Genomic DNA, 46,295 nt, shown 5'->3' with positions numbered 1-46,295 from the left:
TTGCGTATAACTTGAGGCGGATGTTCAGCCTGAAACAAGTGAATGAAGAGCAGTGGTTGGAACTGGTCTTGTTGGCGACTTATCTGTGGCACTATTGGGCTGATCTGAGGCCAAGAGTGAGAAAAATCATAAGGACAAGTTGAAAATGTAATGCGCCGGAGAGGGTTTTATAAGTTCTCTCCGGAATAGTCAGAGTCTGAAATTACTTGAACTGCGTTTATGGGTTCAAGTCCGACAGGCTGCTAGGGGTACACTTTAGAATGGGCGCAAGCGCCCAGTCCATTCTTGATCAGGACAGGGAGTCCAGATATTTCTCAGCATCCAGAGCGGCCATGCAGCCGGTTCCGGCAGAAGTGATGGCCTGACGGTAAACGTGATCCATAACGTCACCGGCAGCAAACACGCCTTCTTTGGAAGTCAGGGTGGCATTGCCTTCCAGACCGCTGTTGACCTTGATGTAGCCGTCTTTCATTTCCAGCTGACCGTCGAAGATACCGGTATTAGGCGTATGACCAATGGCAATGAAGCAGCCTTCAGCCTGAATGTCACGGGTTTCGCCAGTGTTTACATCTTTGATGCGTACGCCGGTTACCCCCATGTCGTCACCCAGAACTTCGTCCAGGGTAGCGTCCAGTGCCAGTTTCATATTGCCGTTTTCAACACGATCCATCAGCTTGTCCTGCAGGATCTTCTCTGCACGGAAACCCTGACGGCGATGAATCAGTGTTACGGTTTTGGCAATGTTGGACAGATACAGCGCTTCTTCAACAGCAGTGTTACCACCACCCACAACCACTACATCTTTGTTTCTGTAAAAGAAACCGTCACAGGTAGCACAGGCAGAAACCCCTTTGCCCTTGTAGGCTTCTTCACTGTCCAGACCCAGGTAGCGGGCGCTGGCACCGGTGCTGATGATCAGAGAGTCACAGGTGTAGGTTTCGCTGCCTTTCAGAACATAAGGCTTTTTGCTGAGGTCTACTTCTTCAATATGATCAAAGATGATCTCGGTGCCAAAGCGCTCAGCATGTATACGCATGTCTTCCATCAGCCCTGGCCCTTGCAGACCTTCGGGGCCTCCTGGCCAGTTGTCAACGTCGGTGGTGGTAGTCAACTGCCCGCCCTGTTGCATGCCAGTGATCATTACTGGTTTCAGGTTGGCCCGGGCAGCGTACACTGCAGCAGTGTAACCTGCAGGACCTGAGCCCAGAATCAGCAGCTGGACGTGCTTGGCTTCGCTCACTTTTTGCTCCTTGATCAGGAATGGCTTGCCAGAGTTTGATAATCTCTGGTATCCGAGGATTCATAAATTGTTAAACTGGGTGAATAATAACGGCTTGCGTTGATGAGAACCAGAACCTCTTCAGCGAATGACCTATTTTATCACTGAGTCTGTCCCTTCGTGCCCATACAGACTCTGGTACTTTAAAAAGGAACTGTGTTATGCCAGCACCTGCTCCGGGGAGTGGTCCCGGGTATTTTTTCAGAGGTTTATCCTATCTGCCTGATCCAGCCCTTCGCTGGTTTGTGCTGATTCCCCTGACGGTTAACATTCTGGTGTTCGGCTTTCTGATCTATTTCGGACTCCAGCAAATGAACGGTCTGATGGAACAGATGGTGAACTGGTTGCCCAGTTGGTTATCCTTTCTTGAATTTCTGCTCTGGCCTTTGTTGTTTCTGGCCATGCTGGGGGTCGTTTTCTTCACCTTTACCATTGTCGGTAACTTTATTGCAGCGCCATTTAACGGGCTTCTGGCTGAAAAGGTTCAGAACCTTCATGGCAAAACCGATCTGCCTGAGTATGAGCTGAAAGACTGGCTGACCCTCTTACCCAGAACCATTGGCCGTGAAGTGAGAAAGTTAACCTACTACTTACCCAAGGCTGTGATTCTCCTGATCCTGTCTTTTATTCCGGTCGTGAACCTGATCACTCCGGTGCTCTGGTTTCTGTTCAACAGCTGGATGATGTCGATCCAATACTGTGACTATGCTGCAGATAACCGTGGAGTGACGTTTAATGACATGCTGGATCGATTAAAGCAGGACCGAAACTATGTCTGGGGCTTTGGCGCGACTGTAACGCTGATAATGCTGATTCCCTTTGTCAACCTGCTGATTATGCCTGCGGCTGTGGTGGGTTCTACTCTACTCTGGGAAGACCGGATCGAGCCCTGAGATATTCCTGGCAGGGTTGACTGATTATCCTTTCCGCTACGGCAGACCGTCCTTGGTCTGAGTCGCCAGCAGGCCTTCCTGGCCTTTGAAAGGATAACCAGTCAGCCAATATAGAAATCAATTTAGCAGCACGGGCTCCTAGACTCCGTAAGGGTTATCAATAGCGTACTGCCAGGCATCTCCGGTTTTTTGCAGAACCTCCAGGGCATTAAACTGTTTTTCTTCGCCCTGTTCTGTGGTCATTTTCCAAACCAGTTTAATCAGCGCCATATTGCCTTTCTCAATAATGGTCCGGTCTACCGGTTTCATGGTGGCAGCCACCGGAATAAACACTTCCAGCTCTTTAGTGATCTGCCTTCTGCCCTGAACCGGGGCTTTGTTATGGCCTGGGTGGAAAACGGCATCTTCTGTATAAAGGTTGGCTAATGCTTCCAGATCCTGGGCGATCAGAGCGTTGGCGAATGCCTGGTGGATGTCTTCGGGTTTCATGAATTATTTTTGCGTAGTGATCGTTCGTTCGATTTTGTTCGATAAGATTATTTATAACAAGTTTTTTATAGACTACTACTCAACCTTTCGGGCTAAGGCATCCAGTGTTAGGCTAGGCTCAGCTTTTCGACTTAAAGGCCTGGAGGTAAATCAATGAGCTGTCTTTTCTGCAAGATAGTGGAAGGTGAGATTCCCGTCGATAAGGTGTATGAAGACGACGATGTTATGGCGTTTAGGGATATCAATCCCCAGGGGCCGGTACATGTTCAGGTGATTCCCAAGAAGCATATCGCAACCTTGAACGATGCGACTCCGGAAGATCAGGCCGTATTAGGAAAAATGGCGCTGGTGGCCAGTCAGATAGCTAAAGAAGAAGGCTTTGCTGAAGACGGTTACCGGACCGTTATGAACTGCAACAGTCATGGCTGCCAGTCTGTCTACCATATTCACCTGCACCTGATCGGTGGTCGTCAGATGAGCTGGCCTCCAGGCTGAGTTTTGGTTCTGTCTAAAAGCGGGGTGGATGGCCACCCCGTCTTTTCAAAGCCTGTTCAGGCTTCAATAATTTCGTAGCTGTGGGTGATTTCCACACCACCTTTGCCCAGCATCATAGCTACAGAACAATATTTGTCTGCAGACAGCTCTACGGCACGCTTCACATGAGCTTCTTTCACTGCAGTGCCTTTTACGACAAAGTTCAGGTGAATCTTGGTAAACACAGCAGGAACTGCGTCGGCACGTTCAGCCTGGATGTCTACGTGGCAGTCAACTACTTTCTGGCGAGCCTTTTCCAGAATACCGATGACATCAACGGATGAACAACCACCAAGACCCATCAGAATCAGTTCCATCGGGCTTGGAGCAGACTTCACGCTTTTGTCAGCGTCCATAACTACCGAGTTGTTGCTGTCAGTCAGTCCCAGAAAACGTTCCTGATCCACCCATTTGACTTGTGCTTTCATACAGCATGTTTCCTTTCTTGAAGAGGGCTCTCATAGCAATACCTGCAAACTGCCGAAGACGGGATGATCGCTTGTTATGAGAGTAGCCAGATAGATAAAGCCGCTATCTTACCTCAGCAACAGGAGGCTAGGCTAACCCGCATATTGCATGAAGCCGCTACAAAAATGCCCTCACGTCCTTGCAAGTAAAGGACTTCAGATAAAAAGCAGCAAAATATAAACTGTCATATAACCACTCGCCGGCTTCTCGCTAGCTCTTTTTCCGCCGTGACAGCATTTTGTCGACAAATCCATGCAATAAGCATGAATGTGTCGACAAAATGTGTCAGCCGAAAAAATAGCAGAGCGAGAAACTCGGCTCTTCATGCAATATGCGGGCTAACCGTGATGCCCTTATGGCTATCTTGGTAAAAGAGACTGAAAGTGATCAACACCGTCATGCAGTATATGAATCGGGTTGCTTTGGGCCGCTGGTTGAATCAGTCCCTGTTCTTGCAACCACTGATTCAGAAGAGGTGTTTGGGACCAGGAGTGAGCACCAAAAGGATGGTTGATGATCTCACCGCTCTGCAGGTCATGGGTATGGACATGAACAGGCTGTTGCAGGATCAATGTCATGAAGGGAGTAAAAGCAATATCCCCCCAGTGGTGAGCATGCCCCCCCAGAATAAACTGCTCATTGGCAAGAAAGTGATCCAGGTGCTGAATGATGGTTTGCTGATGGCCTGTGCCCAGAATAATGACTAACTCGTCAGCCAGGGCTGAGTTCTGTTGAATGGCAGACCTCAGTTTCTTCATCAGAGTCCAAAGCTTCCGGCGCAGTTCCTGTTGACTCATCTTATTTTCAGCATTGACCAGCAGGGCTTCAAAATAACAGTTATGGTCCAGCTCGACTTCTATCAGCCAGTAGCCAAGGTGGTTCAGCTTTTCCTTGAGCCGTATTAGCTGAGATTCGCTGATGCAGGGGCGCTCGATGAAATACTCTCTTTTTTCCCCAGTCACTGAGTTCCTGATCTTTATGCTTACTCGGCAATATTTCTCAGGGCAGCGAGTCATTTTCAATTTGGCTTTGTGTCCATGGGTTTGAGGATGGCGGAATGCCATGGAAATTTCAGGGCCGGTTGTGATTCTTATATCCCTTTCGGTTGTCGGTGGTTTGAAAGGGACTTCAGAGAACACCAGTGTAGAAAGAGCCATTAAAAGGTCATTGGGGGTCAGGCCGTGATCGAACCGCTGGGATTGAAACTGGCTTTCCAGCCAGGTTAAGAAAGAGCTTTCCGTTGAGAAAGTTTTTTTGAATTGCTCACCGGTTGCGATGTCATAAAAAGCGATGGATATTTCACCCTCCGATTGAGTAATGACTGCTTCAGCAATCATTCTCGGATCGTCTCCACCTGACAGGATGAAAAAGGAAGAGGGCAGGGCGTTCAAATCGAACAATGGAGCGGGAAGGAGTGGACTGAACAGCAGGGCGAGCGTCAAAATGAACCACCCTGGTATCTGGATTTTCATGACTCATGCAACAGCCTGATTGCTATGAAAACAGTCATCATTGAGTGTAATCCAAATGACAATTCCCATTTATTTTTTGATCAGCCTTTGACCGTAGCTGTGGATTAGCTCTCAAAAATGCCAACTCAGTCCTGTATTAACGAATTGAAACTAAAGAGCATAGTGTTTACCGTTCGTCGATCTGTTATCGTTGAGGCAGATTGCTATTTTGGAACCCACTGACGTAGAAAAAAGTCAGTATTTCCAATGACATCCGTAGTTCGTTCCTTCCATTCGAGGGATGGCATCACGGTGGATGAACAGGTCGAAGAGTATTAGAAAAAGGACACTTCGGTCACTGTCTGGGACTGAGCAGGCTCTACACGGCTATGAGCAATGGGGAATGGATCATCGGCTTTAAGATGAGACATTTTTCAGCATAATAACAACAGTAAGTATTTGACCCGATGTTTCGTCAATCTTATGAGAGCACGATGGGGTCGATATTTATGGACAGACAGGAAAAATCAGCCGGGGAGTAGTAGTGACAATGCTGACGATAACCACACCAAAACCAAAAACCAGTTTGGACCGATTGCTGTCAGTAGCCAGGCGCAGAACCTATCGGGCAAAAAGCACCATTCTCTGTGCCGGAGACACATCAGAATCTCTTTATTACATCGTCAAGGGTACCGTTGCTATTGTCATTGAAGACGACGAAGGTCGTGAAATGATCGTAACGTATCTGAATACCGGCGAATATTTTGGCGAAATGGGTCTGTTTGAGGGCGATCAATCCGAGCGCAGTGCCTGGGTGAAAGCCAAGGGACCCTGTGAAGTAGCTGAAATCAGCTATGATCAGTTCCGCAGCCTGATCAGGGAAGAACCTGAACTGCTTCTCTCTCTGTCCGGACAACTGGTCAGCCGTCTGAAAGATACCACCCGCAAGGTGGGTGATCTGGCGTTTCTGGACGTCACCGGCAGGGTGGCCAGAACATTGCTGGATCTGTCAAAACAGCCTGATGCCATGACCCATCCGGATGGCATGCAAATCAAGATCACACGACAGGAAATTGGCCGTATTGTGGGCTGTTCCCGCGAGATGGTCGGGCGAGTTCTGAAAAACCTTGAAGCCCAGGGGCTGGTCTCGGTCAAGGGTAAAACCATGGTGGTGTTTGGTACCCGTTGAACAGATCAGTAGACAGTTAACAGTAGTCAGTTTGAACGCTGCTTACTGTTAACTGTAAGCTTATATCTACAGGCCTCACTTTCATAAGCCTGTCATGGATTCCTCTCTAATTCCTTAAAACGAATACTCCTTTGTATTTTCGTTGCCTATGCTGTCCCTTCGTTCAGTAAAATCATCACGGATATGTTGGTCACAACAAGGGTCACTAAAAGCAATCTAATCCTTTTTCTTCTGCTTTCTATGCTGTTTGCAAATCGTGTTGCAGCCTATGAAGTATGCCCGCATTGCAAAATACCGATGATGCCAACCGGGTTAAATGCATATGAATGCCGTAACCGTCATTGCCCGGGCCCTGATGGACATGTTCAACCCCCTGTCCAACCTTTGACAGAGGAGGCACATCCACAATGCAGTGATTGCTCGATGCCAACCCTTTCCGGCGTGTGTCACTACAGTGGATGTCCTGGAAGAGTTGTCTCAAAGAGTGCTGGGGGAAAAAGCAGGAGTCCAGTCCCGGACACTGAGATAGCCCAACAAGACACTCCCGAAGGTGGCACAGATGATATTCCAGTGAGGGAAAGCTCTCTGGTTAAACTGAGCTTTTCTGATTTTATGATGATTCTTCCGCCTGAAGACCGACAAAAGTTCGATCCATTTAATCAGGTCAGTAGTAGAGAATTCCTGGCTGCTCTTAGACAAGTGGCTATTCAACTGGGGTTCACACTGCCTGTTGCTGCACTGACTGCCATGATCTATGCGGTCAGTAAGGAAGCAGGTCTCTTGCAGTTGTCTTTCTCTATGGTCAGTGCCAGATCTTCAGTCTTGGATGGATCCAGAAAGACGTATTTTCGAGCGTTGGTGAAGGATTTTGCCGAATACTGCCAAAGCTCATCTGGAGGGAGTGTACAGGCATTTGCTCAAGACCATGCCAGTGATTACCACCTGGGTGCCTGCTTGTCAGAAAGCAGCGAATCTGATTTGGCCATGGCGGATTCCCTGGAGATACAGTTGCATGAGGGAAACACGGTTTTTCTTATTTTAGATCTCCCTGACTCCAATCTTTATCTTCTTTTGACCCCTCAGTTTGATGAGGTAGGTCTTGAGAATGTTATTGTAACCTCCCAGTTTGTTGAAGAAATGAATGTTGATGGCTGGCAGGTTAGCAGCTTTATAAGCTTCCTTTGGGAGCAGCTCACTAATGGCGTATCCGGCAGTCGCATGCTCGCCATTCTGAGTTCGAGACATATTGAAACCGCTGACGCAGATACGAAAAGGCGATAACTGTGTAGTCAAATAAGCATCAGGCAATCTGGGCAATATCGTTCAGGTAATCTTTGATTGTCATTAATGCCTGTTGTCTGTCTTGTAATAGAGAGTCCAGCTCTTTCAGGTAGGCTTCATGGTTTATTGCTTGAGCCAGCTGAGGTTTGGTGCAAGCAAAGGCCAGTCCTGCATCACTGAGGTAGGGTTGATAACCCGCAAACTTCAAACCAATTAATTCCCTTAACAGTACAGCTGGAAAAGGCTGTTCAGCTGGCCACAACCAATCGGGGTTTTCATCCAGGTAAGTGGTTATGTCCTTGCCGTTCTCACTGCTTGTGAAAGGCAGGGCGAGTTCGAACTGGCTGTCACCATGAATGCCTCCGAGAATGAATGCATCATTCAGCATGGGGGACCAGCCTTTATCACAGAGAATGCTACCGGGTCCCAGGGTTTCGTTATGGAGTTCATCCGGATGCTGGCGAGTTGTACGACGACGCTGTGTACCTTCCCAGGCCAGTTGTTCGGTACGGCTGCTTTCCGTCCATGGACGGATGTATAGCCAAAATTCGTGACCATATCGGGATCGCTTCTGATGTCACCCTTGCCTAATACCAGCAGGCCTAAATGGTTATCTCTGGCCGCCTGATACATCAACCAGGCTTTATCACTCTCTTTATTCGAACTTTCCGGTTGATACCATGCAGGGGTGTGAGTGGTTCTGTATTGAGTCAGTGACTGATACAGCTCAGCCTGATAATTATCCTTTGAACAATCAAGGTGCAACTTTCGGTCTTCCACTTTTATGGGGGGAGGCTTGATGCCAAGTCGAATAACCAGTGAAAGCTTTTGCCATCGAGTCAGTGGTAAGGGACGAACCGCAGCCGCTCGGCGCTGGCGCAAGGGGTGAGACCTGGGGCTGGATGCTCTATCTGCTGGTGCTGAAGAGACGATTCCCTGACTGCTGGCCGGTTCTTCGCCTGCCTTGGCCGATTCAATAGGTTGTACGGGCTGTGATTGGCCTGGATTAAAGTGAACAGGCATAGACATTCCTTGTCATGGATACTTAGCAGTATAGTGGCCGAAGTCAGTCAGGGGGCTATCTAAGGAGTCCTCTCGGGCTCCTTAATGAGTTTGTACTGGCGAAATCCCTGAGTTCCTTTTCATTCAAGATGAGATGTCCAAGGCGATAGCTCACGGGGTTATCCTTACTCTTGGTAATACTTCGCAGAGACAAGGGAATATGAAGCTCATCATTCAGCCATTCAGTACCGCCAAAGTCGAGGTATTGAATGTCTCCCAGCTGTTCTTTATCCGAAAGAAAGGCTTTTACGGTGTAAGAACTGGCTACCCTGATGGTTTTTTTACGGAAGTCAGGCACCAGCAAGTCATTGCCTAAGCCCAGGCCCATGGCGCCCAGGCACTGGTTTCCCCAAAGCTGGGCAACGGCAGTACCTATGGCTGAGTAGTTCCAGGGTGTTTTGGTGGTTTTAAATTCGAGCTCGCCATTGCGATAAACCGTCAGAAGTTTCTTTGAGAATACGAACTCTATTCCATCCTTACCGTCAAGGCAGCTCAGAGTGTACTGTCCTTTGTCTCGGGAGATGGCATTTCCGCTGAGGAAGTATTCATAGGTATCGGTCTGATCCGGGTTTGGGAAGTAGTTGTCATCGGGGCAATAGCCAACATTGATCCAGAAGCGGTCGGGTGTCTGGTAATTTCTGGCAATCCCCCTGTCCCAGGCTTCATGCCCTTGGCTTTCGTCAAATGTTATCGTTAACGGAGATTTTCCGGGCGACCAGACTGACAATTGGTAATCCGTTCGAATATAGGATGACATGTTATAGGGCAGGATCACCTGGCTGGATAAAAGGAAGAGTGGAATGCTGGTATTCGAGGGCATGCTGTTCACAGCCATAGAATAATGAGTGTCGCCCTGGGGAGGGTATTGCCAGCTGTTGCTGTTGACATCAAAAATGGCTGAACGTGTACTTTCAATTTTACTCTTGCCGTCCCAGTTATAAGTCATTCCACTGATGAACCCATACTCGTCGACATAAAGTGCCCTGATGTGAGGGTTCTTCATATTCTTCTGTTTCAGGGTGTCCAGAATGGTGTTTTGAGCATCAGGGTCTTTAAGATTCAGGGGATGCATGTAATCAAGAAGGAAAAAAGAAGACTCCGGTTTTTCAACATTAACCAGTAAGGGAATGACCGTCATACCGTCTTCGGCTTTACCCAAACCTACATTGACAACCAGGTATCGCTGATTCGTTGATTTCTGGCTGATAAAGCCAGGAATAGCGAAGTAGCGATTGGTGCCTGGATAGCTGGGGTTACCTTCGTAGACATCAAGCCCCTGAGGTAACTCAAAATATTGGAAAGAGTAAGGGTAGGCAATGGTTCCACAGAGTGTGGACAACGTCAGCAATAGCCCTTTGCAAAATAGCTTCACTGGTACAATCTCGTGTTAGCAACTTTGAAAGTAACTATTGCAGAGGACTGCCGGATCGCCATTAATTTAAGAAAAATTAGTTTGAGTGAGAAATTATATTTTGCTCTGCAATGGCAAAGTCAGGCGACAATCTCATAAAGCACGCTTCCGTCACTTTTCACTCGCCACCCCATAATGCCATTGTTGTGGTATCTCAAAGAGCCAATGCCTCTGGCATGAATCAGCTCGCTGGCGGTGGGCTGCACATAACCATTTTCATCAGTGGCTCTACTCAACAGCAAGGTCTCTTTGCCGTTCCATTGCCATGGAATATTGAATCGTGTGTGAGCCATGCTCAACACAGGTTCTTGTAATCGGGCGGGTTGCCAGTGACCACCGCCATCGGTACTGACTTCAACCCTTTTTATTTTTCCCCGGCCACTCCAGGCCAGACCGCGGATTTCATGCCAACCCTTTTCCAATTGGCTGGGAAAGGTTGGGGTGGTAATGACTGAGCGGGTATCCATGATAAAGCTGAATTGACGAATGGTGCCGTCTTTTAAAGGGTCTGTGTATTTCGCTGTTTCTTCCCGAGTCATCCAGGGCTGGTCACCCACTTCAAGACGACGAATCCACTTCACACAACTGCTGCCTTCCCAACCAGGCAGTAACAGTCTCAACGGGTAACCCTGCTCTGGACGTATGGCTTCTCCATTCTGGGCATAGGCAATAATGGCGTCGTCCATGGCCTTATCTACAGGGATGCTTCGGGTCACCAGAGCTGCATCTCCACCTTCAGCCAGAAGCCATTTAGCATTCTTTCTCAGGCCTGTTTCCCTCAGCAGGGTAGCCAGTTTTACGCCTGTCCATTCGCTCTGACTGGTCATACCGGCTATCTGTTGAAGAGGTGTCTGGGGACCTTTTTTGAAATAGTCCTGGCAATTACCGGCACATTCGATAAAGCAGGTTCTGGATACCGATGGAAACCGTTTTAAATCCTGCAGGGATAGCTTGAGTGGCTTATTTACAAGGCCGTGAATATAAAGATGGTGTTGCTCAGGACTTATATCCGGAATACCTGAATGATGGCGTTCAAAGTGTAATTCGGATGGGGTAATGATGCCGTGCAGATCCTGAAGCGGTGTCAGTGCATGGGTCTGCATCTGGCCATAAAGGGTCTTCTCCAGTTGTTCATGGATGGAGCGGGTACCCATGGTTCTGGCAGGTGGTCCCAGGTAGCGAATGTCCCCATGACTCTGAGTGGCCAGAAGCGTAGTGGATCCCAGAGCGGTCATGCTTTTCAGAAAGTGTCTGCGTTTCATCTTGTCTTCTCGCTACAGAATCTTGTCGGTTTGGGTTCTGTTATCGTTTTTAAAACGGTGCTGGGCGGGCATGGTGATTTCAGGAAGGGATTGGGCGTTGAGTACTTTGTCTTGAGGGATGAGTTTATTCAGATAGAGCAGGTAGGCAGTGAGGCTATAGGTTTCATCATTGGTCAAACTGCCCGGAAGGGTATAGGGCATGGTTCTGCGAATGTAATCAAACAGGGTGGTGGCATAAGGCCAATAGTTACCGATGGTTTTTTTGGGAGCGCCCTTTTCGGCAAAGGGAAAATCACCTTCGGGCAATGTACCGACCAATTTATCATTTATGCCGCCTTCGCCTTTTGGTCCATGACATTGCTGACATTTGCTTTCGTAAATAGATTGGCCCTCCTTGGCTGAGCCCTGACCATCCGGCAGGCCTTTGCCATCTGGACGAATCGCTGTATCCATAGCGGCAAGCTCGCTATTCGATGGGCTTGTCCCCAGCCCAAAAGATTCTGGATGCTCATGAGCTTGTCTCTCATTCTGAGCAAGTGTTTGAGCAGGACAGAGGAGAGCATTCATGAGGATGAACAGCCCTGAAGTTTGTCTGACCGTTCGAAACAGTTTGGCAGGCATACCGGAATTCCAGAAAACAAATCTCAAAGAATAGACTTGTTTTTGGTAAAGCTCTGTCCAGTAATGCCAAAGGGAAGGAGTTTCAAAAAACAGGCATAAAATAGAGTTGATATTTATATTTTGGATTCGTAGTGCTATCTCGAATCAGAAAAATTTATCTGCAAAATTAATATTGAAATCCTCACCTCATGATCCATTCTTCAGAGGTATTTTTTAACCCTTTGGTAAAAAAATGTTATTGAAGTTCTCCAGAATTTTTCTATCTACATTACTAATGTCGTTTATCATGATTCATTGTCAGCTACTGAATGCGGATGACAGTGAGAGGGCTGATCAGCCGTTCCTGGATGGCAATCAATACACCATGAACGGTATCAAGCGGTACGAGCAAATTTTTGGTGAAGGTTTTATCAGTACCGGTGGTCTGGAAACGACAAAGCAATTGACTGCGACCTTATCGCTGAAAAAAGGTCAGAAAGTTCTGGATATAGGCAGTGGTATCGGTGGCAGCGCTTTTTATATGGCTCGAACTTACGATGTCGCCGTCACCGGAATTGATCTGTCAAAGAATATGATCGAGCTGGCGAACGACAGTAAAGACCTGAAAGCCCTCAAAGTTAATTTCATACATGGCGATATTATGGAGCTGGAGTTTGATCCAGGCTCATTCGATGTCATCTACAGCCGTGACACTTTACTGCATATCAAAGATAAAGAAGCTGTATTCAAAAGAATGTACTCCTGGTTGAAGCCCGGGGGGCATTTTCTGATCAGTGATTACTGTGTAGGTGACAAGGAACTGTCAGAGGCCACAAAACAGTATATTGAGCAGAGAAATTATTATTTAACGACAGTTTCATCCTATCGACAGCAGCTGGAAAAAGCGGGTTTCCACGGTGTGAAAGGGGAGTCTAGAAACAAGCTGTTCCTGGACATTCTCAACCGCGAGTTATCCGCATTTAAAAGCAATAAAGAGCACTTTCTGAAAAAATTCTCCCAGGAGGATTATCAGGATCTGGTGAATGGCTGGACCAGCAAGATCCAGCGAGTTGAGTCCGGTGAGCAGATATGGGCAGTCTTTACGGGAGAAAAACCGGCTTCCTGACTTCTGCATAAAACTTTTCTAATCCGGTAAATTTCAGTGATGTCTTCCCCTCAAGGCTTTGGGCTGTTCAGTGCAGTCATGTTGGTTATTGCCAATGTTATAGGTGCCGGCACCTTTACCTTAACTGGATTGATGCTGGCGGAGGCCGGTCATCCTCTCCTTGTTATTTCAGTCTGGATGATAGGCGGGATTGTTATGCTCTCAGGGGCTGTCTGTTATGGGGCCATGGCCAGAGCGATACCCGAATCCGGTGGTGAATACCTGTTTCTCTCCAGAACCCTTCATCCATTCTTCGGTTGTCTGGCTGGCTGGGTTTCTCTGATGGTGGGCTTTACCGCTCCCATCGCTCTTTGTGCCTATGGCCTGGGCCTGACCTTCAGTGCCTGGACAGGGATTTCTACTGAATGGATAGGCACCTTGATGATTCTGCTGTTTATGGGGGCGCACTGCTTTCATATGCCCACGGGACTCAAGCTTCAGAACTTTGTCATTGTGATCAAAATTGTCCTTATCCTGGCTTTTGTTGCGGTGGCCAGCTTTGAGATCCATTTCGATAATTTGAAGGTTGATCCAGGTGTGGTCAGTCAATTCAATATGGATGCTCTGCCGCTGTGCTTGATCTGGACGTTCTTTGGTTACTCGGGCTGGAATGCCATTATCTATGTGGCGGGAGAGATTCGCGCTCCGCAAAAAAATGTGATGAAGGCAACGCTGATAGGTTCCTTGTGCGTCTTTCTGATTTATATGGCGCTAAATCTGGTTATTGTGAGCAGTCAGGATCTCTCTCTTTTATCAGGGAAGATTGATGTAGTGGTGAGAGCAGCAGAGCAACTGTCGAATCCATTAGGCCTCAAGATAGCCCTGCTGGTAATCAATCTGTCTTTGATCACTTCATTGTCAGCCATGATCATGATGGGACCAAGAATCTACAGCAAAATGGCAGACGATGGTTACTTGCCGGCTTTTCTATCCAGTAAAGATGGCCGCTTTTCAAATGCCACATTGTTTCAGGCGGCCCTGGCGATCGCGTTTTTATGGCTGGGTTCCTGCGAATGGCTGATGACATGTGTCGGCTATATGCTGGGGTTGAGTTCAGCTCTGTGTATTACTTCTCTGGTGCGTCTCAAGCTCAGTAATCAATCATTGTTGATCCCATTCTGGCCTGTGACCCCGGCTTTTTTTCTTCTGGCTGTTGTATTGGCAACGACTTATGTAGTTTTTAACAACCCCTGGCATTCATTGATGGGGCTGTTAGTGATTTTACCAGCGGCCTATTGCTGGTGGATGGGCAGAAACATAACCGATGGGAATGTTGAATAGAATTTTTGGAACAAAACCGTAAAAATTCTTTTTTTTCAGACGGTCTATTAAGTAAACCCGAATAAGCATGGCTATATTGCTCTGTCACACACTTGTTTTTGCTGGAGTTGGCAATCATGTTCAAAAAAGTCAGCGGACTGTCTGGCATAGTGGTCGTGACGGCAATGCTTTCTGCCTGTACTTCCAATGACAGCTTTACGGTCAAGATGAATCAGGTATCTCCTTCCGGTGTGGGTGCTGAGTTGGGCACTATCACAATTTCTGCCGCTTCGGGCGGAGGCGTGGAGTTTACTCCTAACCTGCATGACCTTGTGCCGGGAGAGCATGGCTTCCATATTCATGAAAACCCCAGCTGTGATCCCGGGTCAAAAAACGGGGTGATGGTAGCGGCTCTGGCGGCCGGTGGTCATTATGACCCGGACAAGACAGATACTCACCAGGGACCGGATGGCAACGGGCATCTGGGTGATCTGCCAAGACTGACGGTAGACGACAAAGGATTTTCAAAAATCCCTGTGGTGGCCAAGCGCCTCAAACTGTCCGATTTGAAAGGACGCTCTCTGATGATTCATTCGGGGGGTGATAACTACTCCGATAATCCGCCTATGGGAGGGGGAGGGTCTCGGATCGCGTGCGGGGTGATTAAGTAAGGCAATTTAAAGTGAACAGTAGACAGTTAAATGGAAAAGACTTCTTAAAACTGTCTACTGATTACTGATCACTTTATTGTTGAAGCTTACAAATATTTTCCAAACAGGTTCGTCAACCCTTCACCCGGATTATCCTGACGCATAAAGGCTTCGCCCACCAGGAAGTTGTTCACTCCTCTGGCGAACATACTGTCAACGTTTTCTACCGTATGGATGCCACTCTCTGTGATGACTTTTCTGCCTTCAGGGATCTGGGAAAGCAGTGAGAAGGTATTGTCCAGGGTTACTTCAAACGTATGCAGGTTACGGTTGTTGATGCCCAGCAATGTGCCTTCCAGTGGAAGAGCGCGTTCCAGTTCATCTGCACCGTGAACTTCGACCAGCACATCCATTCCCAGGTCCAGGGCCGTGCTGCTGAATTCCTGAAGCTCGCCATCGCTCAGGCAGGAAACAATTAACAGAATGCAGTCAGCACCGATCATACGGGACTCATAAATCTGCCATGGGTCTACCATAAAGTCCTTGCGCAGGACGGGCAGGGAGCATGCGGAGCGGGCTTCCTGAAGGTAGCTTTCTGCTCCCTGGAAAAAATCCTTGTCGGTCAGTACAGACAGGCAGCTGGCGCCCGCTTCTTCGTAGCTTTTGGCAATGCTGGCCGGATCAAAATTTTCCCGGATGACACCCTTGCTGGGAGAAGCCTTTTTGATTTCGGCAATAATCGCTGCCTGCTGATTTTCTGTCCGGGCTTCCAGACTTTTGGTAAAACCGCGAGTTTTTTCGGTGTGGCGCGCTTTGGCAATCACATCCTTCATGGACAGGGCTGCCTGACGTTCAGCCACTTCTTCCTGCTTTCGCTCAACGATTTTGTTGAGGATGGTTGGCCTCTTGTTCATAACAGTCATTCATCACCCCTCGGCAAGTATTTGTGTAAAGCTAGCCAGCTCACGCATTTTTTCCAGAGACAAGCCACTGGCAATCGCGTCCTGAGCCATGCCAATACCTTCCTGAAGACTGGTGGCTACACCGGATACATAAATGGCAGCACCAGCATTGAGTGAGATCATGTCAGCGGCTTTATGGGCATACTCGCCTTCACGCTTGCCAAGAGCATCACGGATCAGGGACAGGGAATCTTCAGAGCCTTCCACCGTAAGCCCGATCAGGCTCTGGGATTCAATACCAAAGTCTTCAGGTTTGATGGTGTATTCCCTGATCTCACCGTTTTTCAGTTCGGCCACATGAGTTTCGCTGGCAATACTGATTTCATCCAGTCCGTCCACAGAGTGTACGACCATGACATGCTGATTACCCAGCTCTCTCAGTACTTCAGCCATTGGCAGGCAGAGTTCACGGGTAAACACGCCAATCACCAGATTCTTTACACCCGCCGGGTTCGACATTGGGCCAAGGATGTTGAAGAAAGTGCGAACGCTCAGCTCCCTGCGAACACCGACAACATTTTTCATGGCTGAATGATGAGCGGGGGCAAACATGAAGCCAACACCGACTTCTTCAGTACAGCGGGCTACCTGTTCCGGTTTAATGCCAAGGGAAATACCGGCTTTTTCCAACAGATCGGCGCTGCCACTGGAACTGGAGACACCACGGTTACCGTGTTTGGCAACATGAGCGCCTGCAGCCGCAGCTACGAAGGAAGATGCAGTCGATACGTTGAACAGGTGTGCGCCGTCACCACCGGTTCCCACAATGTCCACCAGGTGTTCAGCTTTAACTTCAACACCCGTGACCATTTCTCTCAGAACCTGGGTGGCACCGGTGATCTCTTCAATACTTTCACTCTTCATGCGCATGGCAGTGAGGAATGAACCAATCTGGGCGTCGGTGCACTGGCCGGTCATGATGTCACGCATTACGCTCATCATCTCATCACGGCTCAGGTCCAGGTTGCTGACTGCGCGGCCAATGGCCTCTTTAATGTTCATTTTGTCTGGCTCCCATTAACTCTGAAAATGCAGTTTTGTCAGGCTCGTCGGATTTTTTGAGCGTTTGGATTGAGCTGCATTTTGTTCTTGGCTGTTTTTTCTTCTTTAGCCTTTCCGGCCTCACTGCTTTAGAAAATTCTCAAGCATGTCATGGCCACGATCGGTCATGATGGATTCCGGGTGGAACTGCACGCCTTCCAATGGAAGGGTTTTGTGGCGTATTCCCATAATCTCATCCATGCTGCCGTCTTCGTGTTGAGTCCAGGCCGTGATTTCAAAGCAGTCGGGCAGGCTTTCTTTCTCAATCACCAGCGAGTGGTAACGGGTAGTCGTAACCGGGTTAGGCAGGTCAGCAAATACACCCAGCCCCTTATGATAGACGGGTGATACTTTTCCGTGCATCACCTGTCTGGCCCGCACAATCTTGCCACCAAATACCTGTCCCATACTCTGGTGTCCCAGGCAGACACCCAAAATGGGCTTTTTGCCTTTGAAATGTTCAATGGTTGCCATTGAAACACCGGCCTCGTTGGGGGTGCAGGGGCCAGGAGAGATGACAATGCGCTCTGGATTCAGGGCTTCGATCTCTTCAAGGGTGATGTGATCATTACGATGCACTTCAACGTCCTGACCCAACTCACCAAAGTACTGAACCAGATTCCAGGTGAACGAATCATAGTTATCGATCATTAAAAGCATCTCAGTTTCGCTCCCCTGTTTGCTTCTGGTTGGAAGGTGTGGCGGACAGGCCGGTCTGGGCCATGGCGACGGCTTTGAAAAGTGCTCGTCCCTTATTCATGGTTTCTTTCCATTCCATTTCAGGAACGGAATCTGCCACTATGCCGGCACCTGCCTGTACATGCAGTTTACGGTCTTTGATAACGGCTGTGCGGATGGCGATGGCGGTATCCATATTGCCGTTCCAGGCCAGATAGCCAACGGCACCGCCATAAACGCCTCGTTTTACCGGTTCAAGTTCATCAATGATTTCCATAGCTCGAACTTTGGGTGCACCACTGAGTGTGCCTGCAGGCAGTGTAGCCTTCAGCACTTCAATAGCGTCCATACCGTCTTTCAACTGACCGGTCACGTTGGAAACAATATGCATAACGTGGGAATAACGCTCGATGACCATTTTGTCGGTCAGCTTGACCGTACCGGTTTTAGATACTCGTCCAGCGTCGTTTCTACCCAGATCAATGAGCATCAGATGTTCTGCCAGTTCTTTAGGATCATTGAGCAGTTCTCTCTCAAGTTCCTTGTCTCGCTCTTCTGTAGCACCACGCTTGCGGGTTCCGGCGATAGGTCTGACAGTGACTTCACCGTCTTCAAGTCGCGCCAGAATTTCCGGAGAAGAACCTACAACATGAAAGTCGCCCAGATCCATGTAGTACATATAGGGAGATGGGTTGGTGCTTCTAAGGGCTCGGTATAGATTCAATGGAGAGCTGTCGAAAGGAATGGTCATGCGTTGAGAAGGGACGACCTGCATGGCGTCACCGGCAAGAATATAATCCTTGATCTTTTCTACAGCGCCTTCGAAGGTTTCCCGACCAAAGCCGGATTTGAAGTCATCTTCCTGAGCCGGATTCAGGGAAGCCTGCACAGGTGGCAGAACGTTGGTGGTTTGTAGTCTGCGCACCAGATCATCAAGACGGAACTCCGCTTTTTCCAATGCTGCAGGTTCATCCGGATTGGCATGTGTCACCAGAATCAGCTTGCCGCTGAGGTTATCAAAAACCACCAGTTCGTCGGACACCATCAGCATGATATCAGGGTTGCCCAGCTCGTCGTCCGGAGCAGAGTTTTTCAGACGTTCTTCAATGTAGCGAACCGTGTCGTAAGCAAAGTAGCCCACCAGACCGCCGGTAAAGCGCGGCAGGTCAGGCAGTTCCGGCACTTTATAACGAGCCTGGAATGCCTTGATAAAGGCCAGGGGATCCTCCGGGTTGTGCTCTTCAACGATCTGGCCGTCGGTTTCCAGAGTGACCTTGCAGTCGGGGCTGTATCCAGACACCCGTAGAATAGTTCTGCACGGAAGTCCAATCATGGAGTAGCGTCCCCACTTTTCTCCGCCTTCAACGGATTCAAGCAGGTAGGAGTAACGACCGTTCGCCAGCTTTAGATAAGTGGTTAACGGCGTGTCCAGGTCCGCCAGGATTTCCCGGATTACAGGAATGCGGTTATATCCTTCGCGGGCCAGACGAGAAAATGCTTCAGGCGTCATACAGGCCTCTTTATTATCTGGCTAATGATTAAGCAGTATCGTTGACCGTGAATGTATTTCATCCTGCAAGAGGGCGAAAATCGATTTTTCGGGTTCACGGCTGATGTAAATTTGTGCGAAAAACGCAGGGCTTTGGCTGAGTTGTGGCTTTTTATCAGGCGCAGGGCCAGCCAAGCCATCGCCAGGAGGAGAACTTTGAGGCAGGAGTAGAGAGTGTCACTGCTGATGCAGTGGCTCTGATCTTTGTTTGTGTCTCTGAATGACGTTTAATCACTGCTGGCTCCGCAATTAGTCTGGGCGCAGTCGTATGAGTAAGACCCGAAGATTATATGACTGCAAAGGTTAATGCAAACGCTGGGAGCTATTGTGACCGTTAATCCTGCTGATCTTCAGGAAGCCTGGATTTAGGCACTGACGACGGTGTGTCCGGGGTACGCTCTTCCGGTGGAATCAGAATGATGCCTTCAATGGGTGGGGCATGCAGAGCTGGCGGATCGTTGGGGTTATCTGTTGTGCTATGAGGTTCAAGCATGGTTCCAATGTCATTAGAGCGTGGCCGATCGACTGTAAACAATTGATCTTGCGATATTCTGATAACGGGGCTCACTGAGGCTCCACCGCTGATTGTGCTCATGGGGATTACCACAGTGCCTTCATCTGGAGGAGGTGGTGGTGAAGTATCTTCTTCGATCAATCTGTGTCGCTCTTCCGGTGCCTGGCTATGTCTTTTCTTTCGAATGTAGTACAGGCAGGCACTTGAGGCGATGACCACAACCAGGGTCAGGCCTGCAGCGGGAACAACAATAATTATAATGAGCGTCTGATGGTCTATAGAGCTGTTGTCGACAGGATCTGGAGGAATCAGGTCAGGAGGATGGGAGTCATTGCCGCCTATAAATGAGGGTTGTGAAGGCTCCGTAAAGCCAGGGTTGGTGATAACGATTATATGCGGACTGCCAGAATAGTCCGCTGTGGAATTAGAGTTATTGATCACAGGAAGGGTGGGCTGTTCCGGGTCAACCGTTGCACCTTTGTCCGACTCTATAATGGCGATAAAATATTCAGAATAGGGACCTAGATCGTCTCCGATATCACACCCCTCTTTATCATAGACTTCCCCGAAACCGGTTACTTCCGCCACAGCGACAAAGCAAACAGGATAGGTGACTGTGCATCTTGAATCCGTCTCAGGATGCATGGCTTCATCCGGCAACGGTTCTTTTTGGATGAACTCCCACTCTACCAATCGGCCCTCAAGGACATAAAAGGATGAGCTCTTGCCTTTACGAGTTCTGCAGAATCCTTTCCCTCTGGGTGCTGTTCCTGTGCTGCAATCAGACAGGCAGAGATAACCTTCAAGGCTTTGGTCCGTTTCTTCCCCAAACAGTTTAAGAATATCGTGAGTTGTAATGGCTAGAGCGGTTGCGCTCCCATCCGTACGGAACTGCCATCGATTAGCCTGGTGCTGGCTAACACCTGCGGAGCTGGCGACTAAATGAATAACCTGTTCTAAAGGCAAAAAGGGTATTTGCAGGAATTGCTCTCCATCCGGTTTATTGTATTGAAAGATTTGTCGATCTGGCTTGAAGCCGAGAAACATGAGTTCCTGTTGAGGCCAGCTGCTTTGTCCCAGGCAACTCATTCCTGGCAGTACAAGCTGGGTGACAGTCTGTGTAGCGGTAAAGCTTGAGCCGTCATGTTCTGCCACAATCCAGCCTGGCAGGGATTGATAATTTCTCGGATCAAAGCTCAAGGGGATGATGAGCAGTTGATTTTGCTCGTTAATATCCGCAACAGCGCTGATTACGGAGCTTGATGTTGAACTGTTTAGCCACTGATTGAATGAATCAACTTCCCTTTCAAAAGGCATCAGGACAGGCGTCAAGCCTTCATAGATTCTGTCCAGTTCACAGACCAGAATGGAATACTCTTCGTCAGTGGGTTGATGCTGGCAGAAAGTGACTCCGGATGACTCAATGTGTTCGGGTGTGTTGAGGGGGGTAATCGAAAGCTGTTCCAGCACTCGTTCCCTGAACTTCAGGTCTGACTGAGTTGGACTGGGGGATTTCACCGATGTGATGATGAATCGGTCCCAGAATATGATGCCGTAGGACCGGGTGTTGTCATCTCTGAATCGGGCCAATGCATAGGTGTCCAGATCACCAAAAGGTAAGACAATGGTGTCGGGATGTGTGTCGGGAGGCTCAAGGGCAGAAGCAAAGCGCAACAGAGGTAAGACAATAATGGCCAGCATCAACAGAATAGGACGAATGAGACGTTCTGAAAGTGAATTCAGTTGCATATCTAGTCTCCCCTGAGCTTCAACAGTTTAGTTGACTGTTCAGGTTCAGGGGGACAGTTGCGTTAGAGCAGGTCAGTCAGACTCTCAACGACAGAGTCAGGGTGAGACGACTCAATAGGCTCTCCATGGTTATAGCCATAAGGAAGGCCCACTACTTTTACACCCGCCGCTCTGGCGGCTTTAACGTCATTACTCGAGTCTCCGATCATGATGCTGTTCTGAGTGTTGCAGCCAAAATGCTCCATGGTGTGGTGCAGGGGCATAGGGTGGGGCTTCTTCTCATTCAGACTGTCTCCGCCAATGCTGAGTTCAAAAAAGTGATCAATGCCCATATGCTTCAGCAGCAATTCTGTGAAGATTTCAGATTTGTTCGTGACCACGGCTTGCTTGATGCCCGCCTTGTGAATCTGGCTGAGGAAAGAGAATACGCCAGAGTAAAGAGCGCTGTGCTGTCCTACTTCAATAGCGTAATGATGTTTGAACCGTTCCAGAGCTTTGCTAAAGGTTTCCTGGTCTACGACGCCGGGTTGATCTCCCATCATGTCATCGGCCAGGGCCCTTCTGACCAGTGACGGAATGCCGTTGCCGACCCAGAGTCTGGTTTTTTCGATACCGGCTGCGGGCAGGTTAAGGTCTGTCAGCATTTTATCCAGGGCAATGGCCAGGTCTGGAACACTGTCTACCAATGTGCCATCCAGATCGTACATGATTAATTGAACAGGGCTATCCAGCAATTCAAACAACTTCATTGTTTTCAGATATCCAGAGGGAGGAAATAAAAGACAGTGAGATTATAGGAGGATTTGAGTTGTGATTGACAGGTTGCAGTCAATTAATGTCATCAAGCGCTTTTTTCAGCTCATCAATATCAACATTCGGCTCTGGCGCACTTTCAACGGTTATGGGCTTGTTGGAAGTGAAATCTCGAGAAAGAAGTACCACCTGAAATTTATTGCCCCAGGGAAGAACGATCAGTCTCCAGGGAGTAGTTTGTGAAGAGTAAAGCTTGCTCTGTTCGTGCAGGTAGGGGTTCTGTATAGCGGAGTAAACGACAAAGTCATGATGGGTATCGAGTCCGTCTCCCGCCAGGTTCGGGTGTGAGCTGGCCAACAGGTAGTCCGTGCTATACAAACCAGGTGTTGCGACCCATTCCGGAAACCAGCCTGTGACGGTCACTCTTCCAGACAGTGACATGGCGGTCTGGTTAAATAATCCTGGTAGGCCAATGATCACTTTCGGCGGGGAGGGAAGCCAGGTTTCCAGATGGTCTCGGGTTTTAGGTTTTACACGCTGTGATCCCTGTTGCTGAAAAACATACATTTCAGTGTCGTAGAGCAGGCTGGCTCCCCCAATGCCCCCGGTAGGCAACTCATAGGCTTTTGACAGTTCGTGCCAGCCGGGACGGGTTGATTCCGGAGATTTGTCGTCTTTCTCTTGTTTCTGTTCTGCTCTATAAGATCTGCAAAGAGGGAGCGAGCCGGGAATTCTGCAGCAGATCTGCTTGTTGGAAAGCTGGGGGAAGCCCTGTTGCATCTGCTCCATATCGAATTGAACCCACTCGGAACTTTTAGGGGCGAAAATAAAAAAGTCAGCCAGTGTATTGGTGCCCGTCAGATGTTTCAGGTTGACGATGGCGTTGTCTGTGGGCGAGATATCGACAAAGCGGCTGGCTCCCAAGTCCTGATTTCGAGTGGGTGTTGACGCTTCCGGCTGCATGCCTGTAAAGGGTTCTGAGACGGCATTGAAAGCCCATGAGGCCAATGTACCCAGCATCTGGGTCAGTGAACTGGCTTCTTCGGTCTGTTTTTGAGTGTCGGGGCTTGAGAATTGATAGGTACCGGCTTTGTGGGCAAAAAGCTGTGCGGTGTGCATCATCCCATGAAAATCGACACTGATGGAGACGATGCCGACTTTTACGTACTCATAACTGGCGGGTGAAGTGACAAAGTCTGTGAGCCGGTCTTTGGCATCCAGCACATAAGCATCATATTCCATGGACACTTGATGGAAACCATGAACGGTTTGTGCCAGCAGAGTCAGTGCACATCCAGCAAGGAGATGCTTTTTCATTGGCAATATCAGCCAGAAGGAGTGAGCTGTTCAGAGTAGATAATAGCTGGGCTTAGGGTCAAAAGCTGGCAGATGGCTCAGACAGAGGGTCTATCTGAGCCATAGGGAAGATTTAAAGATCAGAGGCTTTCAGCTTTGGAGAGCTCATCGCGCATCTGGCTGATCACTTCCTGATAATTATCAGCATTAAAAATGGCTGAGCCAGCAACAAAGGCATCAGCACCTGCTTCAGCAATCTGGCGAATGTTTTGAACACCCACACCGCCATCCACTTCCAGACGAATGTCCAGGCCGCTGTCATCAATCAGCTTGCGGACATGACGCAGCTTACGCAGGGTGGAAGGAATAAACTTCTGGCCGCCAAAACCTGGGTTCACAGACATCAGCAGAACCATGTCGAGCTTGTCGATGACGTATTCAATCACATCAGGGGAAGTGGCTGGGTTCAGAACCAGACCCGCCTTGCAGCCACCTTCACGAATCATTTGCAGACTGCGATCAATATGATCAGAGGCTTCCGGGTGGAAGGTTATCATGCTGGCACCGGCTTCAATAAAGTCACCGATCATTCGGTCTACCGGGCTGACCATCAGGTGGACATCAATAGGAGCAGTAACCCCATGGTTTCTTAATGCCTTGCACACCATCGGGCCAATGGTCAGATTGGGCACGTAGTGATTGTCCATAACATCAAAATGAACCCAGTCTGCGCCGGCAGCAATCACATTATCAACTTCCTCACCCAGGCGGGCGAAGTCGGCAGAAAGGATGCTGGGGGCGATAATGAAGTCGCGCATGGTTTGTGTTCCGGTGTGTTCGATCAGAAATGAGGGGGATTTTAGACTTTTGCCACGCGGATGTCAGTTCTTTAAAGGCCCTTGGCACAGGTAATGTGCCATTTCGGTTTGATAAGGGAGGGTTCCATGTCGGGTAATCAGTTTTTTGAGGGCGTGGATCAGTTTCTGGCGAAACTCGGGTCTTAACTGTCTGAGTTCTATGTTTGGGAAGCTGCAGATGAAATCGGCCCAAATTTCTGGGTTGGGACACACAAATCCGGTTTCATAGGTTGTAGATTTGAGGGAAGAGAAATAGTTCTTGAGCTGGGGAAGAGCATTTTCAGCACTGAAAGGAGCCAGTATCTCGGAATATGGAGGGATATCCGGCTCAATAGCATGGACGGTTTCCCAGATGATATTTTCTGAGCGGCTGGCAAAAGTGGTTGCACTGAACCAGCCCTGAGGTCTGAGCGTTCGAATAATTTCTCTGAGCGTCTTATCAATATCCGTCGCATGATAGAGCAGCATATGAGCCAGTACCGCATCAAATTGCTGATCCGGGAAGCCCAGTTGTTCCATGTCGCTGCGCAGGACAATGTGCTCAGCTTTCAGCTCGGTGGTGTTCTTCCTGGCCTGAACGAGCATATTGAATGATCGGTCTGCCAGAAAGAGTTGATGATTTGGTTGAAGCAGGCCAGGGTAAGTCTGCCACAGCAATGCAGGCCCACAGCCGAGGTCCAGAATCTTTTCAGCCTTTTTGAAGGGAACTTGTTCTTTCAACCAGTGGAGATAGTGTTGAGGGTTCCTTCTGAAACGAAATATGTCGACCCTTCCAATAAAACGGGATGTGTTTTTGTAGTGCTCTTCGCATTCAATAAAGCGCAGATTTTCTTTGGTACGCATAAGCAATTTCAAGCGATGGCTGTGATCAATATGCTATCTGTGGAACTTCATAGAAAAGCGATAGATTAAGCATGTTTAATGGAGGGTTATTTAATCTTCATTCTATGAGGACACTGATGAGAGTAGACAGTTTTCTAACAGTTTATTTCTGTTTATGTCTTCAATAAATGATTGTAATGGCGAGGATTATATTTGTGGATATACTGAAGGTTGAATCAACTTAAGCTCTTGTCGCTTAAAAAATACTTCCAATGTCTTTTGTAGCGGGCAGCCTTTGTAATAAGGGAGGAGGGTATTTTTGTGAATGTAAATAGTAATTTTCAAGATCAACTGATTGCTCGGGCAGAGCAGATAATGGCTCAGGATGGGTATCAGTTCTCCCAACTGGCCGGGTTATCAGAGATGATCGACTCGTCAACCGTTCCTCAATTGCTTCAATGTGTTGCAGAAGATATTTCCGAAGAAACCTCCGCAGAGAAAAAGCCTTTTCTTGATCAGAACTACCTGTACAGCAAAGGGGATTTCAATCTTTCCCTGGTTTTTTGCAACGGTCTGGGAGAACCTTCGGACAGCCATGAAGTCTGTGCCAACGAGTTCGACTTGCTTTTGGTCAACCTGGGCAATCAATCCATTGATATCCCAGTGCTGCAAACCAAAGTAGACATAAACCATATCTACGAAATGCCGGTTCCTGCGAAAAACAGTCCAACCGTGATTCTGGGGCCTTATCACGCTCATATTTTCAAAGCTTATAATTCAGTGCCGCTGCTTGATGGCATCAAACAGCAGGCCTGCCTGCTAACCGCTCACTCAGAAGCCAGGGGGCCTTTGACATGGACTTACAACCGGGAGACTTTTCAACCTACCCGTTTGATTGCAACTCAAGTGGCCGATTCACGGAGTCAGCTTGCAGCTTCTCTGATCGGAGAGTTATCAGGTTCAAGCAAGAGTATCGAGTGTCTCGAAGGGGTTGCTAAAAGTGATCGCTATGCGCCTTTTGTTCGCTGGGAGGCTTTTTCAAGTCTTTGCAAGCTGGATGAGGAGCGAGGACGATCCTTGCTGGAAGCAGCTCTGGTGCACGATGGTGATCAATACATACGTCAACTGGCTGATAAAACACTGATGGCACTGTCTGTGTCGGCATGATGTTTTCTCAATCGCTTTGTCAGGAGGTGTACCATGGTTAGAACAATTGAGTGCAAGACAGAGCAGGCCATACCTCTGGATGAATTCTATAGTCTGTGTGACAGGTCAGACCTTCAGTCAGAAGAAGACCTGGAAAAACTGGTGCCTGCCTTGAAGCATCTGGCAAACAACAGGCAGTTTCTGGAACAGTATTTCTGTGATTACCTGAATGAGTTGAATGAGCCAGAGCATAGCTTTTTACCTCCTGTGTTTATGCCGAGAGTTGGTAAGTCCTATATTTTCCGCATTGTTATCTGGCCAGTCATTGATCCGGCTGAGTGGGGTAATCAACTGCTCTATCACTACCCCCATAATCATGATGTGGGTTTCATAACCTGTGGCTATACCGGTTCTGGTTATCACACAGATATTTACAGTTTCGATTACGAGCATTGCACCGGGCTGGTGGGTGAAGAGGTGGATCTTGAATTTCAGGAAAACACCATGCTGCCTCCCGGTAAAATCATGAAGTACAAGGCAGGCACAGATATGCATATTCAGTATCCACCTGAAGAGCTGTCTGTATCCCTGAATGTGATCAAGCGTGAGGCCCGGAAAAATATAGTCGAGTGCTCATTTGATATGGAAAAACGGACGGTGATGGGGCATTCCATCAAAATTCCCGTTCAGGAATCGGTTTTCAATGCCGTTTGCACACTGGGAAATGAAAACAGTAAAGACAGGTTGGTTGATATAGCCCAGAGACACCCTTTTATGCGGGTGCGGGCGGCAGCCTGGCATGCCCTGATTGAGTTCAATCCCGCTGACAGGGATTATCTGTTCTCAAAAGCTATGACTGATGAGCATGCTCATGTCAGAGCCTATGCCAATACCCTTAAACGCAATATTGAGAAGCAAACTGTGGATTTTGCTTCCAGTCAATAAGGCAAGTGAGGTGGCGTCATGGTTAGAACTTTTGAATACGACTCCGATGATAAGGCCATCTCTCTGGATGACTTCTACGAAATCTGTGAGTCAACGCCTATAAAGAGTGGTGAAGATCTGGAGCCTCTCTGTCCTTATCTGCATCGTCTTTCCAATAACAGAGCGTTCCTGGCGGAATATCTCTGTGATTACCTGAAGAGCTTTGCAACACTTGAGGCGCCTCACAGTTTACTGCCAACGACGTTTATTCCGCGTTTTGGTAAAGACTATGTCTTCAGGATTGTGGTTTGGCCAGATAACTTCAATACCATTGAGAAGGGGCAGTACAACTACCTTCATAATCACGATATCAATTTCATCACTTGTGGTTATGCCGGACCAGGGTATAAGACCGATATTTACGAGTTTGATTTTGAAAGCTGCAGTGGTGTTCTGGGTGAGAAGGCAGACTTCCGTTTTGTGGAATCCACTTTTCTGACCCAGGGCAAGGTGATGCAGTTTACAGCAGGCACCGATATTCACCTGCAGTATCCACCTGAAGCCACTTCTGTTTCTATTAATGTGGTTCAGAGAGAGCGGCAGATGGCTGTGGCAGAGTGCTCTTTTGATTCAAAAACCTATCGGGTCAATGGCCATGCTGTTTCTATATTCGCCAAGGATATGATGCTGCATGCCATTGCCAATTTTGGTGATGAAAACTGTAGGGATGTGTTGATGCAAATCGCCACTCGCCATCCTTTCATGCGTGTTCGGGCTGCAGCCTGGCATGCTTTGATGCAATCTCATCCAGAGGACATTGATCAGCTGGCCGAGCAGGGCGCAAAAGATCCACATCTATATGTGAGAACTTCTGTTAAACAGTTTCACGAAGGGATGACTCAGTATTTTGGACTGTCTGTTTTGCCTGGTCACGGCCAGGCAATGAACAGGGTGACTCCATAGTTCAGGAGGTGCAACATGAGAAATAATGACACCATGACTCAAAAGCAGAGCCCGCTGATGCAGGCCGTTTTGAAAGCTGTGGAAACTTCCAGAAAAGTAGACTTTGCTGGCAAGGCGCCGCATAGTCTGAATACTAAAGAGCAGTCACGACTGACTTTATAAAAGTTTAAGACCTGACGCACGGAGTCAGGTCTTTTTTGTCTATTAGAAAAACACTCTGGGTTCAAGTAATGCTTCGATGGGTTTTCACTTCTTCAATCCAGGAAATGGACAGCATGATCATGGCAGCAATGCAGGCGGCTATCAGGACATGAAAGCCTCCGTCCCAGCCGTATCGATCAACGATAAAGCCCATGGCAATGTTGGCAAACAGGGCACCACCAAGATAACCGAATAATCCCGTCAGGCCTGCAGCCGTTCCTGCCGCTTTTTTAGGGACAAGATCCAGAGCGTGAACTCCGATTAACATAACTGGACCATATATAAGGAAACCAATGGTGATCAGTGCCAGGTTATCCACAAGAGGATTGCCCGGAGGGTTCTTCCAGTAAACAATGACAGCAGCCAACACTGCCACCAGGTAGACCAGGCTGGCAGGTGCCCTGCGTCCTCTGAAGTAGCGATCGCTGAGATAGCCACAGAGTAATGTTCCGGGAATACCTGCAAACTCATACAGAAAGTAAGCCCAGCTGCTGTCGGTCATGGAGAAGCCTTTGGCTTCATCCAGATAGGCAGGTGCCCAGTCAAGAACACCGTAACGAACCAGATAAACAAAAGCATTGGCTATCGCTATATACCAGAGCAGGCGATTGTTCAGAACGTATTTGAAGAAGATTTCGCTGGCTGAAAACTCTTTTTCATGGGAATCGTTGTAGGCGAATGCATGAGGATAGTCTCCGGTGTACTCCTCAATAGGCGGTAGGCCGCAGGACTGGGGGGTATCCCGTACCAATAACCAGCTGATAAAAGCCACTGCTACCGCTACCAGACCAGAGAAATAAAAAATACTGTGCCAGTCAACAAAAAGGCTCATGCCCAGAATGGCCATGGGGCCTACGAGTCCGCCACCGACATTGTGAGCCAGGTTCCATATGGCGGCCCTTGTCCCTCGTTCGCTTACAGAAAACCAATGAACAATGACTCGCCCGCTGGATGGCCAGCCCATGCCCTGAAACCATCCATTTATAAACAGCAGAATAAACATGGCGGGTATGGAGGCGGTAGCGAAGGGGGCAAAGCCCATCAGAATCATGGTCATGGCGCTGAGCACCAGACCACAGGTGATGAATTTTCGGGCATCGCTGCGGTCGGAAAGGTTGCCCATCAGGAATTTGCTGATGCCATAAGCAATGGAGACGCCTGAGAGTGCAAATCCAAGTTCGGCTTTGGTGAAACCTTCTTCCACCAGGTGTGGGATGGCCAGGGAGAAGTTTTTGCGGACAAGGTAGTAGCCAGCATAGCCGATGAAAATACCCAGAAAAACCTGGCGTCTCAGATATTTATAAGTGTTGTCGACATCCTGGCTGGCAATCGGTTCCTGGTGACTGGCCGGACTCAAAAAGTTATTCATACGACCCTGATGCTCGTGAATGGTTTGTTAGTGGCAGGCAGGCTGCCTTTTCACCTTCCAGATTGGCTCAATAAAACGACTGAACATACCTGTTGGGGCAGGAGTCATTTCCGTAATCAAAGATAAAAATAGGCGAAAATGTCCAGTTGGGCAGATTAATTACAACTCTAAAGATGAGCGGTGGCCTCTTTCCGATGACATTTCGAATGTCTTCAGAAACAACTGCGCGCTGGAAATGAAGCTCACCCCTTTACTATGAAAATGACTGCAGTGCCTGACAGAATTACATTTTCACAGTAAAGAGGTGGGTTAGAGGAGGTTCAGGGGGCAGGGTTAGGCTGAAGAGTGTGAATTTTTTCAATCTCTTCCAGCAAAGTGTCAGACAAGTTCAACTCACTCGACTTTAAATTGCTTTCCAGTTGCTCCAGGGTAGTGGCACCAATAATGTTACTGGTCAGGAAAGAGCGGGATGTAACAAAGGCCAATGCCATTTGGGCCGGATCAAGTCCGGACTCTTTTGCCAGATTGATGTAGGCTTCTGTTGCTCTCTGGGATTCTGCTGACATATAGCGCTGGTATTGAGGATAAAGAGTTATACGCCCTTTCTCAGGCTTGTCTCCTCCAAGGTATTTACCGCTCAGAACGCCAAATCCCAGTGGTGAGTAAGCCAGTAAGCCGACCTGCTCACGGTGGGCAACTTCAGCCAGTCCGACTTCAAATGAACGGTTCAGCAGATTATAAGGGTTCTGAATACTCACAGGACGAGGAAGGTTGTGTTCACCGCTCTGGCGTAAATGCTCCATGACGCCCCAGGGGGTTTCATTCGACAAGCCGTAATGTCTTATCTTTCCGGCTTTAACCAGTTCATCCAGTGCGGAAAGGGTTTCTTCGATGGGGGTGCCATCAAAGCCATCCTGGTGCATATAGCCCAGTTTGCCAAAGAAGTTAGTGTTACGGTCTGGCCAGTGCAGTTGGTAAAGGTCAATGGTTTCCAGACCCAGTCGCTGGAGGCTGCCATCAACGGCTTTATGGATATGTTTGGGGGTCATCATTCGACCTCCATCCATATAATCCAGGCCTGGGCCGCAGATTTTGGTGGCGATAACCAGATCATTGCTTTTACCGCGCTGCTTGAGCCAATTACCAATAATGGCTTCGGTGCGGGTGTAGGTTTCTTCTCTGGCTGGGACCGGGTACATCTCAGCGGTATCAATAAAGTTGATACCATAGTCCACAGCACGATCCAGCTGGGCAAAAGCTTCCTGTTCGGTATTCTGCTCGCCCCAGGTCATGGTACCTAGACAGAGGGCGCTCACTTTTATGTCGGTTTGGCCCAGATTTCTGTATTCCATAGTTATCAAGCTCCAGAGGTTGGATTCCAGTGGGAGAATAACGCTGCTTTTAAAGATGGCTCAAGGACTTTAGATGTACATTTGTACTAGCTGGTACGTATGAACCCTGTAATGTGTCACAAAGGGGTTTCATTCCTGTAAACAGACGATATAATACTGCTCCCGTTTCCCAATTGAGCGCCCCATGTTTGAGCAGGTCGTAGCCTGAAGCTATTAGCCTTGCTTCATCCCCGAGCGGACTTCTGTGCGGATTTAAGTACTGAATTCAGTAAGGGGCGGCCAAGTAAGAACAGGTGTTGCATTAGCAATACTATTGAGGCGAATTTAATGAAAACTTTTAGTGCAAAACCAGAAACAGTAAAACGTGACTGGTTCGTGGTCGACGCTGAAGGCAAGACCCTGGGCCGTCTGGCTACCGAAATTGCTACCCGTCTGCGTGGTAAGCATAAGCCAGAATACACTCCGCATGTCGACACTGGCGATTATATCGTTGTTGTTAATGCTGAGAAGGTTCACGTGACTGGCCGTAAAGCGTCTAACAAGATGTATTACCGTCACACTGGCTTCCCTGGTGGCCTGCGTTCAGCCAGCTTTGAAAAGCTGATTGCGCACAAGCCAGAAATGGTCATCGAAAAAGCTGTTAAAGGTATGCTGCCAAAAGGCCCTCTGGGTCGCGACATGTACCGTAAACTGAAAGTTTACGCCGGTACTGAGCATCCGCATACTGCGCAACAGCCACAGAAACTGGACATTTAATCGGGGGTAGCTATGTCAGTGACTCAATACTACGGTACTGGACGTCGTAAGTCTTCTACCGCTCGCGTTTTCCTGAAATCTGGTTCTGGCAGCATCTCTGTCAATGGCCGCAGTCTGGACGAATACTTCGGTCGTGAGACCGCTCGTATGGTTGTTCGCCAGCCTCTGGAACTGACTGAACTGCTGGAAAAGTTTGACATCAAAATCACCGTTGTTGGTGGTGGTGGTTCCGGTCAGGCGGGTGCTATCCGTCACGGTATCACTCGTGCGTTGATGCAGTACGACGAAACCCTGCGCCCAACCCTGCGCAAGGCTGGTTACGTTACTCGTGACGCTCGTGAAGTTGAACGTAAGAAAGTGGGTCTGCGTAAAGCACGTAAGCGTCCACAGTTCTCCAAGCGTTAATGTCAGTGGCGTCTGTTATCAGGCGCTGTTGCAAGAAACGCCCGCTTTATGCGGGCGTTTTTTTTTGCCTGGAAAACAGAAAACTGAAGTAGACGACCAGAATTAATTATTTTGGAGTGCGGTTGTCAGTGTATCTGGATGTAGGGTACTTCTGAATAGGAAGTGCCAGTAATTTAAGCGTCTGGATAAGTCGGTTTACTGGTAGCTTACGCAGGTTGTGCTTGAGCGGTATGCATGGTGTGGAGCCCTTGATACTGGCGAGATTGATTCTCAGGTTCAGGAAAACTTCATGTAAGGCTTTTGTATAGAAGCTAAAACCAGTATCATTACGCATTGCTGCCAAGGTGGGACAAATAATCAGACAGAGCTTTGATCGGGGGGCGGGGGAAAGGTCATCAAACGGCTTTTCTCTTATAAGAGACGCATCTCTTTTACTCCCTGCTAATATCCCACCCGTGAATTAAAAGAAGTCATTGGGCATTTGCCTGGATGGGGAGAGTAGGTTAAATGAGTGACAACGGCGTAAATAACAGCCGGCGCCGCTTTCTCGTGGCTGCGACTTCGGTGGTGGGGGCTGCCGGAGCCGTTGGGGTCGCTACACCTTTTATCAAATCATGGAATCCCAGTGCCAAAGCAAAGGCTGCTGGTGCTCCTGTGAAGGTGAACCTCAGCAAGTTGGAGCCGGGACAGCAGATCGTAGTTGAATGGCGCGGTAAGCCTGTGTTTGTGGTAAGACGAACCCAGGCCATGCTGGATAATATCCGGTCTCTTGACGACAAGCTGAGAGATCCCAAGTCCGAGAAGTCAGAGCAGCCCGCGTACGCGGCAAACGAGTACCGTTCGGTCAAGGACGAGTACCTGATTCTGGTTGGTCTTTGTACCCACCTTGGGTGTTCACCCAAATACATGCCTGAAGTTAAGCCAATGGAATTTGATCCTGAATGGAAGGGTGGTTACCACTGTCCATGTCACGGTTCCAAGTTCGATCTGGCGGGTCGTGTATTCAAGGGCGTTCCAGCACCTACCAATCTGGAAGTGCCTCCTTATAGCTTTGAGAGCGACGCCGTGATCATTGTCGGTCAAGATGAGGAGAATGCTTAATGGGCAACTTCATGGATTGGCTCAATGCCAGGCTTCCCGTCACCCAGGTCTGGGAAGACCATCTCAGTAAATATTACGCACCAAAGAACTTTAACTTCTGGTACTTCTTCGGCTCTCTGGCACTGCTGGTTCTGGTTAACCAGTTGCTGACCGGTATCTGGCTGACCATGAGTTATGTGCCCAGTGCAGAACAGGCCTTTGCTTCCGTTGAATACATCATGCGTGATGTGGAATACGGCTGGCTGATTCGCTACATGCACTCAACCGGCGCATCCTTCTTCTTTGTTGTCGTCTATCTCCACATGTTCAGAGGATTGATTTACGGTTCTTATCGTGCGCCTCGTGAGCTGGTGTGGATCTTCGGTATGGCCATTTATCTGGCGCTGATGGCTGAAGCCTTCATGGGCTATCTGCTGCCATGGGGTCAGATGTCTTACTGGGGTGCCCAGGTTATCATCTCCCTGTTCGGTGCGATTCCTGTTATTGGTCCTGACCTGCAGCAGTGGATTCGTGGTGACTTCCTGATTTCCGGTATCACCCTGAACCGTTTCTTTGCCCTGCACGTTGTGGCATTGCCCATCGTTATTCTGGGACTGGTGGTTCTGCACATCATTGCCCTGCACGAAGTAGGTTCCAACAACCCTGACGGTATTGAAATCAAGAAGCTGAAAGACGAAAACGGTGTACCTCTGGACGGTATTCCTTTCCACCCTTATTACACAGTGAAAGATCTGGTGGGTGTGGCTGTCTTCCTGTTTGTGTTCTGCAGTGTCATCTTCTTCTTCCCGGAAATGGGAGGCTTCTTCCTTGAGCCGCCTAACTTTGAGCAGGCTGATCCGCTGAAAACACCTGCACTGATTGTTCCGGTTTGGTACATGGGAGCGTTCTACTCCATCCTGCGTGCGATTACCTTTGATATTGGTCCAATCGATTCGAAGCTGGGTGGGTTAATTGCCATGGGTGGCGCTATTGCCATTCTGTTTGTATTACCATGGCTGGATCGCAGCCCGGTTAAATCCTGGCGCTACAAGGGAATTATCAGCAAGGTGGGCATCTTCCTGTTCGCCATTGTATTTGCCATCCTGACCGTGCTGGGTACTCAGCCGGCTACCGTGATAAATACTCTGCTGGCCCAGATCTGCACCCTGTTTTACTTCGCATTCTTCCTGTTAATGCCGTTCTATACACGATGGGAAAAAACAAAACCCGTACCGGAGAGGGTGACCGGATAATGAAAAAAGCAATAATTACCCTGTTGTTTTCGCTGGTTCCCTTGTTCGGATATGCGGCGGGTGGTTCAGATTATCCTCTGGACTCTATTGAGACCGATCCTTCTGACAAAGCATCGCTTCAGCGTGGTGCCATGTTCTACCAGAACTATTGTGCGGCCTGTCATGCCACCAAGTTCCAGCGTTATGAGCGTGTAGCCGACGATATTGGCATTCCGCACGATCTGATGATGGAAAACCTGGTACCCAAGTCAGCCAGAATTGGTGACTTGATGGAGAACAGCATGCGCAGGGATGAAGCCAAGGTTTGGTTTGGTGCAGCACCACCGGATCTGACCATGGTGACCCGTGTTCGTGGTGACGACTGGGTATACACTTACCTGCGTACTTTCTATGAAGATCCAAAGCGTCCCTGGGGCGTGAACAACAAGGTATTTCCTGATGTAGGTATGCCTCATGTTCTGATGGAGCTTCAGGGCATCCAGATTGACAGCTGTCAGGGCGCTAGCCCAACAGAGCGTGACCCTCTGACTGGCGAAAAGATCTGTGGTCTGGTGGTTGATCCTGATCGTAAGGGTTCAATGACACCTGCCCAATACGATCAGGCCATGTATGACCTGACCAACTTCCTGGCTTACTCTGCAGAGCCTGTGAAGCAGACTCGCCAGCAACTGGGTATTTATGTCCTGCTGTTCCTGGTTCTGCTCTTCATTGTCTCTCTGCTGCTCAAGCGTGAGTACTGGAAGGACATTCACTGATGTGATCTTGTCTGAAAAAACCCGGCCTGAGCCGGGTTTTTTTATGCCTGTCAAACGTTCTGATTTTCCTAAAACTTATACAGTTGCCTGAACTCAACGGGTAAATCTTGTTTCCTCATCTTTTTCTTTTTCAGTTTTTCTTTGATCTGATCAAGAAAAGCTTTCCGTTCGTGTTCATAAGTGTATGAAACCAGCATCGTAAATCCCATGTCCTGAGTTTTGGAATCTCTGAGCAACTTGGCCAGTGTCGATTTATTCAGGATGTCAGCAATTTCAGGATTTTTATCCTGAGCAAGTTGTCTCCATGCAAACAGTTCTTTAGCTTTTAGATCCAGATCTTTCTGAGGTGTTGAAAGCTGAAAACGCGCCATGGTCTCTTCAGGATTGTCACTGCCATGGGTTTCCTGTTCCTTCAAGAATTCGAAGAAAGCCTGCAGGGTGCACATGGCTCTGATGGTCAGTATGGAATTCAAAGCTGCTCTATTCTCAAAAATGTCCGAAAGTACGAGTTCTGGATCCTCTATGAGGGCTGTGTAAGTGAACTGTTTTACAGTTAACAAGTAATGCAATGTGAACTGTAAGCAACGCCAGTACTCCCTGTCTGTCTCTCGGTATCTTTCGCAGAAGCGTTTCATAAGCTCAGCCCTATTTGCTTCGAAGGGCTGACATCGACTAAAACCTCTGTATTTATTGTGCTCTAACTGGTAAGCAAAGTGGGCTTCTACCAGAAACTGCAGTGAAGGAGACAGGGATATTTTTCCATGGGAAGTGAAGGGCTCAGGGGAAAGACTTAATGTGTGTAAACTGTGCGGTACCGATTCGACGGTAAAAGCAACGCTGACTGGTGTGAAAACGGGTAGAAGGGCGAGTTCCCTTTTGCGTCCCATATTGAGTAAGTCACGAAGTTCTCTAATACAGGTATAGAGCTTTTGATTGAATGTACCGTGGGTTGATTGACTGAAAGGATTTTTGAAAAAAGCTTCTTCACGTGCATATTGTGTGAGCTCAACCAGAAGGGGCTTTCTTTCATTGTTCCCTTGAGCTCGGCCAGGAAGCATCGAATCATAGTTAAGTTCAGCTAACTTTCTGCAGGTCGTACCCTTTCTGAAGTTCAGTCCATAATAGTCATCAGGCATTCCGGAATGGTATTTTTGATGTATAAACGTTGTCATCAGCGCAAATTTCAAACCGAAAACAGTGAATCGGTCCAGACTCTTTATGGTTGGAAGCTCATTGGCTAACTCCTGTAGACAAAGAAGGTCATCGTTCTCCATGTCAGGGTATCGTGCGATGATGTCATGAATAGCGATATGAGCGTTTTCTAATTGTGTTTTTATTGCATTATGTGTTCTGTTCGTGCCTTCTTCAGTGGGGTGAAGACGGTCTCTGATCAGGGATTGCATCCAGCTCGATTCACAAGGGTCTGTGGACTCTATAACTCTATCTTTAAGCATTACTCTCTGCTGTTGAGTATTGTGCTCGGGTTTGGGGATTCTGTTAGGAACACTGTCTAGCGCAAAGTGATCTTCTTTAAAAACCAGTTCTGGATCATCAGCAATCAGGGGCAAAGGATCTGGCGCAGCATTAGGCTTTGAGCGTGAAGCATCCATGACATTGAATCCATTGGGAGCGGTGAAAAGTGATATCCACTCCATCGACGGATTTGTCATGAAGTTTACATTAGGGCTTTAGTTGTCTTGATAATTTCAAAAGCAAGTCTACTCTGGTCCAGTTTCCAGCAGTTAATAGCCACATCGGCATACTTCTTTTACGGTTTCACCCTTTCTTCAAGCGAGTCATCACTAGGAGCCTGTCGGACTTAAGAAAATTTCGGCCTAAATTCCAGAAAGAACGGCCAAATTATTCGATGAATTCGATTAAATAGGTCAACTATTCGCACGAATCCATCAATAATTTAACTCGTTCTACTGAAATTTATGCTCGAAAGCTTAAGTCCGACAGGCTCCTGGTGTGATTTTCTGGCCTCATGATGTTTTGTCGGTCCTGCCTTGCCTGGTCGGGAAAGTCTGTTTTGTGTAGAGAGGTTTGCCATTCATTTCAGGAACAAGCCAGGCTGCAATCCATGACAGGGTAGAGGCGAAAGCCAGATAATAAACGGGTGCATAGATATCGTTATGGCTGTGAACGAGGTAAACAGCAATCACTGGAGTGGTTCCGCCAAACAAGGCAAGACACAAGTTATAGCCTACCGAAACACCACTGCAGCGAAGCTCAGTGGGCAGTAGTTCAATCACCGTGACGGTGCTGACTGAAAGTCCAATACCAAACAGAACTGAAAACGTGGCCATGCCCGCAGCGGTTAAGACGACATTGGATTGATGAAGCATCCACCAGAGGGGAAAACTGCCAAATAGCAGTCCGGCAGAGACCATATAAAGAACTGGTTTGCGTCCAATTTTGTCAGACAACATACACCCGAGTGGGGTCATAATCAGTGTGATTGCTAAACCAATATTGCTGACCCAATAGCTTTGGGCCAATGAGGTGTGTTTGGCGTAGGTAGAAATGAAGTAGATCAGTACTAGCATCGAGCTGACATTGCTCGCCATGACCAGAAACATCATTTGCAGCAAAACTTTCCAGTAGTGACGAAAGGCAAGAAGGATTGGGACTTCTCCGGATTTTTCAATGGAAAGAAATGCTTCTGTCTCGTAAAGGTGTTGTCTGATTAATACGCCAAAAACGGCTATCCCTCCCCCTATCCAGAATGGAATCCGCCATCCCCACTCGTACATTACCGGTTCGGTGAGCAGGGCTGTTAATAGTGTGCCAATACCGGAGCCCGCCAGAAAACCACAAAGGCACCCGAATTCAGGCCAGCTGGCCATGTAGGCGCGGTTTTTTGTACTGGCCAGTTCTGCCATATAAATAGTTGAGCCAGTAAACTCACCACCAATGGACAGTCCCTGCATAGTTCTTAAACTCACAAGAAGGAAGGGGGCCAGAATGCCAGCCTGAGCAAAATCAGGAAGACAGCCAATTCCGACGGTAGATCCTCCCATCAAAACGACAGATAACCATAAAACCGGCTTTCGACCGTATCGATCGCCAATATGCCCCAATAACAACCCGCCCAGCGGGCGAGAGATAAAACCAGCGGCAAACACACCAAAGGTGGCTAGCTGTGCAAGGAAAGGTTTACTAGAAGGGAAGAAATGGGCAGCTATGATCGGAGCTAAATAACCGTAAAGAACAAAGTCGTACCACTCCAGCATTCCTCCGACCGAGCTGGCAACCACTGCTTTCCATTGAGAAAGGGTTTCCTGATAAATGTCATAGAATCTTCCTTGCATAAGGATGGACAGCTGCAGGCAAGAAAGTGAAAAGTATAGGTGAGAGAAAGAAATAATGTGAATTCACATTATGTAATATTCCGGGAGCCTGGGTAAGATAGCCTCAAGCACGACAGGCTCCTGAAATCGTAAGTGATTCCCTATGTATGTGTTAGAGGAGGGCTTCAGTCTTTTTGATAATTTCAAGAGCCAGACTGTCCTGATCCAGCTCTCGGCAATCAATGGTTACATCAGCATACTTCTTATACAGCTTTACTCTCTCTGCAAACAGATCTTCAATGGTTTGATTTTCTGATCTTGCTATTCCGCGGGTATCGAAATTATGAATGCGCTCGCGGATTTGCTCCAGATCCAGATCCAGAAAAACAATGACGGATTCTTCGGCCAGATGCATCATGGCGGCTTCGCTGTAGATGGCCGAGCCTCCGGTAGCAATGATATGACGCTTGAGGTTCACTTTTAGAAGCTCTGCTTCTTCAATCTCTCGCAGTGCCATGTAGCCGGATTCATCGACGATTTCCTGCAGGGTTTTCTGGTGACTGATTTGAATGAGAACATCCGTATCCAGAAAGCCATAGGCCAGATCTTTGGCCAGAATAATGCCGATGGTACTTTTACCAGCGCCCGGCATACCAATGAGTGTGATATTGGTTTTCATTGTTAGCGTCACCCTTGACTGCTTTCCAGAGTTTAATGGTCTATTTTCAAACACGTAGTAGCTTATCTGCAAGCCTTCTGTTGAAAGTCGATTCTGCTCTCTTGTGAAGAGTGCGATACAGGGAGCTGGCATTTTCAGGCCTGGGGGGATTCGTTTTTATCTTATCTAATCGTGGTTATGAAATCTCTGATCTTTTTTTCGATTTTGCTCACAGTATCTGCCGTTCAGGCAGGGTTTGATGAAAGCAGGACTCATATTGAGCAGCTGTTACAGCAAGGGAAAAAAGTGGCCATTCTGGTAATAGATATGCAGTTGGCGTATGAAGGGAGAGGGTCATTACATAATCTGAGTTCAGTTTTGGGTGAGCAGGTAAAGTTGCTCAACTATTTCGTTAAAAATGATCAAGTCATCTATGTGGATGTAAACATAGAAGAATACGGCACCTCGTTGAATGCATTAATCCAGTCAATTTATATGAAAAAAGGTACCCGGCTGATGTTGAAGGCTCATCAGGATGCTTTTGAAGGTGTCAATCTTGCTCGTGGACAAAAACTGGATCAGGCCTTTAAAGGAAAGCTGGAGGATTTTTTGAAGTCACAGGATGTGACGGATGTCGTACCTCTGGGCTGCTTTGACTCGAGTTGTGTTTTAGACACGGCAAAGGGGGCTATTGAATCAGGGTTCGATGTCAGTGTGGATAGGGATATGAACATCAAATACAACGCTATTACGGACATTGGAGCTGACAATCAACCAACAGAAGAAGCCATAGAGGATGTAGAGCTGGAGTGGCAAAGTGCACTCACGAAATACCCCAAACTTAAGGTAGTGTCCAAAGCGTCTGAGCCATGCGAGAAACAGTGAAGTGGCTAATTCGGAGGAAATTCTTTAAATCAGCTATCTTCCGGTGACTGAATAAAGTAAGGAAGGTAAGCTGTATGATGCTTCTTAACCGGTATGGCTTGTTCCATAGAAGTAATATTCAGTGGTCTTTGTTCTTTTCTGGTCTGTTTCCAGTGTGCATTCAGCTGATCAATATACTCCGGCCAGACTAACAGCATGACACCGTTGTCCGGGTGGTTTTTTAACCAAAGTTCAATGTTATCAGCCACTCGCCGGACATTGTCAGGGTCACTGGGTGGGCCTGAGATCAGCAGTAGACGTTTATACGACGATGGATTTCTGGTTTCCTCTGCCAGTGTTTCATCGATGCCCTTGTTTTCCACAAGTGGCTGAACATACAGAAAAGATTCGGAGTCAGTATCTTTAAAGTATTTGAAGTTGTCAGTCGCTTTTATGTCTATACCTTCGTTGGCCAGGGCGGAGCTGAGGAAACCGGTACCTGCCATGACTTCAACAACAGAAGCAAACCCCTGTTCCTTCAGCCATTGCGCCATCCCTTGAACAATCTGTTTATCCAGGGGGAAAAAGCTTCGAACCTTGCAGACATCGGCCACCCATTTGGTAAAGATTTCCAGATAGTCACTCGCGCTGCCTCCGCAAGCTTGAATTTCCTGCTCAAAAGCATCGGTATCAAAAGTCTCTTCAGGAATCTTATTGGTCAGAAAGTCGATAAGGTCTTGACTCAATCTACACAGCTGCGGGTGCAGAGTTTCCTTGTCCACATTCTGGAAAGAGAAAATGCCATCAGCTCTGAATACATAATTGTAGGGTTTCTTCGCTTCAGCCGGGGTAAGCGACTCGTGAATGGATCTGAGCAAAAACAGTGCAGTGCGTCTGGCAGTGAATGATGAGGAGTTCAAAATTAAATTCTGGGTTAACTGGTACCCGGTGAGTGCATCGGCCTGGTTGAAGATTGTCAGAAACTCTACGGCATAGGATATTTCACTCTTTGACGGAGGCGTGGACAGAAACAGATGAATAAACTCTTCAGTGAGAGGCTCTTTTGCTGATGGAAAGCAGCCAGCAGCAATCAGCTCTCTGGCCAGAGGCTCAGAGCCTGAAGCCAATGCCAGATCAAGCATACTGCTGTCATTTTGAGCATCCTGGGCAACCATTATTGCCCAGAAAACGCCAGCCTTTGCTACTGCTTCCTGAAGGTTTTCTGAATGCTCACTGAGATAATGCTTAAGAAATGAGTCGGGAGCCGGGTAGGCACTCATGATTTTCAAAAGCTTCTGTTGATAAGTTTGGATAAAGAATTGTCGGTCAGCACTCATGACACAGAGTGGTTTTATTCTCTCATCCAGCATGACTTTCAGAGGCTCCAGCGCTTCTGAAGGCGGTGTCATTTTGCTTCGGTTCTCAAGTCTTTCTGCAAGAACGTCATCAGGAGATTGATCAATCCATGGAATGTTTTGAGCCTTGCAGGCTGCAACCAGTTCCTGATGTCTTGTTGTATCAATGTCTGTGAGAGTAAGTGCCAGCTCGGAGGAGTGAATGTCTTCCGGTGCGCTCTGCTGGTCAGGCGTTGTGCTATCTAATTTTTGGGCTACCTGAATAATGGGGGCGTGGTAGTCAATGATCCAGGTAAGAAGCGGTTTAATAGCTGCGCTGACCCGCTCACCCACAATATGAAACAAGGGCGACCCAATAGCCAGAGAAGTACCATATCCAAGATAGGATGAGGTGTTGGGCGGTTGGTGGTTTTTGCCGCTATCTATACCGGCTTTGACAGACTCGTGAAGGCTCTGTTGATTGGGTAATGCTTCCATATTGCAAATCTCTGAATCCTTTAATTTTCAGACATTTGAATGAATTAAAAGTTCCCTGCTATAACTTCTGTAAACTTGATAAAATGCAGCGAAATTTTCAGAAATCTTCAATTGATTGAATAAGCTATGAGCAAATCACTGAGAGACCAGCTAATGGGTGCTGGTCTGGCCACCAAGCAGCAGGCTTTGAAGGCCAAAACCACTAGCAAGAAAAAAAAGAAGCAGGCAGCCAAGAGCGGTGAGCTTACCGACCAGGAAAAGCGTCGGATTGAGCTGGAAAAGCAGAAGGCTGAGCAAGTTGAGCGAGATCGTGAGCTCAATCGTAAGCTGGAAGAGGAGCGTCAGCAGAAGGCGCTTGCGGCACAGGTCCGTCAGCTGATCGAAATGAACACCATTCCCCGTGAAGAGGGTGATGTAGGCTATAACTTTGTTGTGGATAGCAAAGTCAAAAAGATCTATGTCTCTGAAGGCATGCAAAACAAACTAAGCCGGGGGCTTTTTGCTATTGGTGTTTTAAGTCAGGGAGACGAAGAAGAGTATCGGGTCATTCCAGCCACGGTGGCCAGAAAAATTGAAGAGCGTGAGCCTGCAGCGGTGGTGGTTCAGTCAGAAAGTCAGAGTGAACTGACTGAGGAAGAGCAGGAGTGGTATGCGGACTATGAAATTCCAGACGACCTGATGTGGTAATGCCTCAATCGCCATGAGCATAGGGGGGCTGCATAGCCCCCTGCTGGCGAAAGTGATTACTCGGCGGAGGCAATCACTTCAATTTCTACCTTCACATCTTTTGGCAGACGAGCCACTTCCACCAGGCTGCGAGCGGGGAAGGGGAAGGTAAAGTACTGCTTGTAGACTTCGTTGATGTCAGTGAAATCATTCATGTCTTTGACAAATACAGTGGCTTTTTTGACTTTGCTCAGGCTGCTGCCTGCTGCTTCCAGAACAGATTTCAGGTTTTTCAGACACTGATGAGCCTGTTCCTTGGTGTCTTCAGACATTTCACCGGTTTCAGGCTCGATAGGCAGCTGGCCGGAGGTGAAAATCAGGTTGCCAAATTGAATACCCTGGGAGTATGGGCCAATGGCAGGTGGTGCATCCGGGGTCTCAATGACTTTATGCATAATGCTTCGGTTACCTGAGGAAGGTTATTGATTATAGTTTGCGAATTCTAATCACCTGCTGTGGCTTTGTCATCGTGGCGAGGGGGGGCAATGGCCCTATTTCCGTACAATTACTTAATAGTTCGATGGGAAAGGTTAAGGTGGACATATTAACCAGAGGGTTCCGAACAGAAGAAGAGGCTGAAAGGATTCAGCCCCTCAAAAACCCTGTTCTGGATTTACTTATATATAGTGTTGTGAACGGGCATATTCCTCGAGCTCCGGACGGAAATCCGGGTGGGCCAGGTCAATAAGCGCTCTGGCTCGTTCTGAAGTAGATTTGCCTCTTAGACTGGTTATGCCGTACTCAGTAGCCACGTATTGAATAGAGTTTCGGGTATCTGTGGCGGGGCCGGAAATGCTCTTAACAATTCTTGAGAACTTCCCACCACCTGCTGTCGATGTGGCTGACAGAATGGAAACGCCTTCTTTGGATCTCTGTGCACCTTCAATAAAGTCTAACTGTCCACCTACGGTGCTGTACTGGTGCCCTGCAATGAACTCGGCATTTACCTGCCCGAAGAGATCAATTTCTACAAAGGCGTTGAGAGAGAATGCCCGGTCGTTTCTGCCAATGACACAGGGGTCATTCACATAACTGGCAGGGTGGCCCTCAATCCCCGGGTTGTTGTGGATAAACTCAAACATCTCGGTATTGCCGGCTGAGAGTGTAAAGACGGATTTGCCTACATCAATGCTCTTCAAACGGTTATTCACATTTCCTGACTTGATCAACTGCACCATGGATGGTGAAAGCAGCTCACTGTGAATGCCCATATCATTGAACTGTGACAGCTTCTTGCAGACCGCATTGGGCACATTGCCTGCGCCAATCTGAATCGTCATACCATCCTTGCAGTGCCCAATAATATGGCTGGCAATTTTTTCATCAATGGCGCTGGGCTCTTTATGGGGAGGCTCTTGAGGGAGTTCTACGGTATTCTCGACAATGGCATCCACTTCTGAAATATGGATGTATGTATTGCCAAATACCTGAGGCATGTTTTCGTTGACTTCAATAATCAGTCGTTTGGCATTTCGTGCAGCCACGATCGTGTAATCCGAGCTCGTACCTGTGCTGAAGTAGCCGCCTCCGGTCATGGGGGATACAGTCACTACACAGGTGTCCAGCATCAGGTCATGGGTCATGATGTGAGGAATCTGATGAAAATTGGCCGGGATGTAGTTAACCAGCTTCACTCCTTCCTTCAGACCTTCTTTCAACAGTTCCCATTCTTTATGGGTGCCATAGAAAGGGTAAAGTTCTACGGTCTCCAGATACTCCATTTTCAATAACGTATTTTGCAGTGGTGTAGCCGGATGCATGTAATACAGTCGAAGCTTATCAAACTCTTTGTTTTTTACCCGGTCTTCGACGGCACTTAAAAGCGCAGGTGGCTCAGACATCCCCAGTCCAATGACCATTGTGCTCTGTTTGGGGATGATCTGGACAGCATCGGCTGCACTGCGAAGTTTTTTTCGGTATTCCTCTTTGTAAGACATGGGATCACTCCTGCAGAAGTTCTGATGAATGAACGACACTGACCAGTCGTTTAAGACTGGCGATGGCTTGCTGATGGATTTCATCGGTCGAGGCTGCACAGAGATCCTCAACGACGACCGTGTCATAGTCCCGGTCATGGGCTTCCCGGGCACAGGACTGGATTACGTAATCTGTTGATACACCGGTAATCAACAATCTGTTTATGCACTGTGCTCTCAAGATGGCTTCAAGTTCTGTGGCATAAAAAGGACTGATTCGATGTTTGGTAAGCACCGGATCGTTGTCGTTTACAAGCAAGTCCGGATGAAACTCTGTACCCCACTGACCCAGTTCATAAGCTCGGGGTTCACGCACGCTTTTGAACAATGACTAGGGCTGAGTGGGGCATTCAATGTAGCTGGCTGAAAAACCCACTCTGAAAAAGATGATCAGGCCATTCTGCTTTCTGACATGCTCAACAAGATGGTTGGTATTGAAAATCAGGTTTTTAGTAACTACACAATGAGCCGCAGAGGCGATGGGGCTATCGGGGTGAACAACGTCGTTGATCAGATCGAGCACCAGTAAAGCAGTTTGTTTCATTATGATCGGCTCAGTATTCGACGTTGGGGATATAAACATGCCCGCTCATGATTTTTCGGGCGGTTCGGCCGTACTGTATCTTAAGGAACTCGGGCCATAGCTGATTGGTCTGGCTGCGAGAGGCGACATGCAAGGGCATAATGCCTTGGGGGTGCATGATTCTGAGGGTGTATTCTTCGGTGCTGGCTATCGTCGCCAATTGGTTCACGATAGTGCCGGGAACGGCCCCTGACGAGGAAGTGCAGACAGAGCCGGTACCCGCGAGGGCCGGATGACATTTATTCAGCAGGAACATTCTCACACGCAGATCTTCATCATTGTTTTCAGGCTCTTTGGCCAGGATAACCAGTGGTAGCAGGGGTGATACTTCATCAATGTCTTGCCAGTTTTTGCACATGCCAATCATTTGGGCGGCCTTACCCCGTATTTCATGGACTCTGTCGAGAATGGCCTGATTTTCATCCAGCTCCTGTTTGGTTTCATGGCAACTGACGCCCAGGTCTGCAGCTTTGGCAAAGACTCCCAGGTTACCGGCGTCAAATACGGTTATCTCGATGGATTCGCCTGATTCCAGTGTGACCTTGTCAACGACATTCCCGGTAGGGAGGCATTTCCCTGTGACAGCCCCGGCAGTACCACTGTAGTCCAGATCTATTCTGGCTCCTGCACCTGGAACTCCAGCAATACTGAAGTCTCCCTGAACGGCCACTTCTCCCTTTATAACTGGAACATCTGCAATAAAAATTGGCTCTTAATGGATTCCGGGGAGTTATCCAAACAACACTCCCAGAAGACCGGTTAGAGCTGCTTTCCCGCGCTTCTTGATATTGTGCAGGCACTCGAAGAAACCCAAATACAGCGGTAACTTCTCTTGTGATATACCCCGATGAGGACGCAACCAGGAACGCAACAGCGACCAGAACCCCTCCATTGTATTCACATGAATCTCATGAAAACCGTCGCCGTCCTCATCTCGTGCATAT

At 48.2% G+C, this 46,295-nt stretch carries 47 protein-coding genes and 1 pseudogene; 18 read left to right on the top strand and 30 right to left on the bottom strand.

Annotation, left to right across the window (positions count from 1 at the left end):
• Nucleotides 1-289: 289 nt before the first annotated feature.
• Nucleotides 290-1,240: a thioredoxin-disulfide reductase gene (trxB, locus tag WG89_RS16195; protein WP_062267999.1), complete on the bottom strand. Its 951-nt coding sequence runs from the start codon at nucleotides 1,238-1,240 to the stop codon at nucleotides 290-292.
• Nucleotides 1,241-1,440: 200 nt separating this feature from the next.
• On the opposite strand from trxB, the gene cysZ reads away from it, so the two are divergent.
• Nucleotides 1,441-2,172, top strand: coding sequence for a sulfate transporter CysZ (gene cysZ / locus WG89_RS16190; RefSeq protein ID WP_062267997.1), 732 nt, complete (start codon nucleotides 1,441-1,443; stop codon nucleotides 2,170-2,172).
• Between the two features lie 138 nt (nucleotides 2,173-2,310).
• Here cysZ and WG89_RS16185 read toward each other — a convergent pair whose 3' ends face one another.
• On the bottom strand, nucleotides 2,311-2,661 hold the full coding sequence (locus WG89_RS16185; protein WP_062267996.1) for a YybH family protein: 351 nt from the start codon (nucleotides 2,659-2,661) through the stop codon (nucleotides 2,311-2,313).
• A 153-nt stretch (nucleotides 2,662-2,814) separates the two neighbouring features.
• Between WG89_RS16185 and WG89_RS16180 the strand changes: the two genes are divergently transcribed.
• Nucleotides 2,815-3,156 (top strand): histidine triad nucleotide-binding protein, encoded by a 342-nt coding sequence (locus WG89_RS16180; RefSeq protein WP_062267994.1) that lies wholly within the window; start codon nucleotides 2,815-2,817, stop codon nucleotides 3,154-3,156.
• Nucleotides 3,157-3,212: 56 nt separating this feature from the next.
• On the opposite strand, the gene WG89_RS16175 is transcribed toward WG89_RS16180, so the two are convergent.
• A complete protein-coding gene (locus WG89_RS16175) occupies nucleotides 3,213-3,623 on the bottom strand; it encodes an OsmC family protein (protein WP_062267992.1) in 411 nt (136 codons plus the stop codon).
• 399 nt (nucleotides 3,624-4,022) lie between these two features.
• Nucleotides 4,023-5,135 carry a hypothetical protein gene (locus tag WG89_RS16170; RefSeq protein ID WP_062267990.1) on the bottom strand — a complete coding sequence of 371 codons (1,113 nt, stop codon included), beginning with the start codon at nucleotides 5,133-5,135 and terminating at the stop codon, nucleotides 4,023-4,025.
• A gap of 529 nt (nucleotides 5,136-5,664) precedes the next feature.
• Here WG89_RS16170 and crp point away from each other — a divergent pair.
• A complete protein-coding gene (gene crp, locus WG89_RS16165; RefSeq protein ID WP_062267987.1) occupies nucleotides 5,665-6,303 on the top strand; it encodes a cAMP-activated global transcriptional regulator CRP in 639 nt (212 codons plus the stop codon).
• A gap of 423 nt (nucleotides 6,304-6,726) precedes the next feature.
• Entirely contained in the window at nucleotides 6,727-7,584 is an 858-nt protein-coding gene (locus WG89_RS16160) for a hypothetical protein (protein ID WP_062267985.1), read from the top strand.
• Between the two features lie 19 nt (nucleotides 7,585-7,603).
• Here the strand turns inward: WG89_RS16160 and WG89_RS16155 are convergent, their stop codons facing one another.
• The 5 genes from WG89_RS16155 to WG89_RS16135 form a co-directional block, all read right to left on the bottom strand.
• Complete coding sequence (locus WG89_RS16155) at nucleotides 7,604-7,972, bottom strand: hypothetical protein (RefSeq protein WP_062267983.1); 369 nt, start codon at nucleotides 7,970-7,972, stop codon at nucleotides 7,604-7,606.
• Complete coding sequence (locus tag WG89_RS16150) at nucleotides 7,966-8,607, bottom strand: hypothetical protein (RefSeq protein WP_062267981.1); 642 nt, start codon at nucleotides 8,605-8,607, stop codon at nucleotides 7,966-7,968. The genes WG89_RS16155 and WG89_RS16150 overlap by 7 nt, the downstream gene beginning before the upstream one ends.
• A gap of 55 nt (nucleotides 8,608-8,662) precedes the next feature.
• The gene (locus WG89_RS16145; RefSeq protein WP_153301638.1) at nucleotides 8,663-10,018 is read right to left on the bottom strand and encodes a hypothetical protein; all 1,356 of its coding nucleotides are present in this window, start codon (nucleotides 10,016-10,018) and stop codon (nucleotides 8,663-8,665) included.
• 119 nt (nucleotides 10,019-10,137) lie between these two features.
• A complete protein-coding gene (soxC, locus tag WG89_RS16140; protein WP_062267977.1) occupies nucleotides 10,138-11,319 on the bottom strand; it encodes a sulfite dehydrogenase in 1,182 nt (393 codons plus the stop codon).
• A gap of 12 nt (nucleotides 11,320-11,331) precedes the next feature.
• Nucleotides 11,332-11,940 carry a c-type cytochrome gene (locus WG89_RS16135; RefSeq protein ID WP_216638504.1) on the bottom strand — a complete coding sequence of 203 codons (609 nt, stop codon included), beginning with the start codon at nucleotides 11,938-11,940 and terminating at the stop codon, nucleotides 11,332-11,334.
• Between the two features lie 274 nt (nucleotides 11,941-12,214).
• On the opposite strand from WG89_RS16135, the gene WG89_RS16130 reads away from it, so the two are divergent.
• The 3 genes from WG89_RS16130 to sodC all read left to right on the top strand — a co-directional run bounded on the left by WG89_RS16130 (nucleotide 12,215) and on the right by sodC (nucleotide 15,015).
• On the top strand, nucleotides 12,215-13,045 hold the full coding sequence (locus WG89_RS16130) for a methyltransferase domain-containing protein (RefSeq protein WP_062267975.1): 831 nt from the start codon (nucleotides 12,215-12,217) through the stop codon (nucleotides 13,043-13,045).
• 39 nt (nucleotides 13,046-13,084) lie between these two features.
• Nucleotides 13,085-14,365, top strand: a complete 1,281-nt coding sequence (locus tag WG89_RS16125) for an APC family permease (RefSeq protein ID WP_062267973.1) — start codon at nucleotides 13,085-13,087, stop codon at nucleotides 14,363-14,365.
• Nucleotides 14,366-14,481: 116 nt separating this feature from the next.
• Nucleotides 14,482-15,015 carry a superoxide dismutase family protein gene (gene sodC, locus WG89_RS16120; RefSeq protein WP_062267971.1) on the top strand — a complete coding sequence of 178 codons (534 nt, stop codon included), beginning with the start codon at nucleotides 14,482-14,484 and terminating at the stop codon, nucleotides 15,013-15,015.
• An 86-nt stretch (nucleotides 15,016-15,101) separates the two neighbouring features.
• On the opposite strand, the gene trpC is transcribed toward sodC, so the two are convergent.
• The 9 genes from trpC to WG89_RS16075 form a co-directional block, all read right to left on the bottom strand.
• Nucleotides 15,102-15,908: an indole-3-glycerol phosphate synthase TrpC gene (gene trpC / locus WG89_RS16115; protein WP_062268001.1), complete on the bottom strand. Its 807-nt coding sequence runs from the start codon at nucleotides 15,906-15,908 to the stop codon at nucleotides 15,102-15,104.
• A gap of 12 nt (nucleotides 15,909-15,920) precedes the next feature.
• Nucleotides 15,921-16,958 carry an anthranilate phosphoribosyltransferase gene (trpD, locus tag WG89_RS16110; RefSeq protein ID WP_062267969.1) on the bottom strand — a complete coding sequence of 346 codons (1,038 nt, stop codon included), beginning with the start codon at nucleotides 16,956-16,958 and terminating at the stop codon, nucleotides 15,921-15,923.
• Between the two features lie 120 nt (nucleotides 16,959-17,078).
• Nucleotides 17,079-17,657, bottom strand: coding sequence for an aminodeoxychorismate/anthranilate synthase component II (locus WG89_RS16105; protein WP_062267967.1), 579 nt, complete (start codon nucleotides 17,655-17,657; stop codon nucleotides 17,079-17,081).
• Nucleotide 17,658: 1 nt separating this feature from the next.
• The gene (gene trpE, locus WG89_RS16100) at nucleotides 17,659-19,185 is read right to left on the bottom strand and encodes an anthranilate synthase component I (protein WP_062267965.1); all 1,527 of its coding nucleotides are present in this window, start codon (nucleotides 19,183-19,185) and stop codon (nucleotides 17,659-17,661) included.
• Between the two features lie 373 nt (nucleotides 19,186-19,558).
• Nucleotides 19,559-21,487, bottom strand: a complete 1,929-nt coding sequence (locus tag WG89_RS16095; protein ID WP_062267963.1) for a hypothetical protein — start codon at nucleotides 21,485-21,487, stop codon at nucleotides 19,559-19,561.
• Between the two features lie 62 nt (nucleotides 21,488-21,549).
• The gene (locus WG89_RS16090; protein ID WP_062267961.1) at nucleotides 21,550-22,236 is read right to left on the bottom strand and encodes a phosphoglycolate phosphatase; all 687 of its coding nucleotides are present in this window, start codon (nucleotides 22,234-22,236) and stop codon (nucleotides 21,550-21,552) included.
• A 79-nt stretch (nucleotides 22,237-22,315) separates the two neighbouring features.
• Complete coding sequence (locus WG89_RS16085; RefSeq protein ID WP_062267959.1) at nucleotides 22,316-23,557, bottom strand: hypothetical protein; 1,242 nt, start codon at nucleotides 23,555-23,557, stop codon at nucleotides 22,316-22,318.
• 119 nt (nucleotides 23,558-23,676) lie between these two features.
• Nucleotides 23,677-24,354, bottom strand: coding sequence for a ribulose-phosphate 3-epimerase (gene rpe, locus WG89_RS16080; protein ID WP_062267957.1), 678 nt, complete (start codon nucleotides 24,352-24,354; stop codon nucleotides 23,677-23,679).
• Nucleotides 24,355-24,417: 63 nt separating this feature from the next.
• The gene (locus tag WG89_RS16075; RefSeq protein WP_062267955.1) at nucleotides 24,418-25,236 is read right to left on the bottom strand and encodes a class I SAM-dependent methyltransferase; all 819 of its coding nucleotides are present in this window, start codon (nucleotides 25,234-25,236) and stop codon (nucleotides 24,418-24,420) included.
• Between the two features lie 300 nt (nucleotides 25,237-25,536).
• On the opposite strand from WG89_RS16075, the gene WG89_RS16070 reads away from it, so the two are divergent.
• The 4 genes from WG89_RS16070 to WG89_RS30385 are packed head-to-tail and all read left to right on the top strand — an operon-like array spanning nucleotide 25,537 to nucleotide 28,410.
• Nucleotides 25,537-26,382, top strand: coding sequence for a HEAT repeat domain-containing protein (locus WG89_RS16070; RefSeq protein WP_062267953.1), 846 nt, complete (start codon nucleotides 25,537-25,539; stop codon nucleotides 26,380-26,382).
• A gap of 33 nt (nucleotides 26,383-26,415) precedes the next feature.
• Nucleotides 26,416-27,306 carry a HEAT repeat domain-containing protein gene (locus WG89_RS16065; protein ID WP_062267952.1) on the top strand — a complete coding sequence of 297 codons (891 nt, stop codon included), beginning with the start codon at nucleotides 26,416-26,418 and terminating at the stop codon, nucleotides 27,304-27,306.
• Between the two features lie 18 nt (nucleotides 27,307-27,324).
• Nucleotides 27,325-28,248: a HEAT repeat domain-containing protein gene (locus WG89_RS16060; protein ID WP_062267950.1), complete on the top strand. Its 924-nt coding sequence runs from the start codon at nucleotides 27,325-27,327 to the stop codon at nucleotides 28,246-28,248.
• A gap of 15 nt (nucleotides 28,249-28,263) precedes the next feature.
• Entirely contained in the window at nucleotides 28,264-28,410 is a 147-nt protein-coding gene (locus tag WG89_RS30385) for a hypothetical protein (protein ID WP_153301637.1), read from the top strand.
• A 61-nt stretch (nucleotides 28,411-28,471) separates the two neighbouring features.
• Here the strand turns inward: WG89_RS30385 and glpT are convergent, their stop codons facing one another.
• Nucleotides 28,472-29,818 (bottom strand): glycerol-3-phosphate transporter, encoded by a 1,347-nt coding sequence (gene glpT / locus WG89_RS16055; protein ID WP_062267948.1) that lies wholly within the window; start codon nucleotides 29,816-29,818, stop codon nucleotides 28,472-28,474.
• 320 nt (nucleotides 29,819-30,138) lie between these two features.
• On the bottom strand, nucleotides 30,139-31,170 hold the full coding sequence (locus WG89_RS16050; RefSeq protein WP_062267946.1) for an NADP(H)-dependent aldo-keto reductase: 1,032 nt from the start codon (nucleotides 31,168-31,170) through the stop codon (nucleotides 30,139-30,141).
• A gap of 327 nt (nucleotides 31,171-31,497) precedes the next feature.
• Here WG89_RS16050 and rplM point away from each other — a divergent pair, with 327 nt between their 5' ends.
• The 5 genes from rplM to WG89_RS16025 all read left to right on the top strand — a co-directional run bounded on the left by rplM (nucleotide 31,498) and on the right by WG89_RS16025 (nucleotide 35,419).
• Complete coding sequence (gene rplM, locus WG89_RS16045; protein ID WP_062267944.1) at nucleotides 31,498-31,926, top strand: 50S ribosomal protein L13; 429 nt, start codon at nucleotides 31,498-31,500, stop codon at nucleotides 31,924-31,926.
• Nucleotides 31,927-31,938: 12 nt separating this feature from the next.
• Nucleotides 31,939-32,331, top strand: coding sequence for a 30S ribosomal protein S9 (gene rpsI / locus WG89_RS16040; protein ID WP_062267942.1), 393 nt, complete (start codon nucleotides 31,939-31,941; stop codon nucleotides 32,329-32,331).
• A 507-nt stretch (nucleotides 32,332-32,838) separates the two neighbouring features.
• On the top strand, nucleotides 32,839-33,432 hold the full coding sequence (gene petA, locus WG89_RS16035) for a ubiquinol-cytochrome c reductase iron-sulfur subunit (protein WP_062267940.1): 594 nt from the start codon (nucleotides 32,839-32,841) through the stop codon (nucleotides 33,430-33,432).
• Nucleotides 33,432-34,664: a cytochrome b gene (locus WG89_RS16030; RefSeq protein ID WP_062267938.1), complete on the top strand. Its 1,233-nt coding sequence runs from the start codon at nucleotides 33,432-33,434 to the stop codon at nucleotides 34,662-34,664. Before petA ends, WG89_RS16030 begins: the two co-directional genes overlap by 1 nt.
• Nucleotides 34,664-35,419, top strand: a complete 756-nt coding sequence (locus tag WG89_RS16025) for a cytochrome c1 (RefSeq protein ID WP_062267936.1) — start codon at nucleotides 34,664-34,666, stop codon at nucleotides 35,417-35,419. Before WG89_RS16030 ends, WG89_RS16025 begins: the two co-directional genes overlap by 1 nt.
• A gap of 68 nt (nucleotides 35,420-35,487) precedes the next feature.
• Here the strand turns inward: WG89_RS16025 and WG89_RS16020 are convergent, their stop codons facing one another.
• From WG89_RS16020 to WG89_RS16010, 3 genes are all read right to left on the bottom strand, one after another.
• The gene (locus WG89_RS16020) at nucleotides 35,488-37,089 is read right to left on the bottom strand and encodes a hypothetical protein (RefSeq protein ID WP_153301636.1); all 1,602 of its coding nucleotides are present in this window, start codon (nucleotides 37,087-37,089) and stop codon (nucleotides 35,488-35,490) included.
• Nucleotides 37,090-37,404: 315 nt separating this feature from the next.
• The gene (locus tag WG89_RS16015; protein ID WP_062267931.1) at nucleotides 37,405-38,733 is read right to left on the bottom strand and encodes an MFS transporter; all 1,329 of its coding nucleotides are present in this window, start codon (nucleotides 38,731-38,733) and stop codon (nucleotides 37,405-37,407) included.
• A 151-nt stretch (nucleotides 38,734-38,884) separates the two neighbouring features.
• Nucleotides 38,885-39,391 (bottom strand): shikimate kinase, encoded by a 507-nt coding sequence (locus tag WG89_RS16010; protein ID WP_062267930.1) that lies wholly within the window; start codon nucleotides 39,389-39,391, stop codon nucleotides 38,885-38,887.
• A gap of 204 nt (nucleotides 39,392-39,595) precedes the next feature.
• Between WG89_RS16010 and WG89_RS16005 the strand changes: the two genes are divergently transcribed.
• Nucleotides 39,596-40,255, top strand: coding sequence for an isochorismatase family protein (locus tag WG89_RS16005; RefSeq protein WP_172806832.1), 660 nt, complete (start codon nucleotides 39,596-39,598; stop codon nucleotides 40,253-40,255).
• A gap of 29 nt (nucleotides 40,256-40,284) precedes the next feature.
• On the opposite strand, the gene WG89_RS16000 is transcribed toward WG89_RS16005, so the two are convergent.
• Entirely contained in the window at nucleotides 40,285-42,066 is a 1,782-nt protein-coding gene (locus WG89_RS16000; RefSeq protein WP_062267925.1) for a hypothetical protein, read from the bottom strand.
• Nucleotides 42,067-42,192: 126 nt separating this feature from the next.
• Between WG89_RS16000 and WG89_RS15995 the strand changes: the two genes are divergently transcribed.
• On the top strand, nucleotides 42,193-42,753 hold the full coding sequence (locus WG89_RS15995) for a DUF2058 domain-containing protein (RefSeq protein WP_062267923.1): 561 nt from the start codon (nucleotides 42,193-42,195) through the stop codon (nucleotides 42,751-42,753).
• Between the two features lie 56 nt (nucleotides 42,754-42,809).
• Here the strand turns inward: WG89_RS15995 and WG89_RS15990 are convergent, their stop codons facing one another.
• From WG89_RS15990 to WG89_RS15965, 6 genes and pseudogenes are all read right to left on the bottom strand, one after another.
• The gene (locus tag WG89_RS15990; protein ID WP_062267922.1) at nucleotides 42,810-43,187 is read right to left on the bottom strand and encodes a RidA family protein; all 378 of its coding nucleotides are present in this window, start codon (nucleotides 43,185-43,187) and stop codon (nucleotides 42,810-42,812) included.
• Between the two features lie 222 nt (nucleotides 43,188-43,409).
• Nucleotides 43,410-44,729, bottom strand: a complete 1,320-nt coding sequence (locus WG89_RS15985; RefSeq protein ID WP_062267920.1) for an acetyl-CoA hydrolase/transferase family protein — start codon at nucleotides 44,727-44,729, stop codon at nucleotides 43,410-43,412.
• Between the two features lie 4 nt (nucleotides 44,730-44,733).
• Entirely contained in the window at nucleotides 44,734-45,084 is a 351-nt protein-coding gene (locus tag WG89_RS15980) for a cysteine hydrolase family protein (RefSeq protein WP_172806831.1), read from the bottom strand.
• Nucleotides 45,085-45,099: 15 nt separating this feature from the next.
• A complete protein-coding gene (locus WG89_RS15975; protein WP_062267917.1) occupies nucleotides 45,100-45,312 on the bottom strand; it encodes a cysteine hydrolase family protein in 213 nt (70 codons plus the stop codon).
• A 10-nt stretch (nucleotides 45,313-45,322) separates the two neighbouring features.
• A complete protein-coding gene (locus WG89_RS15970; RefSeq protein ID WP_281177704.1) occupies nucleotides 45,323-46,051 on the bottom strand; it encodes a PrpF domain-containing protein in 729 nt (242 codons plus the stop codon).
• 30 nt (nucleotides 46,052-46,081) lie between these two features.
• Nucleotides 46,082-46,295, bottom strand: a pseudogene (locus tag WG89_RS15965) (hypothetical protein); the annotation flags it as partial.

This window comes from Endozoicomonas arenosclerae, from assembly GCF_001562015.1.
In the GTDB taxonomy this organism is placed as follows: Bacteria; Pseudomonadota; Gammaproteobacteria; order Pseudomonadales; family Endozoicomonadaceae; genus Endozoicomonas_A; species Endozoicomonas_A arenosclerae.
The sequence above is the reverse complement of the archived record's forward strand: the minus strand, read 5'-3'. Positions and strand labels throughout refer to the sequence as shown.

Excerpts from the sequence above, each read along its gene's own strand:
- WG89_RS15995 (WP_062267923.1), top strand. The coding sequence starts at position 42,193 with ATGAGCAAATCACTGAGAGACCAGCTAATGGGTGCTGGTCTGGCCACC.
- WG89_RS16000 (WP_062267925.1), bottom strand. The coding sequence starts at position 42,066 with ATGGAAGCATTACCCAATCAACAGAGCCTTCACGAGTCTGTCAAAGCC.
- WG89_RS16050 (WP_062267946.1), bottom strand. The coding sequence starts at position 31,170 with ATGGAATACAGAAATCTGGGCCAAACCGACATAAAAGTGAGCGCCCTC.
- WG89_RS16180 (WP_062267994.1), top strand. The coding sequence starts at position 2,815 with ATGAGCTGTCTTTTCTGCAAGATAGTGGAAGGTGAGATTCCCGTCGAT.
- WG89_RS16060 (WP_062267950.1), top strand. The coding sequence starts at position 27,325 with ATGGTTAGAACTTTTGAATACGACTCCGATGATAAGGCCATCTCTCTG.
- WG89_RS16095 (WP_062267963.1), bottom strand. The coding sequence starts at position 21,487 with ATGCAACTGAATTCACTTTCAGAACGTCTCATTCGTCCTATTCTGTTG.
- petA (WP_062267940.1), top strand. The coding sequence starts at position 32,839 with ATGAGTGACAACGGCGTAAATAACAGCCGGCGCCGCTTTCTCGTGGCT.
- WG89_RS16135 (WP_216638504.1), bottom strand. The coding sequence starts at position 11,940 with ATGCCTGCCAAACTGTTTCGAACGGTCAGACAAACTTCAGGGCTGTTC.
- WG89_RS16185 (WP_062267996.1), bottom strand. The coding sequence starts at position 2,661 with ATGAAACCCGAAGACATCCACCAGGCATTCGCCAACGCTCTGATCGCC.
- WG89_RS16065 (WP_062267952.1), top strand. The coding sequence starts at position 26,416 with ATGGTTAGAACAATTGAGTGCAAGACAGAGCAGGCCATACCTCTGGAT.
- WG89_RS15985 (WP_062267920.1), bottom strand. The coding sequence starts at position 44,729 with ATGTCTTACAAAGAGGAATACCGAAAAAAACTTCGCAGTGCAGCCGAT.
- soxC (WP_062267977.1), bottom strand. The coding sequence starts at position 11,319 with ATGAAACGCAGACACTTTCTGAAAAGCATGACCGCTCTGGGATCCACT.
- WG89_RS16130 (WP_062267975.1), top strand. The coding sequence starts at position 12,215 with ATGTCGTTTATCATGATTCATTGTCAGCTACTGAATGCGGATGACAGT.
- rpsI (WP_062267942.1), top strand. The coding sequence starts at position 31,939 with ATGTCAGTGACTCAATACTACGGTACTGGACGTCGTAAGTCTTCTACC.
- WG89_RS16075 (WP_062267955.1), bottom strand. The coding sequence starts at position 25,236 with ATGCGTACCAAAGAAAATCTGCGCTTTATTGAATGCGAAGAGCACTAC.
- WG89_RS16170 (WP_062267990.1), bottom strand. The coding sequence starts at position 5,135 with ATGAAAATCCAGATACCAGGGTGGTTCATTTTGACGCTCGCCCTGCTG.
- rplM (WP_062267944.1), top strand. The coding sequence starts at position 31,498 with ATGAAAACTTTTAGTGCAAAACCAGAAACAGTAAAACGTGACTGGTTC.
- WG89_RS16150 (WP_062267981.1), bottom strand. The coding sequence starts at position 8,607 with ATGCCTGTTCACTTTAATCCAGGCCAATCACAGCCCGTACAACCTATT.
- WG89_RS16155 (WP_062267983.1), bottom strand. The coding sequence starts at position 7,972 with ATGCTGAATGATGCATTCATTCTCGGAGGCATTCATGGTGACAGCCAG.
- trpE (WP_062267965.1), bottom strand. The coding sequence starts at position 19,185 with ATGACGCCTGAAGCATTTTCTCGTCTGGCCCGCGAAGGATATAACCGC.
- rpe (WP_062267957.1), bottom strand. The coding sequence starts at position 24,354 with ATGCGCGACTTCATTATCGCCCCCAGCATCCTTTCTGCCGACTTCGCC.
- glpT (WP_062267948.1), bottom strand. The coding sequence starts at position 29,818 with ATGAATAACTTTTTGAGTCCGGCCAGTCACCAGGAACCGATTGCCAGC.
- WG89_RS15990 (WP_062267922.1), bottom strand. The coding sequence starts at position 43,187 with ATGCATAAAGTCATTGAGACCCCGGATGCACCACCTGCCATTGGCCCA.
- WG89_RS16175 (WP_062267992.1), bottom strand. The coding sequence starts at position 3,623 with ATGAAAGCACAAGTCAAATGGGTGGATCAGGAACGTTTTCTGGGACTG.
- WG89_RS16085 (WP_062267959.1), bottom strand. The coding sequence starts at position 23,557 with ATGAAAAAGCATCTCCTTGCTGGATGTGCACTGACTCTGCTGGCACAA.
- WG89_RS16010 (WP_062267930.1), bottom strand. The coding sequence starts at position 39,391 with ATGAAAACCAATATCACACTCATTGGTATGCCGGGCGCTGGTAAAAGT.
- WG89_RS16015 (WP_062267931.1), bottom strand. The coding sequence starts at position 38,733 with ATGCAAGGAAGATTCTATGACATTTATCAGGAAACCCTTTCTCAATGG.
- WG89_RS16090 (WP_062267961.1), bottom strand. The coding sequence starts at position 22,236 with ATGAAGTTGTTTGAATTGCTGGATAGCCCTGTTCAATTAATCATGTAC.
- WG89_RS16105 (WP_062267967.1), bottom strand. The coding sequence starts at position 17,657 with ATGCTTTTAATGATCGATAACTATGATTCGTTCACCTGGAATCTGGTT.
- trpD (WP_062267969.1), bottom strand. The coding sequence starts at position 16,958 with ATGAACATTAAAGAGGCCATTGGCCGCGCAGTCAGCAACCTGGACCTG.
- WG89_RS16160 (WP_062267985.1), top strand. The coding sequence starts at position 6,727 with ATGCCAACCCTTTCCGGCGTGTGTCACTACAGTGGATGTCCTGGAAGA.
- sodC (WP_062267971.1), top strand. The coding sequence starts at position 14,482 with ATGTTCAAAAAAGTCAGCGGACTGTCTGGCATAGTGGTCGTGACGGCA.
- WG89_RS16025 (WP_062267936.1), top strand. The coding sequence starts at position 34,664 with ATGAAAAAAGCAATAATTACCCTGTTGTTTTCGCTGGTTCCCTTGTTC.
- WG89_RS16030 (WP_062267938.1), top strand. The coding sequence starts at position 33,432 with ATGGGCAACTTCATGGATTGGCTCAATGCCAGGCTTCCCGTCACCCAG.
- cysZ (WP_062267997.1), top strand. The coding sequence starts at position 1,441 with ATGCCAGCACCTGCTCCGGGGAGTGGTCCCGGGTATTTTTTCAGAGGT.
- trpC (WP_062268001.1), bottom strand. The coding sequence starts at position 15,908 with ATGAACAAGAGGCCAACCATCCTCAACAAAATCGTTGAGCGAAAGCAG.
- WG89_RS15975 (WP_062267917.1), bottom strand. The coding sequence starts at position 45,312 with ATGAAACAAACTGCTTTACTGGTGCTCGATCTGATCAACGACGTTGTT.
- WG89_RS30385 (WP_153301637.1), top strand. The coding sequence starts at position 28,264 with ATGAGAAATAATGACACCATGACTCAAAAGCAGAGCCCGCTGATGCAG.
- WG89_RS16020 (WP_153301636.1), bottom strand. The coding sequence starts at position 37,089 with ATGACAAATCCGTCGATGGAGTGGATATCACTTTTCACCGCTCCCAAT.
- WG89_RS16125 (WP_062267973.1), top strand. The coding sequence starts at position 13,085 with ATGTCTTCCCCTCAAGGCTTTGGGCTGTTCAGTGCAGTCATGTTGGTT.
- crp (WP_062267987.1), top strand. The coding sequence starts at position 5,665 with ATGCTGACGATAACCACACCAAAACCAAAAACCAGTTTGGACCGATTG.